56 protein-coding genes and 1 tRNA gene (1 of these 57 cut by a window edge) are annotated in these 57178 nt (G+C 49.5%); 19 read left to right on the top strand and 38 right to left on the bottom strand.

The genetic code is table 11. The annotated features are described in order from the left end of the window. The 12 genes from AC4IE7_RS04120 to AC4IE7_RS04065 all read right to left on the bottom strand — a co-directional run. Positions 1-191 carry the start of a PTS sugar transporter subunit IIA gene (locus AC4IE7_RS04120; protein ID WP_490775539.1) on the bottom strand. Its footprint begins 208 nt before the window's first position, so the window shows 191 of its 399 coding nt (coding positions 1-191); its start codon is at positions 189-191; its stop codon lies off the left edge, out of view. Continuing rightward, positions 188-1054, bottom strand: a complete 867-nt coding sequence (gene rapZ, locus AC4IE7_RS04115; protein WP_490775538.1) for an RNase adapter RapZ — start codon at positions 1052-1054, stop codon at positions 188-190. Before rapZ ends, AC4IE7_RS04120 begins: the two co-directional genes overlap by 4 nt. A 184-nt stretch (positions 1055-1238) precedes the next feature. After that, on the bottom strand, positions 1239-2174 hold the full coding sequence (gene hprK, locus AC4IE7_RS04110; RefSeq protein WP_490775537.1) for an HPr(Ser) kinase/phosphatase: 936 nt from the start codon (positions 2172-2174) through the stop codon (positions 1239-1241). After that, complete coding sequence (gene ptsN / locus AC4IE7_RS04105) at positions 2174-2644, bottom strand: PTS IIA-like nitrogen regulatory protein PtsN (RefSeq protein ID WP_490775536.1); 471 nt, start codon at positions 2642-2644, stop codon at positions 2174-2176. The genes hprK and ptsN overlap by 1 nt, the downstream gene beginning before the upstream one ends. A 20-nt stretch (positions 2645-2664) precedes the next feature. Continuing rightward, positions 2665-3000, bottom strand: a complete 336-nt coding sequence (gene hpf, locus AC4IE7_RS04100) for a ribosome hibernation-promoting factor, HPF/YfiA family (RefSeq protein ID WP_490775535.1) — start codon at positions 2998-3000, stop codon at positions 2665-2667. A 169-nt stretch (positions 3001-3169) separates the two neighbouring features. Next, on the bottom strand, positions 3170-4654 hold the full coding sequence (locus tag AC4IE7_RS04095; protein ID WP_490775534.1) for an RNA polymerase factor sigma-54: 1485 nt from the start codon (positions 4652-4654) through the stop codon (positions 3170-3172). A 207-nt stretch (positions 4655-4861) separates the two neighbouring features. Continuing rightward, on the bottom strand, positions 4862-5587 hold the full coding sequence (lptB, locus tag AC4IE7_RS04090; RefSeq protein WP_490775533.1) for an LPS export ABC transporter ATP-binding protein: 726 nt from the start codon (positions 5585-5587) through the stop codon (positions 4862-4864). Next, positions 5584-6102: a lipopolysaccharide transport periplasmic protein LptA gene (gene lptA, locus AC4IE7_RS04085; RefSeq protein WP_490775532.1), complete on the bottom strand. Its 519-nt coding sequence runs from the start codon at positions 6100-6102 to the stop codon at positions 5584-5586. The genes lptB and lptA overlap by 4 nt, the downstream gene beginning before the upstream one ends. Further along, on the bottom strand, positions 6089-6652 hold the full coding sequence (gene lptC / locus AC4IE7_RS04080; RefSeq protein ID WP_490775531.1) for an LPS export ABC transporter periplasmic protein LptC: 564 nt from the start codon (positions 6650-6652) through the stop codon (positions 6089-6091). Before lptC ends, lptA begins: the two co-directional genes overlap by 14 nt. Positions 6653-6695: 43 nt before the next feature. Then, positions 6696-7217: a 3-deoxy-manno-octulosonate-8-phosphatase KdsC gene (gene kdsC / locus AC4IE7_RS04075; protein WP_490775530.1), complete on the bottom strand. Its 522-nt coding sequence runs from the start codon at positions 7215-7217 to the stop codon at positions 6696-6698. Between the two features lie 179 nt (positions 7218-7396). After that, positions 7397-8362: a KpsF/GutQ family sugar-phosphate isomerase gene (locus tag AC4IE7_RS04070; RefSeq protein WP_490775529.1), complete on the bottom strand. Its 966-nt coding sequence runs from the start codon at positions 8360-8362 to the stop codon at positions 7397-7399. A 175-nt stretch (positions 8363-8537) separates the two neighbouring features. Beyond that, complete coding sequence (locus AC4IE7_RS04065) at positions 8538-9506, bottom strand: calcium/sodium antiporter (RefSeq protein WP_490775528.1); 969 nt, start codon at positions 9504-9506, stop codon at positions 8538-8540. Between the two features lie 422 nt (positions 9507-9928). On the opposite strand from AC4IE7_RS04065, the gene rplM reads away from it, so the two are divergent. From rplM to AC4IE7_RS04050, 3 genes are all read left to right on the top strand, one after another. Then, on the top strand, positions 9929-10357 hold the full coding sequence (rplM, locus tag AC4IE7_RS04060) for a 50S ribosomal protein L13 (protein WP_490775527.1): 429 nt from the start codon (positions 9929-9931) through the stop codon (positions 10355-10357). Positions 10358-10375: 18 nt separating this feature from the next. Further along, positions 10376-10765, top strand: coding sequence for a 30S ribosomal protein S9 (gene rpsI / locus AC4IE7_RS04055; protein WP_490775526.1), 390 nt, complete (start codon positions 10376-10378; stop codon positions 10763-10765). Between the two features lie 47 nt (positions 10766-10812). Beyond that, a tRNA-Gln gene (locus AC4IE7_RS04050) sits at positions 10813-10886 on the top strand. A gap of 192 nt (positions 10887-11078) precedes the next feature. Here AC4IE7_RS04050 and AC4IE7_RS04045 read toward each other — a convergent pair. Continuing rightward, the gene (locus AC4IE7_RS04045) at positions 11079-13100 is read right to left on the bottom strand and encodes a hypothetical protein (RefSeq protein WP_490775525.1); all 2022 of its coding nucleotides are present in this window, start codon (positions 13098-13100) and stop codon (positions 11079-11081) included. Between the two features lie 403 nt (positions 13101-13503). On the opposite strand from AC4IE7_RS04045, the gene AC4IE7_RS04040 reads away from it, so the two are divergent. After that, entirely contained in the window at positions 13504-14088 is a 585-nt protein-coding gene (locus AC4IE7_RS04040) for a hypothetical protein (RefSeq protein ID WP_490775524.1), read from the top strand. 69 nt (positions 14089-14157) lie between these two features. Here the strand turns inward: AC4IE7_RS04040 and AC4IE7_RS04035 are convergent, their stop codons facing one another. Genes AC4IE7_RS04035 through AC4IE7_RS04025 form a run of 3 tightly spaced genes read right to left on the bottom strand, consistent with a single transcriptional unit; the run spans position 14158 to position 16568 of the window. After that, entirely contained in the window at positions 14158-14565 is a 408-nt protein-coding gene (locus AC4IE7_RS04035) for a VOC family protein (protein WP_490775523.1), read from the bottom strand. Then, positions 14552-16159: a DUF885 family protein gene (locus AC4IE7_RS04030; RefSeq protein ID WP_490775522.1), complete on the bottom strand. Its 1608-nt coding sequence runs from the start codon at positions 16157-16159 to the stop codon at positions 14552-14554. The genes AC4IE7_RS04035 and AC4IE7_RS04030 overlap by 14 nt, the downstream gene beginning before the upstream one ends. After that, positions 16149-16568: an OsmC family protein gene (locus AC4IE7_RS04025; protein ID WP_490775521.1), complete on the bottom strand. Its 420-nt coding sequence runs from the start codon at positions 16566-16568 to the stop codon at positions 16149-16151. The genes AC4IE7_RS04030 and AC4IE7_RS04025 overlap by 11 nt, the downstream gene beginning before the upstream one ends. Before the next feature lie 318 nt (positions 16569-16886). On the opposite strand from AC4IE7_RS04025, the gene crp reads away from it, so the two are divergent. Then, positions 16887-17540, top strand: coding sequence for a cAMP-activated global transcriptional regulator CRP (gene crp, locus AC4IE7_RS04020; RefSeq protein WP_490775520.1), 654 nt, complete (start codon positions 16887-16889; stop codon positions 17538-17540). A gap of 186 nt (positions 17541-17726) precedes the next feature. Here crp and AC4IE7_RS04015 read toward each other — a convergent pair whose 3' ends face one another. The 8 genes from AC4IE7_RS04015 to rpe form a co-directional block, all read right to left on the bottom strand. Beyond that, entirely contained in the window at positions 17727-18302 is a 576-nt protein-coding gene (locus tag AC4IE7_RS04015) for a DNA-3-methyladenine glycosylase I (protein WP_490775519.1), read from the bottom strand. Continuing rightward, positions 18299-18718: a VOC family protein gene (locus tag AC4IE7_RS04010; protein ID WP_490775518.1), complete on the bottom strand. Its 420-nt coding sequence runs from the start codon at positions 18716-18718 to the stop codon at positions 18299-18301. Before AC4IE7_RS04010 ends, AC4IE7_RS04015 begins: the two co-directional genes overlap by 4 nt. Before the next feature lie 141 nt (positions 18719-18859). After that, a complete protein-coding gene (gene trpC, locus AC4IE7_RS04005) occupies positions 18860-19657 on the bottom strand; it encodes an indole-3-glycerol phosphate synthase TrpC (protein WP_490775517.1) in 798 nt (265 codons plus the stop codon). Between the two features lie 2 nt (positions 19658-19659). Further along, positions 19660-20682 (bottom strand): anthranilate phosphoribosyltransferase, encoded by a 1023-nt coding sequence (trpD, locus tag AC4IE7_RS04000; RefSeq protein WP_490775516.1) that lies wholly within the window; start codon positions 20680-20682, stop codon positions 19660-19662. Between the two features lie 125 nt (positions 20683-20807). Further along, positions 20808-21389 carry an anthranilate synthase component II gene (locus AC4IE7_RS03995; RefSeq protein ID WP_490775515.1) on the bottom strand — a complete coding sequence of 194 codons (582 nt, stop codon included), beginning with the start codon at positions 21387-21389 and terminating at the stop codon, positions 20808-20810. A 247-nt stretch (positions 21390-21636) separates the two neighbouring features. Beyond that, a complete protein-coding gene (gene trpE, locus AC4IE7_RS03990; protein ID WP_490775514.1) occupies positions 21637-23133 on the bottom strand; it encodes an anthranilate synthase component I in 1497 nt (498 codons plus the stop codon). 165 nt (positions 23134-23298) lie between these two features. After that, entirely contained in the window at positions 23299-23976 is a 678-nt protein-coding gene (locus tag AC4IE7_RS03985; RefSeq protein ID WP_490775513.1) for a phosphoglycolate phosphatase, read from the bottom strand. Positions 23977-24051: 75 nt separating this feature from the next. Next, positions 24052-24744, bottom strand: a complete 693-nt coding sequence (gene rpe / locus AC4IE7_RS03980; RefSeq protein ID WP_490775512.1) for a ribulose-phosphate 3-epimerase — start codon at positions 24742-24744, stop codon at positions 24052-24054. A gap of 207 nt (positions 24745-24951) precedes the next feature. Here rpe and AC4IE7_RS03975 point away from each other — a divergent pair, with 207 nt between their 5' ends. Beyond that, a complete protein-coding gene (locus tag AC4IE7_RS03975; RefSeq protein ID WP_490775511.1) occupies positions 24952-25767 on the top strand; it encodes an alpha/beta fold hydrolase in 816 nt (271 codons plus the stop codon). Here AC4IE7_RS03975 and AC4IE7_RS03970 read toward each other — a convergent pair. From AC4IE7_RS03970 to AC4IE7_RS03955, 4 genes are all read right to left on the bottom strand, one after another. Next, complete coding sequence (locus AC4IE7_RS03970) at positions 25764-26321, bottom strand: transglycosylase SLT domain-containing protein (RefSeq protein WP_490775510.1); 558 nt, start codon at positions 26319-26321, stop codon at positions 25764-25766. The two genes, AC4IE7_RS03975 and AC4IE7_RS03970, sit on opposite strands and share 4 nt — an antisense overlap. Positions 26322-26329: 8 nt before the next feature. Beyond that, a complete protein-coding gene (locus tag AC4IE7_RS03965) occupies positions 26330-26560 on the bottom strand; it encodes a DUF350 domain-containing protein (protein WP_490775509.1) in 231 nt (76 codons plus the stop codon). A gap of 60 nt (positions 26561-26620) precedes the next feature. Continuing rightward, positions 26621-27430, bottom strand: a complete 810-nt coding sequence (gene djlA, locus AC4IE7_RS03960) for a co-chaperone DjlA (protein WP_490775508.1) — start codon at positions 27428-27430, stop codon at positions 26621-26623. Positions 27431-27558: 128 nt separating this feature from the next. Beyond that, positions 27559-28224, bottom strand: a complete 666-nt coding sequence (locus AC4IE7_RS03955) for an energy-coupling factor ABC transporter permease (protein ID WP_490775507.1) — start codon at positions 28222-28224, stop codon at positions 27559-27561. Between the two features lie 83 nt (positions 28225-28307). Between AC4IE7_RS03955 and AC4IE7_RS03950 the strand changes: the two genes are divergently transcribed. The 3 genes from AC4IE7_RS03950 to AC4IE7_RS03940 all read left to right on the top strand — a co-directional run bounded on the left by AC4IE7_RS03950 (position 28308) and on the right by AC4IE7_RS03940 (position 30593). Beyond that, positions 28308-29348: an NADP(H)-dependent aldo-keto reductase gene (locus tag AC4IE7_RS03950; protein WP_490775506.1), complete on the top strand. Its 1041-nt coding sequence runs from the start codon at positions 28308-28310 to the stop codon at positions 29346-29348. 188 nt (positions 29349-29536) lie between these two features. Further along, a complete protein-coding gene (locus AC4IE7_RS03945) occupies positions 29537-29830 on the top strand; it encodes a DUF6763 family protein (RefSeq protein ID WP_490775505.1) in 294 nt (97 codons plus the stop codon). A gap of 553 nt (positions 29831-30383) precedes the next feature. After that, positions 30384-30593, top strand: coding sequence for a hypothetical protein (locus tag AC4IE7_RS03940; protein ID WP_490775504.1), 210 nt, complete (start codon positions 30384-30386; stop codon positions 30591-30593). 670 nt (positions 30594-31263) lie between these two features. On the opposite strand, the gene AC4IE7_RS03935 is transcribed toward AC4IE7_RS03940, so the two are convergent. Genes AC4IE7_RS03935 through AC4IE7_RS03925 form a run of 3 tightly spaced genes read right to left on the bottom strand, consistent with a single transcriptional unit; the run spans position 31264 to position 37819 of the window. Next, a complete protein-coding gene (locus AC4IE7_RS03935; RefSeq protein ID WP_490775503.1) occupies positions 31264-31605 on the bottom strand; it encodes a Rieske (2Fe-2S) protein in 342 nt (113 codons plus the stop codon). 60 nt (positions 31606-31665) lie between these two features. Beyond that, positions 31666-32517: a PfkB family carbohydrate kinase gene (locus tag AC4IE7_RS03930; protein ID WP_490775502.1), complete on the bottom strand. Its 852-nt coding sequence runs from the start codon at positions 32515-32517 to the stop codon at positions 31666-31668. 25 nt (positions 32518-32542) lie between these two features. Next, complete coding sequence (locus tag AC4IE7_RS03925; RefSeq protein ID WP_490775501.1) at positions 32543-37819, bottom strand: cyclic nucleotide-binding domain-containing protein; 5277 nt, start codon at positions 37817-37819, stop codon at positions 32543-32545. Positions 37820-38036: 217 nt separating this feature from the next. Here AC4IE7_RS03925 and AC4IE7_RS03920 point away from each other — a divergent pair, with 217 nt between their 5' ends. Next, positions 38037-39584 carry a gamma-glutamyltransferase family protein gene (locus AC4IE7_RS03920; protein WP_490775500.1) on the top strand — a complete coding sequence of 516 codons (1548 nt, stop codon included), beginning with the start codon at positions 38037-38039 and terminating at the stop codon, positions 39582-39584. 84 nt (positions 39585-39668) lie between these two features. Here the strand turns inward: AC4IE7_RS03920 and AC4IE7_RS03915 are convergent, their stop codons facing one another. Further along, positions 39669-40232, bottom strand: a complete 564-nt coding sequence (locus tag AC4IE7_RS03915; protein WP_490775499.1) for a chalcone isomerase family protein — start codon at positions 40230-40232, stop codon at positions 39669-39671. Positions 40233-40668: 436 nt separating this feature from the next. Here AC4IE7_RS03915 and AC4IE7_RS03910 point away from each other — a divergent pair, with 436 nt between their 5' ends. Next, positions 40669-41076: an HU family DNA-binding protein gene (locus AC4IE7_RS03910; protein ID WP_490775498.1), complete on the top strand. Its 408-nt coding sequence runs from the start codon at positions 40669-40671 to the stop codon at positions 41074-41076. A 122-nt stretch (positions 41077-41198) separates the two neighbouring features. Here the strand turns inward: AC4IE7_RS03910 and AC4IE7_RS03905 are convergent, their stop codons facing one another. The 4 genes from AC4IE7_RS03905 to AC4IE7_RS03890 all read right to left on the bottom strand — a co-directional run bounded on the left by AC4IE7_RS03905 (position 41199) and on the right by AC4IE7_RS03890 (position 45702). Next, positions 41199-41711, bottom strand: coding sequence for a retropepsin-like aspartic protease family protein (locus AC4IE7_RS03905; protein ID WP_490775497.1), 513 nt, complete (start codon positions 41709-41711; stop codon positions 41199-41201). 226 nt (positions 41712-41937) lie between these two features. Continuing rightward, positions 41938-42558, bottom strand: a complete 621-nt coding sequence (locus AC4IE7_RS03900; protein WP_490775496.1) for an MlaC/ttg2D family ABC transporter substrate-binding protein — start codon at positions 42556-42558, stop codon at positions 41938-41940. A 212-nt stretch (positions 42559-42770) separates the two neighbouring features. After that, positions 42771-44906, bottom strand: coding sequence for a nitric oxide reductase activation protein NorD (locus tag AC4IE7_RS03895; RefSeq protein WP_490775495.1), 2136 nt, complete (start codon positions 44904-44906; stop codon positions 42771-42773). After that, positions 44890-45702: a CbbQ/NirQ/NorQ/GpvN family protein gene (locus tag AC4IE7_RS03890; protein WP_490775494.1), complete on the bottom strand. Its 813-nt coding sequence runs from the start codon at positions 45700-45702 to the stop codon at positions 44890-44892. The genes AC4IE7_RS03895 and AC4IE7_RS03890 overlap by 17 nt, the downstream gene beginning before the upstream one ends. 691 nt (positions 45703-46393) lie before the next feature. On the opposite strand from AC4IE7_RS03890, the gene AC4IE7_RS03885 reads away from it, so the two are divergent. Then, the gene (locus AC4IE7_RS03885; protein WP_490775493.1) at positions 46394-48778 is read left to right on the top strand and encodes a sensor domain-containing protein; all 2385 of its coding nucleotides are present in this window, start codon (positions 46394-46396) and stop codon (positions 48776-48778) included. A gap of 147 nt (positions 48779-48925) precedes the next feature. Here the strand turns inward: AC4IE7_RS03885 and AC4IE7_RS03880 are convergent, their stop codons facing one another. Next, positions 48926-49270, bottom strand: coding sequence for a hypothetical protein (locus AC4IE7_RS03880; RefSeq protein ID WP_490775602.1), 345 nt, complete (start codon positions 49268-49270; stop codon positions 48926-48928). Here AC4IE7_RS03880 and AC4IE7_RS03875 point away from each other — a divergent pair. The 4 genes from AC4IE7_RS03875 (at position 49184) to AC4IE7_RS03860 (ending at position 54306) form a co-directional block, all read left to right on the top strand. Beyond that, on the top strand, positions 49184-50398 hold the full coding sequence (locus tag AC4IE7_RS03875) for a heterodisulfide reductase subunit A (protein WP_490775600.1): 1215 nt from the start codon (positions 49184-49186) through the stop codon (positions 50396-50398). The genes AC4IE7_RS03880 and AC4IE7_RS03875 overlap by 87 nt on opposite strands. Positions 50399-50402: 4 nt before the next feature. After that, complete coding sequence (locus AC4IE7_RS03870; RefSeq protein WP_490775492.1) at positions 50403-52652, top strand: FAD-dependent oxidoreductase; 2250 nt, start codon at positions 50403-50405, stop codon at positions 52650-52652. A gap of 119 nt (positions 52653-52771) precedes the next feature. Then, positions 52772-53395, top strand: coding sequence for a 4Fe-4S dicluster domain-containing protein (locus AC4IE7_RS03865; RefSeq protein WP_490775491.1), 624 nt, complete (start codon positions 52772-52774; stop codon positions 53393-53395). 11 nt (positions 53396-53406) lie between these two features. Beyond that, positions 53407-54306, top strand: a complete 900-nt coding sequence (locus tag AC4IE7_RS03860; protein WP_490775490.1) for a CoB--CoM heterodisulfide reductase iron-sulfur subunit B family protein — start codon at positions 53407-53409, stop codon at positions 54304-54306. Positions 54307-55042: 736 nt separating this feature from the next. Here AC4IE7_RS03860 and AC4IE7_RS03855 read toward each other — a convergent pair. Then, positions 55043-55165 carry a phage integrase N-terminal SAM-like domain-containing protein gene (locus tag AC4IE7_RS03855; protein WP_490775489.1) on the bottom strand — a complete coding sequence of 41 codons (123 nt, stop codon included), beginning with the start codon at positions 55163-55165 and terminating at the stop codon, positions 55043-55045. Positions 55166-55416: 251 nt separating this feature from the next. Here AC4IE7_RS03855 and AC4IE7_RS03850 point away from each other — a divergent pair, with 251 nt between their 5' ends. The 3 genes from AC4IE7_RS03850 to AC4IE7_RS03840 all read left to right on the top strand — a co-directional run. Beyond that, positions 55417-55977 (top strand): hypothetical protein, encoded by a 561-nt coding sequence (locus tag AC4IE7_RS03850; protein ID WP_490775488.1) that lies wholly within the window; start codon positions 55417-55419, stop codon positions 55975-55977. Positions 55978-56066: 89 nt separating this feature from the next. Further along, complete coding sequence (locus tag AC4IE7_RS03845) at positions 56067-56777, top strand: SIR2 family NAD-dependent protein deacylase (RefSeq protein WP_490775487.1); 711 nt, start codon at positions 56067-56069, stop codon at positions 56775-56777. 58 nt (positions 56778-56835) lie between these two features. Next, positions 56836-57178: hypothetical protein (locus tag AC4IE7_RS03840; RefSeq protein ID WP_490775486.1), on the top strand; the 343-nt coding region annotated here is incomplete at its 3' end.

The raw sequence follows: 57178 nt of genomic DNA, 5'->3' as shown, positions 1-57178 counted from the left end.
AACACGCCATCCCCTTCATCAAGACTATCCACTGCTTTACGGGCCTGAGTTTTAATTTGATCAGGATTGCAGTCAGTCGACACAGTTAATGTTTCAACAGACAACAGCGCACCATTGAACATCTTATTTGCTGTCTCAAGCAGAGCATCACCAATTTGAGAATGGGTTATCAATAACAACCCAATGCTCATGACAACTCACGATGGCGAGACATGACTTGCAAACCTGCATCCTTAAAATGTCGATATAACTGTTCAACAACATACACAGAACGATGTTGCCCACCTGTACAACCGATAGCGATGGTTAAATAGCTGCGCCCATCTGCTTCGAAAGCGGGAATCCAACGGGATAGAAAGCTGATCAGGTCTGACACCATGAGGTTGGTCTCATTCTGAGCATTAAGATATTCAGCAACAGGCTGATCCAATCCGGTAAAGGTACGTAATTCAGTCTGCCAATAGGGGTTGGGTAAACACCGCACATCGAACAAATAGTCCACATCTCGAGGCAGCCCGTGCTTGAATCCGAAGGACTCAAACAGAATTGAAACCTGCCCATTCTCACCATCGATTCGATTACGAACCAGGTCTCGTAACTCATGTACGTTACTGTGAGTGGTATCTATTCTGAGATTCGCCGCTTCACTCAACGGCTGCAGAAGTTCTCGCTCATGTTGAATCGCCTCACTGAGGGAGCGTTGCTGGTTGCTCAAGGGATGTTTACGCCGGGTCTCGCTAAAACGCTTGATCAACGTATCCAGCTGGGCATCGAGAAACAACATATTGCAATTAATACCACGCTGACGAATGTTCTCCACCACTGCCGGCAGACTTGAGATCTGACTTGGTTGGCTGCGTGCATCAATACCTACTGCAGTTTTATTGAAGATCTCCTCAGGTTCACCGTTCAAATAATCGGATACTGAAACCAAAAGCGAGACCGGAAGATTATCAATGCAGTAGTACCCCATATCCTCCAGGGTATGCAGAGCAATGGTCTTTCCTGAGCCGGAGAGCCCTGTAACAATCTGAAGTTTTATCTCATTTGCCATTCTGTTCAGACTCTTGAAACTAGTGTTTTACCCGAATCCAGCTCGGTAACATCGCCAGATCGCAGGAGGTAATTACCTTTTTTGTAAACAAGTTAACAGGAATATCGACAAAGCAGATAGGGATACCTTGCCCAGCTGAGTTTACCCTCAGCATATTCATCCTGCACACATCAATGAGAGTAGGCTAAGCCTGATCTATATAGTTTTTCTGACGTTCGATAAAATCCTCGGTCGCGTTGTACCCATCCATCTTCAGCAGATGTTGTCGTACAGCCGTCTCCACCAGGATTGCCAGATTTCTACCTGCTGCAACAGGCAGGCTCGTCTGCGGCACCTCAACTCCCAGCAATGTTCGATGGGAATGACAACCTTCCAGGCGATCCATGTCATCTAATTTTTTATCATCAAAGTGCAGCAAATCGATTATTAAGTGTAGCTGCTTCTCTGGCTTTATAGCACTGTTACCAAAGATCGCACGCACATTAATCAGCCCCAATCCACGAACTTCGAGGAAGTCCTGCAGTACCTTGGGACAGCGACCGCTCAAGGTCTTACCGCCGGTTTTATAAAACTCTGTTGCATCATCAGCCACAAGACGATGCCCCCGCGAAATCAGAGCCAGGGCCAGCTCACTTTTTCCGATTGCCGGATCTCCACTAAGCAGTACACCCTTACCTAAAACTTCCATATAGACCCCATGTAACAACAGCGTCTCACCCACTGGAAGACTGAATTTCTCCAGCAGTCGATGGATTACATAGTTGTCACCTTTCGGGGTGAACATGAGTGCAGTTCTGTTCTTTTCTGCCAATTCAAGGCAGCTCTGTTGAGGCTTTAGACCATCAGTAAATATCAGCGCCAGAGGAGAGGTGGTAAAAAGCGCCCTCAGAGATTCCCGGTATTTTTCTTCACCGCTGCTCTGTAGATGTTTCTGCTCAGGAGGACCAATCACTTGAATTTGATTGGGTCGAATCAGATTCAGTGGTCCCACAGGTTGTTGACCGTGGGGCGACTCACTGTCCAACTCTATTGTTTTTTCATCACCATCACCATTCCAGCTCAGTGAAAGTTCGCTGGCAAATTCGTCGAAAAGATCGCGAATGGTGTAGTTGGTGGGCATTAAACTGACGTTATCGCCGCTTCTCGCTGCCGGATTAACTGAAACAGTTGCTGCGTTGTTTCCGCTTCACGCAGTGCCGAGCAGAATGGAGGGTCATCAAACATCCTGGCCAATTTTGCCAGTAGTTGCAGATGGGCTTCAGTTGCCTCCTCAGGAACCAGCATGGCAAAGGCAAGATCCACCGGTTGGCTGTCGATCGCATCAAAATCGACCCCTGAAGGCAGCTGAATAAATGCTGCGGTGGATTGTGTTATCTGTGACATTCGCGCATGGGGTAGCGCTATTCCTTTGCCCAGTCCAGTGCTGCCTAAACGTTCACGCTCAAGCAATGCATCAAACACAGTATCCTGTGTGAGACCAGGAGCAGAATTGGCCAATCTTTGGCCAAGCTGCTCCAGGACACGTTTTTTACTGGCTGCCTCCACACTGCAGCCGATCCGTTCCTCAAGCAGAAATCCGTCGGGAAACATGGAGACCTCGCCAGTTTTATCTATTCTGAACTACTGCTACTTACAGCGTACTTCGCGCCACTACCGGCACGGTGACTCTGCATCTTTTCTTTATGCTTTATGACTTGCCTATCCAGCTTATCGGTAAGCCCATCAATGGCCGCATACATATCTTCCTGTACTGCATCAGCGAATACGCTGGCACCGTTCACTTGCATGGTGGCCTCTGCCTTTTGCCTCAGCTTTTCTACGCTCAAGATGACATGTACATTGATTACATTATCAAAATGCCTCTCAAGACGTTCGAACTTATTATCTACATAGCTTTTCAAGGCATCGGTAACTTCCACATGATGACCGGTAACGCTTATCTGCATAATTTTCTCCTGTCTTAGATGAGTTGGCTCATCACTCTAACTGAGGCGGTGAAGTAACGCCGGGGCATTTTTACAGCAACTCATTCATGAATCCACTTTTATCTGAAACCGCTCCGGTTCAGTAAGCATATCAAGCATGAATGATAGCCACTCCGATAATTCACTTCACCTACATCAGTCGCTTACGCTCGTTCGATGGTGGGATACTCATCGACTCGCGGTATTTTGCCACCGTTCGGCGGGCCACTTTTATACCCTGTTCCGACAATATGGCGGCGATTTTGTTATCGCTGAGAGGTTTGTTTGTATTCTCTGCAGCAATCAATTTTTTTATCAGCGCACGTATAGCAGTGGAGGAGCACTCACCCCCTGCACTTGTGTTCACATGGCTGGAGAAGAAATATTTAAACTCCAGCGTACCCCTGGGGGTATGCATATACTTCTGGGTTGTCACCCTGGATATGGTCGACTCGTGCATCTCCAGAGCCTCAGCGATATCCCGTAAAACCAGTGGCTTCATAGCCTCTTCGCCATGTTCAAAAAAGCCCCGCTGATATTCAACAATCTTACTCGCCACACGCAGAATAGTCTCATTTCGACTCATCAGGCTTTTGATGAACCAACGCGCTTCCTGCAGGTGGTTTTTCAGGAAAGTATTGTCATCACTCTGATCCGCACGCTTGATCAGACTGGCATAGTCGTTGTTTACCCTTAGTTTAGGCGTAACCTCACCATTTAGCTCCACAACCCAGCGATTATTGCGCTTGCTGACGAATACATCAGGAATCACATACTGAGGCTCGCTTTTGGCGATCGCTGTGCCAGGGTGAGGATTGAGCGTCCTGATCAACTGCATGATAGCCATCAGGTCGTCCTGATCAACCTTCATTCGTCGCATGATCTGATTCTGATCCTGTGCAGAGAGCAAGTTGAAATGGTCGCGACAGAGTCTGATCGCCAAATCCAAATAGGGTGTTTTTTCAGGAAGTTGCCGAAGTTGAATTAGAAGGCAGTCCTGAGCACCCTGAGCACCAACCCCCGGAGGGTCGAAAGCCTGGATACGATGAAGTACTGCCTCTACATCCTCCAGAGTCATCTCCTCATCATTCAGGGAAACCAGGATCTCCTGGAGATCACCTTTGAAATATCCATCCTCATCAATACTGTCGATGAGGTTAGTGGCAATCAGAATATCCTGCTCAGTGAATGGGGTCAGTGTCATCTGCCAGACCAGGTGGTCATGCAAAGTGATCGCGCCACTGCGCTGAACCAGATAGTCATTGTCTGCAGATTCACTACCACTGCTCGATGGGGGAAGATAACTGTCGTATACGTCAGCCCATTCACTATCAACGGGCAGGTCTTCTGTGATCTGGCTACTGTCGGTCTGAATTTCCCGCTCGTTGTTGATATCGTTGGAGCTCAAAGACTCTTTATTGTCTGAACTCTGATCAGAGCTCTCTTGACTAGCTTCTTCTTTTTGAGTCTGCTGACTAAACTCCTCTTCACCCTCCAGCATGGGGTTTGTTTCAAGAACCTCCTGCACCTCCTGACTCAGGTCGAGCGCAGACAATTGCAACAGGCGTATTGCCTGCTGCAACTGAGGTGTCATTGTTAAATGTTGTCCGAGCCGGAGCTGTAGAGCCTGCTTCATAGCAGAGATATCTTTAAACCTGGTATGTTATTTGTATGTCTTTATATTCATTCTAGCTAATAAATGCCGTTCACGGAATAATTCTTGGTATTTGTTTCGTTTGAATATAATTCTGCCTCATACTTTAACCTTCATTTTGTCAGCTGACGAGTAGTCATCATCTCTACTCTTAAATCACATAATCCATGAAAAAACATAAACATAGCCTTACATAGTAAAATTTTCGCCCAGATAAACACTACGTACCTCCTGGTTATCGAGGATCTCCTCGGTGGTTCCTTCCGCCAATACCTTACCAGTATTAATGATGTAGGCTCTATCACAAATATCAAGAGTCTCTCTAACATTATGGTCGGTAATCAACACCCCAATCTTTAATTCTCTAAGATGTTGAATGATTCTTTTAATATCGATAACCGCAATTGGGTCGACACCTGCAAATGGCTCATCCAACAAAATGAATGCGGGCTCCATTGAAAGCGCACGGGCAATCTCCAGGCGGCGTCGCTCTCCACCTGAGAGGCTCATAGCCATACTCTCTCTCAAATGTTCGATACCGAACTCTTCCAAAAGCCGGTCACAATGCGCTCTTCTTGCTTGCGCGTCCAGATCCTTTCGATTTTCCAGTATCGCCAATATATTCTGCGCTGTATTGAGCCGCCTGAAAACAGAGGGCTCCTGGGCCAGATAACCAATACCCATGCTGGCGCGCTTATGCATTGCAAGATCAGTGAGCTCCTCTCCATCCAGGTAGATTCTACCCTGATCAGCCTGAACAAGGCCCACGATCATGTAGAAACTGGTGGTCTTTCCGGCACCATTTGGCCCTAACAGCCCAACAACCTCACCGCTATTCAGATTGAGCGAAACACCATCGACCACTTTACGCTTATGGTACTGCTTCTCAAGTGCATCTGCCCGCAACTGGCTCACGGTGCATCGCTCTTGGTCTGGGGTTCAATTACGACTTGAACCCGCTCTTTACCCTGAGCACTGCTACCCGCCTTCACCTGGGCACTGGTTCGATTGTAAACAATCCGGTCATTTCGAAAACTGTTACCGCCCTGCTCAAGCAGAGCATTGTCAATCAATACCATTTCATCACGATCAACATGAATTTCCATCCTTCGCGCCTGACCATGCACCTCTACCCCATCGACTTCCGGCAGCTGACTGAATCTAGTCGGTTCGCCTTCACTGATGATCCGCTCCGTCTTTCCCTGCCGACGATGAACCCAGAGGCGCTCAGCCCACAACTTCATACTACCCTGGGTGATCGTCACATTCCCCTCATAGAGGCTGATACCTGTCGACTCATCAATGGCTAGACTGTCCGCCTCAAGCTGCATTGGCTGATCCCGATCACTCTCCAAGGCCATAATCGGCATTGCGCCAAAACAGACAAGGCCATATACCAGGATTGACAGAATGCCCTTACTCGAACTCATAGTAGCCTCGTACCTGATGTAATAACTTCAAGCGAGATGGCTCAGTCAGCCATGCCTGCATGCCGACTGCTGATATTCGCTGCTGACCACTCTGAATTTCGACCGCCTCAGCCGTTGATGCATATGAGTCTTTTGATTTAAAAGTCAGATCTTCGGTCTCAATCAGATAAGGTGCGAAATCACCCTTTCCTTCACGCTCGATGATCACTCTGCCCGGAAGATAGAGTGTCTCTTGCTGATGGTCTGCCACACCCTGTTCTGCCTGCATCCTCCATGGCGGCGTATCGGCTCGGAAACGCCATACCACTGGCTTTAACAGCTCGGTAATACCACGCTTCTCATAATGTAACATTTTAGGGGTTTGTAATGTTTGCAGAAGCTCCCCATCCTCATTGTACTGTTTTACGCGTAGGTCCACGGCATAGGAATCAGGGATATCCCTAGCTACCTGTCGTTTCTGCATCTCAGGGCGCGTCAGTTCATTCACCCACCAGGCTAAACTCAGCACCAGGGCGAGCATCAAGGAGAGACCAAGCAGGCGTCTGTTCAAGCTAGACTTCCCACATATCCATAATCAACTGCGAACTCATGCTTCAAAGATAGTGATCCAAACTGGCTTGCAAGGTTCCTTGCGCTTCCATGATCATCTCACAAACATCCCTGCCAGCCCCATGTCCACCGCCATGAGGCGTTTGCCAGTGGGCGTGTTGAACCACAAAGGGGTGCGCATCCTGAACGGCGATGGCAAGCCCGACTCGACGCATGATAGGAAGATCCACAACATCATCCCCGACGTAAGCGACCTGCTCATCAGTAAGCCCCAGTTTATCTCTCAACTCTTCATACGCTGGAAGCTTCTCGAGTTTGCCCTGATAGACATGCTCAATACCCAGGTTTTCCATGCGCAACCTCACCACTTCAGAGGTCCGGCCAGTGATAATGCCAATCACCACACCGGTGAATTGCAACATTTTCATCCCATGTCCATCTCTGGAATTAAAGGACTTGTACTCTTGACCATCATCACCGAAAAAAAGAGCGCCATCCGTCAATACCCCATCAACATCAAATATCAAGAGTTTGACTGCTTTTGCTTTATTATAAATATCCTGCATTTTGCCCCCCTGTCTAGTATTTCATATCGTTTGACAATGTTACCGTGACGCTAAATGGCTAGCCGCAAGGCATGCCCCCCCTTTCCAAGGCGCGTAACAACACGGGTCGCCGGGTAGCGTCTTGTCCGAGAGGAGGCCTGCTCAGGCCTCTAAAACTGTCGACCAATTGAAACACGACACTACATAACACCAGCTCTAAGTAGGTCGTGCATGTTGAATGCGCCAATCAGACGCTGCTCCTCATCCACCACCAGCAGGCCGTTTATTTTATTTTCATCCATCAACTGTAACGCCTCAGCCGCCAACATTTCTGGCGGAACCCGTTTGCAATCCCTTGTCATCACCTCTTCAACACTGATTTTGTGTATATCGATCGGCTGGTTGAGCGTACGCCTTAGATCGCCATCCGTATAGACACCGGCAAGACGCCCCTCGTGATCAACAACCGCTGTCATGCCCAGCCCCTTCACAGACATCACCTCCAACGCCTGGTGAAGCGTAGCCTCAAGCGTCACCGATGGCAGGGCCTCTCCACTATGCATGATATCTCGAACATGCAGCAACAGACGTCTACCGAGCGATCCGCCAGGATGGGACAAAGCAAAATCCTTGGCAGTAAAACCTCGCGCTTGCAGCAGAGCCACCGCCAAAGCATCGCCCATCACCAGTGCGGCAGTAGTACTGGAGGTCGGCGCCAGCCCCAGGGGACAGGCCTCTTTATCAACACTGACATCGATATGAACCTCAGACTCTCTTGCCAAGGTCGAATGAGGCTTTCCTGTCATCGCGATCAACGGCACACCCAATCGCTTCAGCAGGGGAAGTATTACCAGTAACTCTCCTGTCTCCCCGGAATTTGATAACGCCAAAACCACATCATCAGCTGTGATCATACCCAAATCCCCATGACTGGCTTCACCAGGATGGACAAAAAATGCCGGGCTACCCGTACTAGCAAGGGTTGCTGCCAGTTTGTTACCGATATGACCAGATTTTCCCATACCGATCACGACAATACGGCCACGACAATTAAGCAGATAGTGGCAAGCCTGGGCAAACCCTCCATCCAACCTTGGAATCAACGCTGAGACCGCCGCAGCCTCGGTTTCAATTACCGCCTGGCCCAACTCGATCATTTGGGTCATTTCTTGCTGTGAGGGTGGTGTGGGTTTCTTCATCCGAACAGTATGTCTTGTTTAGTGAGCCATCACAAAATGCCGGCCTGTCTGGGGACAAACCCGCCATGAGAGGAGATAACCTGTTTAAATTTCATGAATTTTCTTGTAATTACGATCCACTTCCAGCAAATCCACGTTATGCTCATTGAGTAACTAAAGAGTAAAACAGCCAGGTCTGGTAACCGACAAAACAGAGCAACAACCCCAAACCTTCAATACGATTAATACGGCCCTGTTTACCAAATCCATAACCCATTAAAAACAGGAACATCGTCAAGGCGAACATTACCGGAAGATCCCGGTTCAGCAAATCCGGCGAAAAAGCACCCGGCGCGACCAAACCAGGAATACTCAATACAGCCAGCATATTATATAGGTTTGAACCAATGACATTGCCGATAGCAATATCGTCCTCTCCCTTCAGTGCGCTGGTAATGCTTGCCGCCAGTTCGGGCAGACTGGTGCCGATGGCAACAATAGTCAATCCAATCACCACATCGCTGACGCCGAGCGCCACAGCTATATTGGTCGCACCCCACACCAATATCCGGGAACTGATCAGTAGAAATACCAAACCACCGATCAGAAGAAACAACGCCTTTTTTGTTGGTACATCGTGCGGAATCTCTGCATCGTACTCCCCGGCTATGGGGTCTGCTTCTCCTGTTTTTGCAGTGTAGATCATCCAGCCGAACACAGAGATCAGCAACAGGATCAGGATCGATCCATCCACCTGACTTAAATTGCCATCCCACATCAACACTATGCAAATCACCGTAACAGCAAGCAGAATTGGATATTCGCGCTTAAGTACACTGGAGTGAACAGAGAGAGGGATAACGAGTGCAGTAACACCAAGAATCAGACCGATATTGGCAATATTGGAACCAACCGCATTACCGATCGCCAAACCCGGATTGCCGTTTACCGACGCCATAAGGGAAACCAGAACCTCAGGCGCAGAGGTACCAAACCCTACAACCGTCAGGCCAATCAGCATGGGGGAGACGCCAAGATTGTCCGCCAATGCGGCGGCACCGCTGATAAAGCGATCCGCACTCCATACTAAAACCACCAGACCAATAAGTATCGAGAAACTATGCAGCAACATTAAAATAATATTATTTAGCGAGTTAAATAAACACTGTCACCTGATCTATATCTACTTGAAGATCACCAGGACAGTCGCAGCTTTGTAGCGCTGACACCATATTATTAGGTGATGCGCCAAGAGAATAGTCAAAGGGTTGAGATGATAGCAGAAAGCCAGAGGAAAACACTTGACAATCATATCGGAATATTAGATGATTCTTACATACTGATACTCAGATGTACCAGTTTTCCTCCTTTGGTGGTATATATTCAAGCGCAACATCTCCTGTTGCGCTTTTTTTTTGCTTGGCGACTCGATTTCCAGGATTATCCGCCCAACTACCCTCTGGGAGTGAAATAGTCCTTGTGCCATCCCAGGGGTTCATGTATTATCCGCCGTCTTTTTCGAGGCACAATAGTTCTCCATTGGAGCGACATCGGATGACTACATTAAGCGCAAAACCGGCTGAAGTTCGCCGCAATTGGTACCTTGTGGATGCAACAGACAAGACCCTTGGTCGTCTGTCCACTGAAATTGCACGACGTCTGCGTGGCAAGCACAAACCGGAATATACTCCGCATGTAGATACCGGCGACTATATCGTCGTTGTCAATGCAGAGAAAGTCCGTGTTACCGGTAATAAAATGACAGACAAGATGTACCACCACCACACTGGTTACATCGGTAATATGAAATCCATCAGCTTGGACAAATTGCTTCAGAAGGCACCAGAACGTGCAATCGAGCATGCAGTCAAGGGCATGATGCCGAAAAACCCGTTAGGACGCTCTATGTTTAAAAAGCTGCGTGTCTTTGCTGGTTCCGAGCATACCCACCAGGCTCAGCAACCTCAGCCCCTGGACATCTAAAGGCAAGAGTTTAAGACCATGGCAGATACCCATATCACTACCGGACGCCGTAAAAGTTCCACTGCTCGAGTCTTCATGACTACTGGCAACGGAAACATTACCGTCAACAACCGCCCTCTCGACGAGTACTTCGGTCGCGAAACTGCCCGCATGGTAGTTCGCCAACCGCTGGAAACTACAGGGACTGTCGACAAAGTTGACATCAAAGTCACTGTCAGAGGTGGTGGCACCACTGGTCAGGCTGGCGCCATCCGTCACGGTATCTCCCGTGCACTGGACGCCTATGACGAGTCACTGCACAGCACACTGCGTAGATCAGGATTCCTGACCCGTGACGCCCGTGCTGTTGAGCGTAAGAAAGTCGGACTTCACAAAGCCCGTAAGCGTCCTCAATTCTCCAAGCGCTAAGTCTGGCTTGCGTTGCAGGCGGAGACGCCTGGCACCAAGTCTGCAACTGGGGATTCGTCTAATGGCAGGACAACGGACTCTGACTCCGTATGTGGAGGTTCGAATCCTCCATCCCCAGCCAACAAGTGTTTAAGCCCACCCTGTGTGGGCTTTTTTATTTTCTCTACAAAGCTGCCCGGATGGAGGATTTGAACCGATAAGAGGTTCGACGGAAGAGCGCAGCGATGACGAGCAGCTTCAGCTGACCCCGTAGGGGCGAGGCCGTTAGGCCGAGTAATCCTCCATCCCCAGCCAACAACTATTTAAGCTCACCTCAATAGATGTAGAGAGCCCCTGAGTATGGGCTGGAGGTGTCCTCCATATCATCGCTTTTGCCTGAATTTTCGTCGGGTGCACCGACAACCAATGTCCTCCCATCATGAGAGATACTCAGGCTTGCGCCAAATCTATCGTTTACCATCCGGCAAAACAGGAAACATACCGGCTCTTCCCATCCTGGAGAGGTATCCGGTGCCTTCACATAGGCCTTTTGAATCCATGAAGAGAGGGGGTTTTCCCGGGTAAACTGATATACAGCCCCAGGTTGAGATAGTGCACTGTCATCAGCCTGATCCCCATTCACCCCACGAGCAACAGAGCCCTCATATTGGGCACCAACTGCTACAGACATCCCGTCCCCTGATATCGCAACCTGGTGACCAAAATAGTCATCACTTCCAGTATTGGAAGCCTTAAAATATTCTGACTCAATCCACTGGGAGTTAATACGCTCAAACAGGTAGGCCGCACCTGAATATTCAGCACTATTATCAGATCCATCACTTCCGATCCCGGTTGAGGATGAATCCTCCCCCCAAGCGCCCACAACCATCAGATTGCCATCATCACTAATTGACAGACTGTGACCAAAACGATCCCCGGCTTCACTATTTGAGGATTTGATGTAGGCCTGCTGGGTCCAGCTCTCTCCATCCAATACGAACAGATAGACAGCACCTGACTGAGCTGCACTATTGTCAGACTCACCATCAACACCCATTGACGATGAAGCTTCATAGTGAGCCCCTACAGCCAGGGTTACCCCATCACCGGAAAGTTGTACGGCGCTGCCAAAATAGTCACCTTCCTCGCCGTTTGATGATTCGAGAATAGCCCGCTGTTGCCAGACATCTTCCCCTCCCTCGAATACATAGACCTTTTCAGCTGCCCCCACACTGAGTCGATTGCCACTTGCAGAAAGGGATAGTGCCTGACCAAAAACTTCGCTGGCTGAGCTATCTGATGCCTTGAGATAGGCCAGTTGACCCCAGATGTCAGCATTGCGGGTAAACAGATAGACAGCCCCAGCACTTTGGGCACTGTTATCCTGCTGATCGCCATCCACGCCTGTTGCTGCAGAACTCTCACCAGGGGCACCAACCGCAAGTGTGTTGCCATCGTAAGAGAGTGATACTGCTCTCCCGAAGTCGTCATCCCTATCAGTGTTTGATGCCTTGATATAGGCCTGACGCTGCCATCCACCATCAATGCGAGCAAACAGATAGACTGCGCCAGCACTCATTTTATAGTCTGGAGTGAAGCTCCACTCGCCATCGATACCTGTAGCCGGTGAGATATCACCTGGCGCACCAACCGCCAGTGTCAACCCATCCCCTGAAACTGCAACAGAAGTTCCAAAATAGTCTTCCCAACTGGTTTCATAGCCTTTCAGATATCCAATCGTGTCGAGCATCAATGAGCTGATAGTGATAGATTCAGAATCGACACATTGACCAGCCTCGTTGCAGGCCTGTATCAAATAGGAAGTATTGAGCCAATCTTCCAAGTGCACCGAAATCTCTTCGTCAACCTGGGTTGATGTGAGATCCGAGCCTTGCTGGTTAAAGCCTGAAATCCCGTCCGGGTTCTTCAGCAGCCGATAGTGGTTGGCACCCACATCATCCCAGAAGAATCGAAGTAGTTTGGTATTTTCCGCTGAAACAGTGAGGCTGAGCGCCTGAACAGTGCAGTTGATTTGAACATTCGTTATTTCGGCTCCCGAGAGGGTACCAGTGCCGTTATTGACGGTGCAGGTTTGCCCAGATGGTTGGCTGGCGATGGTTACCTCATAGGCCGCACCGTCATCCAGCTCAATGGCAAATGAAAAACGGCCGTCACCAGCGACAGGAAGGGTATCCCCCCCGTTGATTTGAAGCACGAGGCCATCAGCTGTCAGACCAGTGACCTCACCACCAACTCGATAGGAGGTTTCACTACTGCCACCACAAGCGCTCAACAGCAATAGCAGATTCAATATAAATCCAGAACGAACCACTATCCCTGAAAACACTTCCATTAAATCTTCCTTTTCACTCTATCGAGTCATCCTATAACAAAGCGCTTAGGGGTGAACTATATTTTGTTACCGTTTAATTAACATCTCAAATGCTGCCCCTACCTCACAATTGTGAACATTACCCTTAAACAGAATTTAATTCCTAATACATTGACCCAGATCAACGTATTCCGCTAAGACATTCAATAGATTCCAAATTGGTGGCTTGGTAACGAACCACCAGCAACTCTTGGAAAAAGAGCACACTTAAATCTTGGAGGGATTCTATCGATCACTAACTCACCAACCTGCACTCTAAACCCGAATACTGCCCCTATTGAGCCGAATCAGCGGCTTCACATCCATCAGTAGCAGAATTTGGGTGAGTCGCACCTCAACATCAGAAATGGATAAGGAGAGGGTCATGCGTCGAAAAATCACCGCATCAGTGATGCAACTACTCGCTATCCTGGGACTGGTCGCAGTCGCAGGAACAACTCATGCCGCAATTATCGACTTCAGTTCGGGAACGTTCCTCGACAGGTCACCAGGTACCGGAGTCGACTACTATTCTCAGGATGGCTATATCGTCGAGATTGCAAACCCAGCGCACAACACAGACATGACAGTCTGCCCGAATAGATGGTGTTTCGATAATATTTGGGGTGTCCCCGCAGAAACAACCTTTATTACCCGCGCCGATGGAGGGGCATTTGATCTCACCAGCTTACAGATCTTTGCTAATACAGCTTCTGGAGTGAACTTCAGTGCTGATAGCGGCGCCTTCCTGAACTCCACTGATTTCGGAACCATCAGTTTCGATACCGCGTTTCAAGATATCACACTGCTGAGGATGGACATTCCTTGTGGATTTGCGACAAGTTGCGGCATAACCCTCGACAATATCGATGTTAGCCCAGTCCCCATCCCTGCTGCTGTCTGGCTCTTTGGTAGCGGGCTTTTGGGATTAATTGGTTTCAGGCATAAGAGAGAGGCAGATCAGGCTTGACTGCCCAGATAGGGCTGCTCATCAGCAGCCCTGTCGAAAGGCATCACGACTGCTTCGTTTTCAGCCGACTCACTTCGCCACATACTCCGCCACTGGCGGATGGTAAATCATCTGCAGCGTAACGCCATCTGGATCAAAACAGTAGAAACTCCTGGCACCATCCCGATGGGTGCGAGGAGAAGTGCGCATCTTCACACCCTGCTCAGTCAGAAAATCATACCATTCGTCAACGCTCTCTGGGCTACTGAGCATAAAGCCTATGTGGTCGAGACGCTGGGCAGCTTCATCAAATGTCTCAACGGCTATCTTATGCAGCGCCAGATTGTCCGGCCCGGAAGTCAGATATAGATTATCAGGGTCTGGTCGCCACTCAATTTGCATACCCAGCAATTCAACATAGAAGTGCTCGCTGCTGGCCATATCCCTGACATTCAGCGCAACGTGGCGCATGCCAATGTGACTTTCAGGTCTTTTCATGAATAACCTCATTCACGGCCTGCTCCCAGATCTCCTGACCACAGGCACGCTGAACCACCAGAGGCAGAGCAACAGGTCCATGAGAGAGGAGCTGCTCATGCAAGGTCAGTGGAGATGAACCAGGATTTGCCTGAATATACTGATTGGACAGGTGCTCAAGCAGATCAGCACCCAGCAGGGCCATAAAGGCATCTGTAGGTCGTCTGGAGATGGCAGTCAGGCTGACTTCCGCCCAGCAGGGAATATCTGATAATGGTTTCAATCGCTCAAGTGCCTGGCGACTGTCTATTTGACCAGAGTGAAATTCGAGATCGACAGAGGCCTGTTCCGCCAGCGCCAACCTTCTCTGATTGAGCAGTGTACGATCCTGCTCATCGAAATAACCATTTGCTTCTAAAAGACGGCTCATATAGTGGGCCCAGCCCCGTTTGAAAGCGGCTGATGGATTGATCTGACGCACTAGGCTATGTGCCGGTACGCCCCCAGCCCAGGCCAGATAGTGACGCCCTGCCCAACTGCCATAGAGGTTGCGCATTCGAATCGCTGACCGGCTCTCGCCTCCCCCAACCTGCTGATCATGGGGAATCAAGAGCACCCCCCCCTGCTCGGTGCGCAGATAACTGCCACAGTCCGGCTGCCTGAAACAGCTATCGGTGACACGAAACTCAAGTGGCTGTTCTGAATCGGGCAACAGCTGCTGCTGCTGCAGAAAGTCCCGTAATATTTTTGCTTCTTCGCGATAGGCCTTTATTCGATCATTTCCGCTGAGAATTTCGCCTCTATCCTCTCTCAGGTCAGTGACGCTTAAACCTTGTGATTCCAGGGACTGGTAGGTCTCTTGAAGTCGTTTACGCGCAAAACCTAGTGCTTGCTTAACCTCAAGATCGATCTGATCGCGGTTGCGCAGCAACCAGCCCAGCAGTGCCTCTCCACAGTCTGCCGTTCCTGATGCAACCGGGGCCAGCTCTTTGACAAGGCTCTTCCTGTAATCCCCAACGGCTTCTGCAGCCTTGCTGGCCAGGGTCTGTAATCTGCCCTGGTCGGCACAACACTCCCGGGTTTGCGGTAGATCCCGTCCCAGCCTTTTTAGCCAGGGTTCGCCCTTTTCAGCTGTCTCCAGGGCGTCGGCCAACCAGAGTGTCGATACCACCCCAGGCAGCTCTGACAATCGACCCCGGGCATCACGCAGATAGTTCGGGGTAAGCTCCAACACCCCCATCAACGCCTCACAGAGACGATCTGGTTGGCGCACGATCAACTCCTGAAGTTGATTCAAGGGAAGATATCTGGCCGGGTCGCGGTAACGCCAATCCTGCTCCAGCAGCATCCGATGTTCAACAAATGCCGCCCCATAGATCAGCTGTAGATCGAGCTGTCGATCTGCATCCAACTGTTCCGAATCAAGCTCTTTGAGGCTAACCAGCAGGTTACTGATCAGGTTCGCCAAAGCGCCATTGTCATCATCACCATCGGCATTGAGTCGACCTTCGTATCCAGAAACTGAGGCAAAAACTGCAGCCAAAGGATGAAAGCGGAACCAGGCGCGATAGTAATCGGCAACCAGTTCGTCGAATACACCGGCATCATTGCTCATTGATAATCTCATAGTCATGGGTGATTTTAGCTGTAGCGCCCAGCATTATAGAGGCAGAGCAGTATTTTTCTGCACTCAATGAGATCGCACGGGAGACATGTTTTTCACTCAGCTCCCGGCCGCTAACAACAAAGTGGGCATGAATGGCTGTAAAGACCTTCGGATCCTCTTCAGACCGCTGAGCCTCAAGCTCAACCACACACCCTGTCACTTGCTGGCGGGACTTTCTCAGCATTGAGAGTACATCAAACTCAGTACACCCGCCCATACCCAGGAGTAACATCTCCATTGGTCTGACGCCCAGATTTCTACCGCCATGTTCAGGTGGGCCATCCATAATCACCCCATGACCACTACCAGCTTCCCCCATCATGGTGGCTGCCTCCACCCATACGACCCGTGCTTTCATTGTTAACTCCAATTTGTTCATCTTTCAGGTCTGACACAAAATTCAGAAATAAACGATAAACATGAATTACGTTGAATTTATGACTTGTTGTTTTTTGTTACACTATATATAGGCGAGTCTACAGAAGGCTGTAAATTCGACAAGTTGAAACAGTTGCTTGACTTGATCCTACGCTTTAACTGAACATGGCTTCAAACCAAAGCAAGGGCTCAGATTTGCAACCATGAAGATCATCGAGAGCTGCCCTGGGGCAGAATGCTGTATTGCTCTGCAAGCTGATCTCTTAAATAAACAACCTTAATTCAGAGTCCGAAGATCATGACGATCATACAACCGCCACCGCAGGAACCAGAATATCTACAACGATTCCTGTCATTTTGTCATCGCCGACGCTACCCAAAAAACACCGAGATCATACATATTGGCGACCCGGCAGATATACTCTACTACATCACGGAAGGCTCGGTGGCTGTCTACATCGAAGATGAAGATGGTCGGGAAATCATCCTTACCTACCTGAATAAAGGCCAGTTCGTGGGAGAGATGGGTCTCTTCGTCCCCGAGCCGAAACGCAGTGTTATGGTGCGTACTCGTGCCTCCTGCCAGATTGCAGAAATAAGCTATCAACGCCTGGAACAGCTCTTCACCCATGACCTGAAGGACTTCTCCAAGGATATTCTCTACGCCATGGGGGCTCAGTTATCCCAGCGTCTTAACCAGACAAGCAACAAGGTAGGACATCTGGCCTTTTTTGATGTCACAGGGCGTATTGCCCGCACCCTGCTTGATCTGTGTAAGGAACCTGACGCGATGACCCATCCGGACGGCATGCAGATCCGCATCACCAGACAGGAGATCGGACGCATCGTAGGCTGTTCCAGGGAGATGGCAGGCAGAGTACTGAAAAACCTTGAGGAGCAGGGTCTGATCAGCGTTAAGGGTAAAACCATCGTGGTGTTTGGCACCCGCTGACCGCTCTCCAATCGCGTAGGGTGCGGCCCAGCCGCACCTTTCAGGCTCAAGAGAGTATCTCTACCGACCCCATTGAGTTGGCAGCTTCATAGCCTCAGCTTATATCACCGTTATGCCAAGTGTCCGTTCATTGCAGCAAGCCTGGCAGCTATCTCCACCCTCCTGAAAGGAAGGTGGCAGGGGTTATCATCCCCCCATCTCCAACACCTTCTGGTAACGGGGGCAGTTGGTCAAATGGTCATTGACCATTCCCACCGATTGCATGAAAGCGTAACAGATCGTGGTGCCGACAAAACGGAACCCCTTGCGTTTCAGTTCCTTACTCAGAGCATCAGAGATCGAGGTGCTGGCTGGCACCTGCTCAAGCTTGCGCCAACTGTTCTGCACAGGCGCTCCCTCCACAAAAGACCATAGGTACTCGGCGAACCCCTCACCAGCCTCCAGCTCAAGGAAGGCCTGGGCATTACCGATCGTCGCACTGACCTTAAGCCGGTTACGTACAATCCCCGAGTCCCCAAGTAACCTGGCAACATCCTCCTCACCATATGCGGCAATCTTTGTCGCATTGAAGCCATCGAAGGCGCGTCTATAGCCATCCCGTTTGCGTAATATAGTCAGCCATGAGAGTCCCGCCTGCGCCCCTTCCAGAATCAGCATTTCAAACAGATGTTGCGGGTCACGGGAGGGTACCCCCCACTCCTGATCATGGTATTGGATATACTCATCATGTCCCAGGCACCAGGGACAGGGTTCCGATTTCATTGTTTTTCGCTCTCCTTTGGCCCAATCCAGAATTGCGGTACATGTGCCACCTCCCAGCAAAAACCGTCCGGATCTCTAAAGTAGCCAGAATAGCCTCCCCAAAATGTATCCTGGGCCGGTTTTATCACTTTTGCCCCTGCAGATGCTGCTTCCGCCATAACCCGGTCGACGCCAGCCTTGTCAGCTAGATTATGGGCCAGAGTTATCGGGCTCTGCTCAGCTTTACCTAGAGAGAAGCCCATATCCTCTTCCAATGCTGATTTGGGATAGAGGCCAAGCCAGCTTCCCTGTAGTTCGAAAAATGCCACTGCATCACTCTCGAAATCGTAGCGTGGCAGACCCAATTTCTCATAGAACTGAATGGATAGTGAGAGGTCAGTCACGCCTAGCGTGATTAAATTAATTCTTGGCTGCACAGTAATTTCTCCTTGAGTTTGATTTCTCAATAGGAGTCTATGCTCTGCCTACTGACAACGGGGTGTCAGCAGTGAAATTGCATGGTGATCCGATCCACTAGTGTGGTGCGTCATACTAGCCAACATCATCCTCAACACTGATCAGGAAAAGAGTGTCTTTAATCTCGCTCCAGGATCTTCGGCCCTCATAAAGGCTTCGCCTACGAGAAAGGCATTGACCTGGTGGCTGCGCATGCGGGTGACATCTTCACGATCCAGTATGCCGCTTTCGGTCACCACGATTCTCTCTGAAGGTATCTGCTGAAGAAGACCCAGGGTTGTATCGAGAGTGACCTCGAAACTGCGCAGGTTTCTATTGTTGATGCCGATCAGCCGGTTGTCGACTGCCAGAGCTCGCTTCAGCTCCGCCTCATCATGCACCTCAATTAGCACATCCATACCCAGCTCATGGGCGAGGTCATTCAGTGAGTTGAGCTGCTGGTCATTCAGGCAGGCCACGATCAACAATATGCAATCGGCATCAATGGCACGGGCCTCATAGACCTGGTAGGGATCGATGATGAAGTCCTTGCGTATCACCGGCAGCTGACAGGCAGCTCTTGCCTGTTGCAGATACTCATCACTCCCCTGAAAAAAATCGATATCGGTCAATACCGAAAGACAGGCCGCACCACCCTTTTGATAGCTGCTGGCGATCTCAGCAGGCCTGAAATCCTCTCTCAACACCCCCTTACTTGGGGAGGCCTTTTTGATTTCAGCAATCACGCCGGCCTGGCCCGCGTCGATCTTGCCAGCTATGGCATCGGCAAAACCTCGTGGCTCTGAGCTGTGGCAGAGCTGCTCCTTGAGGGACTCCAGGCTGCAGACATCGACTCGAGCGGCAATCTCTTCAAGTTTACGCCGAACAATCTTTTTCAGGATATCTGGGGTATCACTCATAATCACTCAAAACTCTGGGTCAAAACCACTAACCTGTCGAGCCTGCTCCTCGCCTCACCGCTGGTGATAGCCGCATCGGCTTTTTCAATCCCTTGTTTGAGGCTGCTGGCGATACCCGAACTATAAATCGCAGCACCGGCATTGATCATGACAATATCCCGAGCTGGCCCTGGTTTATCCTCGAGTACACCTCGAATGGTTGCGAGACTCTCAGTCGCATCATTGACCTGAATCGTCTCGAGGGGATTACGGGTGACCCCGAAATCCTCGGGTTGAATGGTGAAACGCCTGATCTGGCCATCTTTCAACTCCGCCACATCAGTTGCGTCGCCAATACTGATCTCATCGAGACCATCCCGGGAGTGCACCACCATCACATGACGACTGCCCAATCTTTGTAAAACTTCGGCCAGTGGTTCAAGCAGCTCATCGCTAAAGACCCCCAAAAGCAGGTTGGGAACACCAGCGGGGTTGGTCAACGGCCCCAATACATTGAAGATGGTTCGAACACCCATCTCTTTGCGAGGACCGATGGCATGTTTCATCGCGTTGTGATGACCGGGAGCAAACATAAAACCAACCCCAACCTCACGTACACACTGCTCGACCTGTTGTGGAGTCAGATCCAGTCGCACACCAGCCGCCTCCAGGGCATCAGCACTACCCGATTTGGAAGAGACAGATCGATTACCATGTTTGGCGACATGGCAGCCAGCCGCTGCGGCAACAAACATACAGGCGGTAGAGACATTGAAGGTGCCTGAAGAGTCGCCACCGGTACCCACGATATCCACCGGATGAGTTAAATCACCAATCGACACACCGGATGCCAGTTCACGCATCACCGATGCTGCAGCAGCGATCTCGGCAACCGTCTCCCCTTTCATCCGCAGTCCGATAAGAAATCCGCCGATCTGTGCTGCGGTGGCACCACCAGTCATGATGGTCTGCATCACCGCTGTCATCTCTTCACCGGTCAGATCCTGGCGGGCCAGAATCTTATTGATGGCTTGTTGCATTTCCACGTGCTCCCCCCCTGTTGAACTTATTGTTATAAGTCTTATACAGTTTATATCAGAAGTAGGGTGCGGCCCTGCCGCACCAACATTCGCAATCAATGGCAGAACCATTGCTGCGGCAGTACCGCACTCTACACCCCGTCGACAAAGTTCTTCAGTAAATCATGTCCATGCCGGGTAAGGATCGATTCAGGATGGAACTGCACGCCCTGTATCGCCAGGGTTTTGTGCCTGACCCCCATGATCTCATCCATAGAGCCATCCTCCAGCTCAGTCCATGCGGTGATCTCAAGACACTCCGGCAAACTCTCTTTGTCAACAACCAGAGAGTGGTAGCGAGTTGCCTGAAAGGGGTTTTCAAGGTCATGGAAGACCCCAATATCCCGATGGTGGATCGGTGAGGTCTTACCATGCATGACTTGCCTGGCATGTATGATATCGCCACCGAATGCCTGGCCAATGGATTGGTGGCCCAGACAGACACCAAGAATCGGAATCTTTCCAGCGTAAGTCTGAATAACCTCAACTGAGATTCCCGCTTCATTCGGGGTGCAGGGTCCGGGTGAGATAACGATATGGTCAGGACACAGAGCACCCACATCCTTCACTTCGATCTCATCATTCCGAACCACCTTGACCTCGACACCCAGTTCACCCAGATACTGAACCAGGTTGTAGGTGAAGGAGTCATAATTGTCGATCATCAATAGCATGACTAGCTCGCATTTCTTACAGGGATTTGGATTTTTGGGGCAAACCGGTCGAAGCAGGTTGGACGATCGGTCGCAGAAGTATAGCCGTGCCTATAGCTCAAGACCGATCGTTCAAGATGCTCGGCCGGGCTGTTCCAAAAACCAAATAGGACAAAGTGAGGTTTCATCTCCATACCTTCAATTACAGTAACCATTCAACTATCAGCATTGTTCTCGTTTAGAGGGTCCGCCCTGTGAGAAATGCGGGCTAGACCTCCTCATCACAGGCATGGCGATCAAGCCCCGCCTCTGCCAGAGCAACAGCCCGAAATACGGCACGACCTTTGTTCATCGTCTCTTTCCACTCCAGTTCAGGTACCGAGTCGGCTACTATTCCCGCGCCAGCCTGGATATGTAGCGTCTTGTCTTTAATGACAGCTGTACGAATAGCGATAGCGGTATCCATGTTGCCATTCCATGAGATATATCCCACGGCCCCTGAATAGACGCCCCGCTTCACCGGCTCCAGTTCGTCGATGATCTCCATGGCTCTGATTTTTGGTGCGCCACTCACCGTACCCGCTGGAAATGTGGCACGCAGCAGGTCGATAGCACTCATCTCGTCGCGAATGGCGCCAGTGACATTGGATACGATATGCATCACATGGGAGTATCGCTCCACAATCATCTTGTCGGTCAAAGTAACAGTGCCAATCTTAGCCACCCTGCCGGTATCGTTGCGACCCAGATCGATCAACATCAGGTGCTCTGCAAGCTCCTTGGGATCTGCCAGCAGCTCCTCCTCCAGCGCCTTGTCCTCTTCCTCGCTGTAGCCACGTCTGCGGGTACCCGCAATCGGCCTTACCGTCACCTCGCCATCTTCCAGGCGGGTCAGAATTTCAGGTGAAGAACCAACAATATGAAACTCCTTCAGATTGAGGTAGTACATATAGGGTGACGGGTTCAAGCCTCGCAGTGCACGATAGAGATCCAACGGAGGTGCTTCAAAGGGAATAGAGAGTCGCTGGGAGACCACGACCTGCATGCAGTCGCCATCGAGAATATATTGCTTACTACGTTCGACTGCCTGCTTGTAACCCTGTTCGGTAAATCCCGAGACAAAGTCGGATTCATTGACCTGTCTCGAACTCCCCTTACCTATCTTGGGAACTGGCTGACGCATCTCCTGTATCAGTTCACAGATCCTTTTCTGTGCCGTATCCAGCGTTCCTCCTTGAGAGGGATCAACATGCACAATGACATAGAGGCGGCCTGTGAGGTTATCGAATACAACCACCTCATCGGAGACCATCAGCAGAATATCCGGATTTTCCAATAGATCAGGATTGGGACATTTCGCCAGCTTGGGCTCGATATAGCGAATGATATCGTAACCGAAATATCCAACCAGGCCACCGTTGAATCTAGGCAGCCCTTCAATCTCTGCAACCTGGTAGCGTTGTTGAAAATCTTCGATCCAGGCCAGCGGATCCTCCACCTGATGAGACTCAACCACCTCATCATCACTGACCACTTCGACCTTTTGCCCGAAAACCCTGACATGGGTGCGACAAGGCAGGCCAATGATCGAATAGCGACCCCACTTCTCGCCCCCCTGTACAGATTCGAACAGATAGGAGTAGGGCGCATTGGCCAACTTCATATAGACGCTGAGGGGGGTATCGAGATCAGCAAGGACCTCACAGACAACAGGTATGCGGTTGTAGCCCTGTTGCTCCAGGGCTGCGAATTCTTGGGGGGTCATTTTCCTCTCCACACAAAAGACGATAAAACGGTTGAGCTAGAGTTGGCAGTCACCAACGCCATCGTGCACCATTCATCAAGGTCTCATTGCGTGAAAGCAGGATCATCACTATCTTCAATTAGGTAAAAAACTTGCGATAACCTTACTAGAAAACGGCACCTTAGCTCAAGCAGCGTTTTCAAGAATTCCCTGGATCTCGGTCAATGAATCAATCACTGCATCAGGGGCATAGTTGCGGATATCCTCACCATGATTATATCCGTAGCTCATACAGACAATCTGGAAGTTGGCCGCCCTGGCCGCTTTTACATCGCTTTGGGAATCTCCCACCATCAATGAAGCTGAAGGATCTATACCCAGATTCTCTGCGGCATGCAGCAAGGGCAATGGGTCGGGCTTTTTCTTTGGCAGGGTATCACCGGCGATAATGATCTCGAAATCATCATGTATACCCAGATCCTTTAACAGGGGAAGGGTAAATTGAGCCGCCTTGTTGGTCACACATCCCAGTCTGTAGCCCTGACGTTTCAAATAGTCGAGACCCTCACGAATTCCTGGATAGAGCATCGAACGCTGACTGGTGTTTAGCGCATAGAGTTCCAGAAAAATTGGGTATGCCTCGACAAAGTCCGCTTCATCCGGCTCACCATCCAACTGACCGATCAATGCACGGCGAACCAGTCGCTCCACCCCATTGCCGACCCAGTCGCGAACGCGCTCTTCGCCATGCACGGGTCGGCCGAGCCGTTTCATCATCTCATCAACGCAATAAGCCAGATCGGGCACACTATCAACCAGGGTACCGTCCACATCTATGAGGATCATTTCAGGTTTCTTGATCATGCCAAAATCTCTCTAACAAGCACTTGAATTTCGACTCTGCATGGTGCGGCATTGCCGCACCCACAGATTAACGAATTAAACCTTTGCCATCTCTGCCTTCATCTTGCCGACGATGGTGTCATAACGGTTGGCATCACTCTCTCCAGGAAAACCGAAGATACCGGAACCGGAAACGAATGTGTCTGCCCCTGCTGCCTTGATCTCCGCAATATTGTCGACCTTGACGCCGCCATCGATCTCCAGACGAATATCCAGTCCTGAGTCATCGATCAGCTTGCGGCATGCACGAAGTTTGTCCAGGGTCGCTGGAATGAAGCTCTGCCCACCGAAACCCGGGTTGACTGACATCAGCAGGATCATATCGACCTTGTCGAGTACATAGTCCAGGTGACTCAAGGGTGTTGCAGGATTGAAAACCAGGCCGGATTTGCATCCTTCAGAGCGGATCAGCTGCAAGCTGCGATCGATATGTTCAGAGGCTTCAGGATGAAAGGTAATATAGGTTGCCCCCGCTTTGGCGAAATCTGGAATGATTCTATCCACTGGCTTGACCATCATGTGTACATCGATATCAGCGGTAACGCCATGTTTGCGCAGTGCCTCACAGACCAATGGTCCGATGGTCAGGTTGGGCACGTAATGGTTATCCATGACATCAAAATGGACAATCTCGGCGCCTGAAGCGAGAACGTTGTCCACTTCCTCTCCAAGTTTGGCAAAATCCGCAGACAGAATGGAAGGTGCGATCTTATCGGACTGACGAGCCATGTTGTTATCTCCTACTGTGTGATCCCCATGCCTGGCCTGGCTGGAGGCTTGGCGCAAACCCATTTTCACGCCTCGGTTTTCAAAAGGATGGCCACTTTAACTCAAAGCGATGCTATTTTCAGCTATCCCATAAGAGGGGTATTCACACCGAACTACTATTCTATCTGGACGCTGGGTTAATATGTTCGATCGGCCAGGAGTCTCAAGATGCCAAAACATTGCCTATCTATACCGACAAAGTTATCTCTGATACTGCTTGCCATCTTCGCAGCATTCTCAATTCAGGCAGCCAATCTGAGTCTGGAACGGCGTATTTCAGAGGCACTCGATAATCCCAGTCTGTCAGGTAAAGCCGTCTGGCTGGAGGCAAATGAGGGCCGTTTTCTGGCCATCTACGAACCCAGCAGCGCCAAGCTGAGCCTTGGTGGTGCTCTGATTCTGCATGACGCCGGCACCCATGCCGACTGGATAGAGGTCATTCAACCTCTTCGGCAACATCTATCAGAACAGGGCTGGAATACCCTCAGCCTGCAACTGCCTGCTACAGAATCCCGTCCCGATCCTCGTACTACCCAGAGTCTGTTGGAAAAAGCATCCCCCCGCATCCAGGCAGCCATCGACTATTTAGATCCACAACAGCAACCCACACTGGTTCTGGTAGGCCACGGCTTGGGTGCCACCATGGCACTGCACCACGCAGCCAAACAACCCAATCAGCGGATCAAGGCTATCGCCGCAATTGGCCTGAGTATCGACACAGAGGACGAATCAACACCAGCAGCCCAGGCAATCGCACAACTACAGATACCTCTATTGGATCTGTTTGGTAGCCGTGACCTGACAGCCGTCAGGGAGAGTGCGGCAAAACGACGCCAAATCGCTTCTATGAATGGCCGAGAGGATTATCGACAGGAGAAGGTGAATGGTGCCAACCACTTTTTCACAGGATTACAGAGCAGCTTATCGCACCGCATCCATGCCTGGCTGAAGCGATCAACGAGCGACGCCACAGGTGAGCGCTAATCTTCTCTCATCAACTTTTTGATCCGACGCACATAGTGGCGAGTCTCTCCTGGCGCATGGGACTCCACCTGGATCCAGTTTTTTACCTCGCCTTCAGTTTTTTTAGCTTTTCGGTAGGCTCGTAAAACATTGCCATAACCTGCATTGTAACTGGCCAGAGCAAAGGCCAGACGCTCCTCTGTTGGCAAACCTTTTTTCCACTTACGATAGAGCATGCGGTCATAGTAGACCCCTGCTGCGATATTCCAGCGGGGTTCGTCTATGTGGGTAAAGTGGGGGTTGTCCTCCTTGATCTCCGCATAGGTGCCCGGCAGGATCTGCATAATCCCTTTGGCCCCAGCCGGACTCGAGGCACCCGGCCTGAGCCCGGATTCTGCTATCCCCTGCGCCTTGAACCAGTGCCAATCGATATGAGGACCAAAGTAGTGCTTGGTATATTTTCGAAAATAGTCATCGTAACGATCACTCCAGTGATCATCTTTGACATTTTTGAAAGGGCCTGCAACTACCAATCCGGGTAGTAATAGCAGTAACAGAAAACTACGCAAAGGCATAGGGCCGACTAATTCAGACCGAGCCCGATCACCAGGCCCAGGGCTGTGCCTATGCCGACGAATATCCCCATGATCATGATCCCAACTGCAATATTCCCCTTCTGCAACTCATCGGGAATACTGAAATTGACGATATGGCTGAAGACCTTGCAGCCAAACCACATAAAGAAGATCGTCAGCGCCCCGCCAATGATCACGTAGACAAAATTGAGCAGGATGGGGTCTAGGCTATCGGTCATTTCTCCCCTCCCAGGGACTGATTGAGTAACAGAGTAAGACAAACCAATGGTGCTGCAAGATCAGCCCATGGAGCGGGCTTCTTTGATGCGTTCGTAGGCCTTCTTTATCTCATCGGTCTTTTGGGCTGCCATCTTCATCATCTCTTCGGGCAGTCCTTTGGAGACCAGCTTGTCAGGATGGTGCTGGCTCATCAGGCGTCTATAAGCCCGCTTTACCTCTTTATCGGGCGCATCGGCAGAAACATTAAGGATCGCGTAGGCATCCTCCAGTGAGACCCCTTGCGACCTGGGGGGAGGTTGGCTGCCTGTGCCGCCATAGTGGGATTGAGCCTGGACCATGCGCACAAGCCGCCGAAAGGTGAATTCAGGGACATTCAGCAGTTCGCAGATGTGGAGTAGCAGCACCTCCTCTTGCCGGTCCATTTGACCGTCCGCATAGGCTGCCTGGATCTGAATTTCCAGAAACATCTGGATCAGGGTCTGGCGACGATGACACTCCTGGCGAAACTGGATCACCACATCATCCAGAGGAAACTGATCTGATTTACCTTCACTGAACAGATGAATGGCGGTCTGCCGCATCTCACTGGAGAGCGACATTTGGCTCATCAGGTTCTCAGCCAGTCTGATCTCATCCTGAGAGACCCGTCCATCAGCCTTGGCCAGATGTCCAAGAACCGAAAAAGTCGCGGTAAAAAAAGCAGTCTGAACCCGCTCCTGATCCCCTGGTCCCCAACTGGCACTATCGCCGGGAAGCGCTTTCAAGCCTTTATCGAAACGATGCCCTAAAGCCGCACCCAACACGGCACCCAATGGGCCGCCGAGCATAAAACCAAATGCACCACCTACCAGTTTTCCCCACCAGCTCAAGGAGTTACCTCACTAAATTAGCATTCGAACCCACCATCTGAAATCATCTTCAGACAATCATGCAGGTTGTTTTGATACGCCCACGATCGGGCAATCAGAAAACTATACCTCAGCTTGTACTGGATAATCTATTTGCCGTGTAGATATTGTTCGTCACTGAATGAGTAGACCCAGGCAGGAAAAAACACCACCATCATGGTGATGACCCAGCCATTGATCAGTGCCTCAGGGAAAAACATCAATGGAAAAAACGGCATCACCGTGACCTGTAATTCAGCCAGGGTATAGGCTCCGCTCAGCACCAGTAACATCATAGCCAGATAGCCGCTTACGTAGCCAACGAGCCAGGCAGTAAAAAAACCATTACCCAAGACATAGACAAAAAACTGTTTTGGTAACCATGTGCGTAGCAACACCAGAGAGATCTGCGACAGGGTAATTGGCGCCAGTGCAACTGTCAGGAAACTGACCACAAAGCCTTCCCATCCAGATCCAGCGTTCAGAGTCACCGCGAAGAGAGCAAGAGAGGCGATAATAATCGCCATAGACCAGCCAAACATCAGGGTTATGACCGTGACACCGAGCAGATGAAAGGAGAGACCAGCCTGAATCTGGCCACGCATATGCCATAGCACGATCAAAGCCACAACAGCACCAAAAAAGACGTGAAATTGATTTTTTTCTGTAAGTCGACGCCAATAAGCCAGCCGTAAGGCGATCAGAAAACTTGCCACAAACAACCCTGCCATTCCAAGTAGCAGGTTTCCGGAGAATAGATCACCATCCAATTCCATCGATTTTCTTCCTTTCCTCGGCGCAATAATTAGCTATGCTGAGCGCTGATGACAGAACACACCAGATAATATGGGAGAGCCCTATGATTTACCGTTCCCTCGGTGACAGCAATCTCAAAGTCAGTGCCCTCAGTCTGGGTACCATGACCTTTGGCGAACAGAACAGTGAGGCTGAAGCCCATGCTCAGTTAGACCGGGCCATTGACGCCGGTATTAATCTTATCGACACAGCAGAGATGTATCCGGTTCCGCCCAAAGCGAAAACACAGGGCGAAACCGAGCGTCATGTCGGCAATTGGCTTGCCCAACGTGGACGACGGGACCAACTGGTACTCGCCACCAAAGTCGCCGGTCCCGCAGACTGGCTCAACTACCTGAGGGACGGCAATCTGCACCTCGACAGAAGCAACATCGAAGCCGCATTGAACCAGAGTCTGCAACGTCTGCAGACAGATTACATTGACATCTATCAGCTGCACTGGCCGGATCGCAAGACCAACTACTTCGGCCCACTGGGTTATCAACACCCTGAACATGAGGAGGCCACCCCAATCGAAGAGACCCTGGAAGTTTTAGGGGATCTGAAAAAAGCAGGAAAAATCCGCCATATCGGTGTCTCCAATGAGACCCCTTGGGGGCTCATGCGCTACCTGCAGATTGCCAAGCAACACAACCTGCCTAGAGTGGTTTCCATACAGAATCCCTACAGCTTGCTGAATCGCACATTCGAGATCGGCCTGGCGGAAATCGCTCACCGAGAGCGCTGTGGTCTGTTGGCCTACTCACCGATGGCATTCGGTGTCCTCTCTGGTAAATATCTGGGTGGCAGGATGCCAGCCAACGCCCGCCTGACCCTGTTCGACCGTTTTACCCGATACACAAACCCACAAGCTGCTGCTGCAACCGAACAGTATGTTCAGCTGGCCAGAGAGCATGATTTGGATCCGGGACAGATGGCACTTGCCTATGTGACCAGCCGCCCCTTTGTGACCAGCACAATCATCGGTGCCACCACCCAACAACAGTTGGAAAAGAATCTTGCAAGTATCGACACCGTGTTGAATAAGGAGCTATTGGATGGCATTGAAAAGATCCATTTTCAGCATCCAAATCCAAGCCCTTGACCCACCGCAACAACTCACCGGATTCTAGAACGAAAGCATATGATCCAGCTTAAAAATGGGCTACAGTCATGGTCATAAGCTTGTTTTTCCAACCACTATTATTTCTCGTCAAATTGTTATGGATCTACAGGGAGAGATCCAATATCGTCCGCCAACACGAAGACACTGAAAAGTAGAGAAGATCAATCATGAATAGACCTGTAATCCGCATTGGCTCATGGTTTAAAACAGTCAACGGAGACCAATTTGAAGTTGTTGCTCACGACTTGGATGAGGGGGTTATTGAAGTCCAGTTCTATGATGGCACGGTAGAAGAGTATGATCTGGATGACCTTGAGGAACTCGAGGTGAAACCGATAGCGCCACCTGAGGATTGGGCGGGCTCCTACGATCTCAGCAAAGATGATTACGGGGTAGATCTTGATCAGCCTGCCGGTGACAATCATGCCAATCCATTCGATAACCTGGAAGATAAGGATTAGGGCCTGTTTACTCTATTCGAATTGGCCCTAGTTAGACGAACGTCTCTTTAAAGCGTGCCTTTTCTGGTTGTTGATCTGGCTAACAGCGGTTATTGCATCCCTTCTCGCACTGTACGATGGGGTCGTGCCCACGGCATAAGGTGGAAACAGTATAAAGCCACCTCTCGCTTCTTCATTACACCCACTGATTAACCGCTAATATCAACCCTATTGGTGGGGCATGGCCCCACCCTACCCAGTGTGTAAACTTGCATTCGATATCAACTAAGGCTGAGGAAGTGCGGGTGATAGTCGTCCTGCTCCGACATTTAGATATAGCTGCAGGCCGGCTCTTGTTATGGGCGGTACTTTTATTACCTTAGATATCACGCAGTTGAATAGGGAGTGCAGCTTAGGCAAAGTGGATCTAAGCAAGACTTTTGGACGTAACACTTAATAACAAAGCGGGAACAATTCGATTGAACCTGATCTGACGTCACTAAAGTTTGCCAACCCAGGGCCGTTATTAAAAGTAACAGCGGCCCTGATTCAAGTAAGATACAGGAGGTGTAAGATGAAAACAGTCTACGATATGAGTACTGGCCAGATTGCTGAAACCGGTCTCGAAGAGGCGTCTGTGCATCAAAACGCACCTAACGCAGAATATGCAACCGAGCTTGAATTGGGTCTGCAGCCCGTAATCTCCGAATCGTCCACGAAGAGAGCTTTACCACCTGAGCTGGTCCTGGCAGACCTAAATGCCTTTCTCGAGAAGATGAGCTAACAGGTTAAGGCAGAGACTTCGTGACTCACAAGCCGGGCCTCAGGCCCGGCTTTTTTCTAGCTGCTGAAATTTCATTGCAGACCTCAAACTGCCACTGTAAATTGTAAAAATACCCTCGCCCTCTGCAAGGGTGTGGCCATACCCCACCCGTAAATTGTAAAACATCCTCGCCCTCTGCGTAGGGTGGGGCCATGCCCCACCATCCAGGTTATGGAACCGCAAAAAACCCAGTTACTTGGATCACTACCAGCAACATCTGTAAACCGGTTCATCCGGTGGTTATCGTTTCAGTTGGAGATGGCGCGGCAGGGCCGCACCCTACCCTCGAGTTTATTCCGCAGCTTTCGTTTTTTCTGCGCTTATCCCTCTTCTCAAAACGGGACAACCACCAAAATTCCATGTTAAGACGTAGAGTGGGGCCATACCCCACCCGTAAATTGTAAAACATCCTCGCCCTCTGCGTAGGGTGGGGCCATGCCCCACCATCCAGGTTATGGAACCGTAAAAAACCCAGTTACTTGGATCACTACCAGCAACATCTGTAAACCGGTTCATCCGGTGGTTATCGTTTCAGTTGGAGATGGTGCGGCAGGGCCGCACCCTACCCTTGAATTTATTCCGGAGTTTTTTTTACTGCGCCTCTGTATCGAATTAACTGAACTTTTTCAGGCTACCCCAGTTCAATCAAAACCTGTCCGCTATCTATCCTTGCAGGTATCGATTGAAGTGCATCACCAGCGCAGGGACCTCGCAGACAAATACCGTCTTCAATACGAAACAGGGCACCATGGGTTGCGCACTGAATGTAGTTATTGCTCAAATCAAGAAACTGGTCGGGTTGCCACTCAAGATTAATCCCAGTATGTGGACAATGATTGCGGTAGGCATAGACCCGGGATGCTTTACGTACCACAAGGATTTCCAGAACCTCGTTATTAAACTCAATGGTAAAACCTCGGCTCCCTGGGTCACTGAACCCATCTAAATCACAAATCACTTGCCACGATGACATGCTATTTCACTGCTGCTTCTGGGCCAGGCCTGAAACCTCCTGAAGCTTTCACAAGTTGCCCTATAGCCCTTCTCTACCACACTTCTCTCCCGCAGCCTGAATCGCATACCTCAGCGCCTCCATCGGATCATCCCAATGATAGAGCCCGTGTATCAAACCGGCATTGAAGACATCACCAGCCCCTAGCGTATCTATTACCTTCGGCGGCTTGAAGGCTGGCAAAAACCGGGCACTGTTATCTCCAGTCTGAAACCAGCCACCCTCCTCCCCCCAGGCAAGAAAACAGAGCGCCCGAGTAGTAAAGGAGGCTATATAATCAAACAGCTTTTGTGCACTGTCCAAACCCTTTGCGAGTGCATAGGCTCTAGAAACCATAACCACATCGGCATAGCTCAAACACTGTTCCAAATCATCCCGTGGCTTTTCAAGTTCAATTGAAACACGAGCATCCGTTCCCTGCTCTCTTACTCGCTTTAGCATCGCCAGCGTAGCCTGAGGGTTGCGCCCTTCAAAATGGAGCCAATCAAAAGCGCTTAATTCAACTTTGGAGAAGTGACTTTCGTTATACTCAGGAAGATTTCGATAGTGAACTATGGTACGGGATCCCGTTGCCTGACTGGAAATAATGTAGGAGGTTGGGGTTACACTGCCAGTCTCTACAGAGGCCCAGCGGGTATCTATAGCGGAAGCAATCAGCGCTTCCTTAATGAACTTACTCTGCTCATCATCTGCCAGCATTCCGGCCCAACTACAGCGGTGCCCAAGGCGACTCAAGACAGTGAGTGTGTTACAGGCGTTCCCGCCTCGTCGAAGCTGTTGTGCTGTGGCTCGTATCTCTTGATCTTCTTCTGGAAAAACATCTACCCGATTGACGATATCCAGGGTTGCGACACCAATTGCCAGAATATGCATCGGAGATCGTTAACGGGTAGCGGGACTATTTACGGCGGAACAGGCGGCCCAGGGAGTTACGCTTGGGATCAGAAGGATCAGTTGGATCTCTGGAGTCCATTTCAGTCATCTGTGATCCTGGGTCACTGACTGGTGTAGTGCCGGCATCCAAACCACCTGTCTTTCTGAGCAAAAGTTCCAGCTTACGTTTAAGTTGATCCACTTCCTTATCTCTATCTTCGATAGAGTCCTCCAAAGCGCGACATTGGCTTTGGGATAGTCGTAACAGATGATCCTTCTCTGACAAAGACTGCTGCATGGAGAACATCTCCTGACGGCTGGCCTGTAATGCAGCCACCTCATCCACATCGCGACTGCTGGAAGTTGAGACTTTGGATTTCGCACGCCTTACCTCTTCCCGCATATGTTCGAGATCATCTGCCGCTTGCCTGCGCACCATATCCAACTCGGAACGCAATGCATTAACTTGTTCATCAACACCAAAAGATTGTACATCCTGTATCTGCTCAACATAGGTCTCGATGACACTGCGTAACTCACCCACTTCACGGCGCATACGTGAGGCTTCAGCACTGGCCTCATCCCGCTCAGTTTCAAGATTGTCGGCCTTGATGCGCAACTCCTCCATCTGAACCAGAAGGTCGTCGGCCATACTGGAATCCGACATCTGATCACGCATACCGCTCATCTCAGAGTTGAGATGATCATTCTCGTTAGCCATGTCCGCATACTGTGAGCGCATCTCTGTCAGCTGTTTCGCATATTGATCCCGCTCTTGAGCCAGACGCTCCTTCTCATCGTTCAACGTCTCCAGATCTTCACCGAGCATCTCGATGGCGGTTTCCTGCACTTCACGCTCACGTCTCAGCACATCAGCCTGACGAGCCATTTTTTCGCTCTTTTCGCGCTTTTTCCGCTCGCTCTCCAGGGCGACTCGAAGTACATTCACCTCGCTCTCAACATCGTCTGTAAGTTGACTCTCCATCTCCATCTGCACTTCACGCAGACCTTCAACTTCCCGCTTCAGGCTGACGATCTTCTCTTCAGCCTGGGTTAATGCCTGTTGCTTTGTTTGCAGTTCATCGCTGGCCTGGGCCTGTTGCAAAGATTCGTTGGCACTCTCCAGCTCTGACTGTATGGCCGCCTGCTGCTGTCGACTATCCTGCAACTCCTTGACCAACTCCCGCTCCCGTTGTTGCATTTCGGTCACGGCTTGCTGGGTAGATTCCTTTTTCTCTGCAAGTTGCTTTTGCAGATCAGTCAGTGAGGCTTGCAGTACCTCAACCTGCTGTTCTGAGTCTTGAGCGCTCTGCAACTTCTGCTGCAGGCTCTCCTCAGTCTGTTGTTGCGTTTCCCGCTCCTCATCGTATCGCTGCTGAAGCTGCTCCATCTCACTTCGCACACTATTCAGCTGCTGCTCCAACTCCTCTCTTGAGCTAGCCAGAGCATTACGGTTGAGCTCTATCTCTGCCATTGCGGCATTGACTGACTGGGTCATCTCTTTTTCTGTTGCCAAGTCAGTTTGCAGGCTTTCGATAACGGACTCTTTATCGGACAACAGACTTTCATGGTTCTGCTTCGCCTGCTCCAGCTCTGACCTTGTCTCATTCAACTGCTGCTGTAACGCCGCCTTATCTGACGCTAAAGATTCACGGCCTGCCTCAATCTCTGCCAGCGAGAGATTAATAGAGTTGGTACTCTCTTTTTCAGCGGCTAATTCGCTTTGCAGTGCCTCAATGGCAGCGTATTGATCTGATAACTGAGATTCATGATCCTGTTTGAGCTGATCCAGCTCTGATCTGACTTCGCTTAATTGCTGTTCCTGTGTCCCTTTATCACTCTGCAACTGCTCCTGCTCAGCCAGTAACTGCTGATGAGTCTGGTTGAGTTGCTCGAGAGATTGTTTCGCTGTTTCCAGCTCGCCATAGACACGACTGCTATCTTGCTGTTTTTCATTCAGCTCGTTCTGAAGCGTATCAATACGCTCTTGCAAATCAGCCTGTAACGCTGCGAGCTGTTGCTCAGCCTGATCCTTTTGCTGGACCATCTCCTGCAACACTGACTCCCTCGACGCCAGGGTCTCTTCAATAGACTGCTTTGTCTGTTCAACATCGGTGAGTTGCAGAGTTGCGGCTTGCACAGCCTGCTCAGCTGTTTCCAAAGACTGCTTTAAGAATTGTGAAGTCTGGTGTTCCTGTTCAAGACGCGCTTCCGATTCAACCCGCCTCTCTTTCTGTTTGCGAGTTGCCTCCTGGGCCTCTTGTAATTTATCCCTCAGCCTGACCAACTCTTCATCGCTGTCAAAGTGAACCTCTTCCAGCGCATTCTCTAGCTGCTGTTCACGCTCCAGCGCATTTTCCTTTTCCAGATTCAAAGCAGCAATCTGTTGCTGTAACTCGTTGATCTCTTCTGAGGTGTTATCCTGCTGGGTCTGCAACTCTTCCAGCGTCTTATTCAGACCGGCCTCAGCCTGTTCCAATGCACTTTGACGCTCTGCCAGCTGTTCATCCAGTTGGCTCTTCTCACTCTGCAGCTGATCTTTCTCAGCACGGGCCTGCTCTAAATCAACCTGAAGTAGTTGCATGGCATCAGCATGAGCTGCTTCGGCCTCTTGAATTCTACTACGCAGCGCCTCCAGCTCACCCACCAGGCCCTGTCTCTCTTCCTCAAGACTATCGATCTGCTGCTGCAGAACAGACGCCCTTGTCTGCTCCTGCTCAAACTGATCTTTCCACTCATCCCTCTCCTGCTCCATGGCAACCTGAGCGGAGCTCATAGCAGCCAACTGCTGCTCTAAATCCTGCTTGAGCTGCTGTAACCCGGAAACCTCATCACTGGCTTGCTCTGCAGTCTGTTTGGCGTTCTCAGAGAGGGTTTCTATCTGTGCAGTAAGTTCATCTACAGTCTGTTGATTGAGCGCCTGTTGCTGCTGCAGCTCTTGCTGAGCCTGCGTCAGGGCCTGCTGTGCCTCTTCGAACTGCTTCTGATAGTCTGCTTCTGCCTCAGCAGCACTCTGCTGCTGCTGGCGTAATTCATCTTCAGCTTGAGCCAGGGATTTTTCTATCTCTTCGAATTGCTGCTGATGCTGCGACTCTGACTCTGTGCTCTGCTCTTTTTGCTGCTCTAGTTCTGATTGAGCTTGAGCAAGAAACTGCTGAACTTCTTCAAGCTGTTGCTGATACTCGGACTCGGAGTCAGCGGCGCGATCCCGTTGCTGTAGTAGCTCATCCTGAGCCTGAGTGAGGGCTTGCTGAATCTCTTCAAGTTGCTGCTGATACTGAGATTCCGTCTTGGCAACATGATCTTGTTGCTCTTGCAACTTACCAGTCAATCCCTCCTGCTCTTGACGAAACTGGGTTAAATCACTGTGGGCCTGCTGGTGGGATTGCTTCAGCTCATCATGGGCCTGGCTCAGGCTGTTTATAGCTTCTGAGAGCTCCTCATTACGGGCTTCTGAGTCTTTTAAAGACTGAATCAGATCATCACGTTCTTTCGATAAACGCTCTAAATCGTCCGCAAGCTGCTGCTGCCGACTCTCGGTCTCCTGCTGCGCTTTCTGTAGCTCATCCCGCTCCCGGGTAATCGCGGCCAAACCATCTTCAGCCTGCTGGTGATAGCTCTCAGCCTCACCCTTGAAAGCAGCTATTTCAGCCAGTAGCTGCTCACTTTTATCTCTCTCTTCCTGGCTGCTTTCCTGAGCATTCTCAAGTTCGAACTGTAACTCTGTTATCTGCTCTTTGAGACGTCCCTCACTCTCTTCATGGCGGCCATGAATCTGCTCCAGCTGCTTGTGCAGCTCATCGCTATGCACTCTGACATCATTGGCATGCTGTTTTGCACTGTCCATCTCCTGCTGGCTCGTCTCCAGACGAGACTCCAGTTCCTTGATGCGCTGCTGCAGTGCCTGCTGATCAGCCTCACTGCCCTCTTGCTCGGCCAATCTGGATTCCGCTTTCTCCAAGCTGTCACGAAGCTGCTCCACATCCTGCTGCAGCCCTGCTGCTGAGTGAGCCTCTTCTTCGCCGCTTTGGATCCGGCTTTTTGCAGCAGTAAGCGCTTGGCGTAACAGTTTTATTTCAGTTTGTCTCTGCTCCAGTTCCTGCTGAAAATGTTTACGGGTCTCATCGAGCTCCTTCTTCATGCGATTCAATGCGGCGATATGTTCCTCAGCAGACTCGGCAGCGTTTGCACCATCATCTGAATCACGATTGAAATCTATGACATTGTTGACCAGAAGCTCGCTCTCATGAGCCTTCAGGCCGACCTCTTCTGCCAGCTCAGTCCAGTTGGCAGCGACAACGAACACCTCTGCGCCGCGCTCAGTAAGGAGATAGGCCGCAGTAGCTGACTGACCAACTTCCTCACCATATACGACGTACGGACGATCCAGGGTAAGACTCGAGGCCTGAAAGCGAAGTGAGAAAAAAGGTAGATTGATTGCCCCGGGAAGGTGCCCCTCTTCATACTCCTCAGGGGCACGAACATCCAGCCAAAGGGCTCCATTTACGACATAATCGGCCGCTTCGCTGTAGTCCAGTGCTCGTGAGAGAGGCTGTTTGACCAGCTCGATGAAATCCTGCTTATTCAGTCGCACCAAGATCCCGTCAGTATCCATCACCACAGAACTGCCCCGGGGCTTGTCTGAAATTAGCGCCTCTTCACCAAAGCCCTTGCCTGCCTTAAGTCTGGCCAACTCCACTGGAGCATGGCTCTTCTCTGGCTGCCGGGAGACTACACACTCCCCTCGACTGATCAGATAGAAATAATCCCCATCATCACCTTGATTGATGATGACATCGCCGGCACTGACATGAACCTCTTCCATACGCATCATTACACGCTGGAGATTTGCAGGAGGAATTTGTTGAAAAACAGGGGATTGCAGCAATAGACTCATCCAGTCGCCACTGCTTGGCTGATCGATGCTATTCACTTCATAGCTGGCACTATGGCTACGTGCCAGCATATCACTCAGCATACGGCTGTCGATCCGGACATAGTTTACCGCTGTCCTGGCCTGGGCAGAGTGTTTGCGAGGCAGCTGATGAGCCAGAGCAAAACGCGCTGTTGGCGTACCGCTGCTGATTAAATCCATCTCTTTCTGCCCGGACAATAGCGCTACAGTACCTGACAGGAGGTATACATTCTGGTGATCTGTATCACCTTCACGGAATAGATAATCACCCTTCTTAGCCTTTTCCACCACAATTTGGCTAAGTAGATGACCTAGCTGTTCCTCTGAAAGTGTATTCAGTGGTACCAGGTTTTTTAGAAGAACATCGTCGCTTTTACTATTAGGCACGGCCATTCTTTTTGCGCTCAGGAATTTTGATCCTAGTTCATGAGGGGTTGCTTCGCTCCTCTATGTAACGGCACTCTGAATAAAAAGCTGAATGGGAATCTACCTCCTCCATTCATAAAAATTGAACACGTTTGCATTTTTACCCAGAGCCGGGAAACCATAGCTATCCTGCTGGTTTATTGCAACGATACATATCAAAGGGTAAGTATAAAACCTTATGAAATCATTAAAAGGTGTTATTGCGGCCGGACATACTGAAACAGCAGAGGCCGCAACAGAGATATTAAGGGCTGGAGGCAATGCATTTGATGCCGCTATCGCAGCGATGTTGACGGCTTGCGTTGCAGAACCAGTACTGGCTTCCCTTGGAGGAGGAGGATTTCTCACCGCCTGTGCAAAAGACCAGTCTCCGCAACTATTTGATTTTTTTACCCATACGCCCAAACAGAAGAGACCCGCAGAGGATCTCGATTTCTATCCAATCGAAGCCGATTTCGGCACTGCCAGCCAAACCTTTCATATCGGCCTGGGATCGGTCGCTACCCCAGGTTTCATTCGTGGCCTGTTTTCAATCCACAAACACCACTGCCAACTCCCTTTATCAGAGCTTTTCAAGCCAGCCATAGAACGGGCAAAAAATGGGGTGGCTATCAACCAATTCCAGGATCTGATAGCAACTATCGTAGCCCCCATTCTTCGTGCCACGCCAGGATCCATGGCGTTAAATAGTTCTCCCGCAGATCAAACACGCCTGATATCCGAAGGGGAGTGCCACAAACAACCTCAACTTGCCGACTTCCTTGACGCACTGCAACATGAAGGAGAGAGACTCTTTTACAATGGAGAGGCGGGCCAGAGCCTGATCAAAGCGTGCCAACATCAGGGTGGACATCTACGCCAAGAAGATCTTTCTGATTATCAGGTAGTGGTGCGAAAACCATTACATTACACCTATCGGGATGCGCAACTTTATACAAATCCACTACCTTCAGTCGGCGGTACGCTGATCGCATTCGCATTGGGATTGATCGCAAACCATACAAAACAGACAGCATCCATGAGCCAAGGATCAGCACTACGCCTGCTTGCCAGAACCATGCAATTTACACAACAGGTGCGTCAGGAAAATAGACTGACTATGGCTCAAATTCTTAATCCGGATATAGCCGAGGCATATCAGCGCAAAATGATAGAAGGTGGCCTCTCCACGCGGGGGACGACCCAGATCAGCATTGCTGACGCCGAAGGCAATCTGGCCAGCATGACCCTTTCCAATGGTGAAGGGTGTGGATATATCATCCCCAATACCGGCATCATGATGAACAATATGCTGGGAGAGGAAGATCTCAATCCAGGAGGATTTCATCAATGGCCCGAGGACAGACGCCTCGCCTCAATGATGTCACCAACTCTGATCATGTCCAAAAATGGCGATGCCCTGGTAACCGGATCAGGTGGCTCCAACCGAATTCGCAGCGCAGTTTTACAGGTAATCCTCAACCAACTTGACCACCGTATGGCCCTTGCAGAGGCCGTTTCCAATCCCCGTATTCATTTTGAAAACGACTTGTTGAGCATTGAACCGGGATTCGACAAAGCACTATGTCATGACCTATTGGATGAATTTCAACATCAACAACATTGGAAACAGAAAAACCTCTTTTTTGGTGGTGCACATAGCGTTATGTTGGATCACAAGGGTAATTTGAGTGGCGCTGGAGATGAACGACGTGGTGGCGTCAGTCGCATGGTTTACCAGTATTAACCCGGCGACTAAGTATGTCGTCTTCAGGGTTTCACACATAACAGCTCACCAGCAATCCTGAATAACCTCAACAACCCGGTATTCTTACTGCCCCAACATGTCACGCTTCAACGATTTGGTGACGGGCTCACTGCCAATCCATATCTTCAGTAGTCCCTGAAAAAAGTCATCCCCTGGGATAGTTGCCTTCTCATCGCCCTTTATTCTGACTCTTGTTCCCCGACCAGGAAAAAAGTCCAACTCTACCAAATCACCTTTATATAAGGTCTCAAACAGACTGTTAAAATGCTCAAGCCGCTCTCCCAGCTGATTCATCTCCTGTTGTGAATGGTTAGCTTTAAAGCCATCGCTCCACCCTTGAATGAGTTTTTCACGCTCAACTTCAGAATAGAGCATTCTCATCTCCACTCTTGCCGAGCCACTGTTTTTTACTATTACTGACGACTGATCACTCTTCTGTTCTAAATAGAGCGCTGCAATATAGATATCAAAGAAAAACTTCTCCCTGACACCTGCCCCATTCAGCACGAGTTGAACACTATCCCCCTCTCGTTGAATCGATTCAGGCAGGGAAATACCGGCAACCTCTTTTGCAAAACCATGAGACAAGTTAATCAACAGCAAAAAGCTCAATACAATTCGTTTCATACAATCCTCCAAAAAAACTCAACTGTTTATAAAAATGGCCGATAGGGTGCTAACTCCATAACAGGAAAAAGTAAAAACAGCCAGCCTATGGTCAGCTAAAACCCTGTATCTGCATATCAGTTGTGCTTTTGCAGCAGATACAAAAACTATCAAATAGACGATATACACGAGCCATTTCTGCTTACAAAAGAAGACTATTGAACAGTTAATGACATACGTCATATACCGAACATGCAGAATAGAGTAGTAATCTCACACCTAAAATATGCAACGCAAACCCAATCCAAACAACTACGCTTTATACATGCTTTACAGGAAGGAGAAATATACTTTTATGTAAAAAGCCAGTATAAAACTGCCGATTCATGTTTAACTATCGAAAAACTGTGTTATTTTTAACACACACCCCTGTCACTTTTCAGAAGGAGCAAACCCTATGGTTGCAAAGAAAGCCGCGAAAAAAACTGCGAAAAAAACCGCTAAGAAGAAAGTTACTGCTAAAAAAGTAGCAGCTGCACCACGCCTGAAGGCGATCCAAGACAAGCAGACTAAAACACAAATTCTTAGTGCAATCTCTGAAGAAACTGATCTTTCCCGGAAAGACGTTGCCGCAGTTTTCGCCTCATTGAACTCTCTTGTTACCCGCCATATGCAGCGCAGAGGCTCAGGTGAATTCACCATCCCCGATACTGGAATCAAGGTTCGTCGCGTTGTGAAGCCAAGAACCAAAGCCCGCATGGGACGCAATCCTGCAACTGGTGAAACCATCAAAATCGCTGCTAAGCCAGCAAAAACAGTTGTAAAACTCACTGCACTTAAAGCATTGAAAGATAAGATCGGTTAGCACCATATGCTGCCGTTGCAACTCTGTAACGGCAGTATTCACTACCTTAAATTTCCAACTCTTCCCGCCGACCAGAGATATTAATCAAAGACTGCTCCCTTACTTTCATATCGGGAACAGACCTAATCCGGTAGAGAAATCTCCAACTCATCACCCTGCTGCGATAGCTTGAGATGCTTTAAAAAACTCATACCAAGCAGAACTTCCCGTTCAGGCATGTTGGGCAATATTGATGCCTTCACATTTCGCATTGTGATCGGACCCAACTGCAAACTATCGATCTTGGTCAGCCAACTTCGAACCACACCATTCGCTGTACGACTTTGACTTGGTGCACCAGGACGAAGACCTGCCTCTTCAGCCAGTTTTGACGATACCGCTACCAAAGTGGCGCCTGTATCGAGCAGATAGATAACATCGACACCGTTGATCTTTCCGGGGGCTACATAGTGCCCGGCCCGGTTGCGCTTAAGCACGACAGTTGATGAATCTTCAAGACCAGAGGTGACCATCAGTTGTCGATTGGGGTTGTTCTGATGCTCGATCCATTGGGAAAACAGCACAGTAAGCAGCACCAGTAGCGACACCCATGCTGCAACAATCATCCATCGACCAAATTTCTGCTGATCACTCATAAATTTAAAGCTCTGGGTGGGAATATCTATCTTTGGCCTACAGGTTGATAGCAAGAGCAGACTCTGACTGTTTCAAACCAAACTGCCTATTACCACTATTCATTGAATTCCACAGACGCTGGAAATAAGCCAGATAGAGGATGATTTAGTTACTTCAACTGCTTTAAATAGTGTAGCGGGCTGGAATGACAAAGAGATCCAGCCCGCTGTTTATTCCAGCTAATCTCTACTGACGGTACCTTCTATTGGGTGACTTTGAACGCATTTGGTTCATGAAATATTGGCGATAGAAGGCCAGCGCACTGTTACCATTGGCTGCCACATCAAACACCTTCCAACCCGATTCACTGCGATAGAATCGAAAATCGATATTTGCTGGATACCCTCCTGCCTGCAGAATACCCACACGTACTTTCACTTCATTAGGACCTGCAGGTCTTGGGCGATAGAAACGGACATCCTGATTGCTGTAGCTGCCCAGCCTTTTTGCCAGAGTACTCAGCAGCATCTCTTTAACCTTAAATCCAAGCTCGGCTTTCTGCTGATCATTCATATGCCGCTTCATCGGCCCTGCTGCCCAATCTGCCATATAGTCAAAATCGAAGTATGGCGCTATCTCAGATTGCAGAAATGCAGCAACCATTTGAGGGTCACGCTGGTCTGATTTACGAAGAAATTTAAGCAGCTTGGTTATCCCCTCGCGTAAAACCACGCCGGGCCCAGCCTCTTGTTGCACTGGCTTCATGGCGCCAGGGTAGGGCTGTCCATAGCCGTAGTTTGGTACTGCATATGCACTGCCTGATAGCAACAGCGTCAATGCAGCAAAACTAGTCAAGGTTCTATTCATATAATCCTCCGGTGGTAGTGTGAGATCATCTATGTGATCTTTAGGCAGGTTGCCTAGCCAAATTGTCAAAATCAAGCTTTTTTAAGTCGATCCCATGGATCGGAAACTAGCGGTTAATCCGTGACTCTGTATGTACTATAGGTTCCCTTGATAGCCTTCCTGCTCAAGCAACAGACCCAGCGAAAGAACCTGAATAGTATCTATAAAAACTATCAGGTTGTTATTTTTTTATAGATATCAGCTACTTTGAGAGGCAATCTTTCCACCTCATCAATCACTGTATAGTTTGCCGCACCATACATGTGTGGTAGATAATCCTGCCCCTGTTCATCAATCGTGATACAGAAGGCGTGTATCCCCTGCCGTCGAGCTTCGAGCAGCGACTGCCGGGTGTCCTCAATACCATATTGGCTTCGATAGTCGTCGTGGTAGTCATCCGGTTTACCATCAGACAGGGTGATTAGCAGCTTGGTTCTCGCCTCGATTTCTGACAAACGGTAGCTAAGATGCCTAATTGCAGCACCCATTCGCGTGTAATCTCCTGCTTTAATACCACTAATTCTGGCCTTAACTTCATCATCATAAGATTGATCGAAGGTTTTAACTGGAAATACTTCACACCGTTTGCGACTCATCCCGGTAAAGCCGTAGATCGCATAACGGTCACCCAATGTTTCCAATGATTCAGCCAATAAAACCAAAGCCTCACGTTCCGCCTGATTCACCCAACCCTGGGTAGAACCGGACATATCAACCATAAACATAACCGCGATATTGCGCTCCTGACGATGCATACGAGTGAAGAGCCTGTCGCTCATTTCCAATCCCATATGTCGGTCAGCCCAGGTCTCCACGAAAGCATCGATATCAACCCCATCACCATAGACTTGCCGCTTCAGCAGATGATCCTCATCCCTCATCGCCTCAAATGCTTTACGAAGACTACTTAACAGACGCTGGTACTTTCGCCTGACCTGATCGACAAAACCATCATATTTTTCTTCGACTGGCATCTCTCTGACAACACACCAGGATTTACGGTAATGTTTTCTACGATAATCCCATTCGTTATAGAGAAAAGCACCATCCTCATGGTAGGTACCGCTCCACACATCCTCTGCACTTAACCGCTTTTCCCCCAAGTCTCGATAGTCATACTCACCTGCACCAGCGGGCACCAGATAGTCATTAGGGATATCTCCCAAGTCCTGAATAATCGAGGAGATGACCCCTTTGACATCTTCAGGAACAGGCATTGATTTACCGTTCATCAACAGCTCGATATAAATCTCTTCATCCAGCTTTTGACTCTCCTCCTTATTTATGGAAAATCTCGGCCGTGTCTCAGGCTGATCATCCTGATGCTGCTTCATCTCATCAGCAATTGCCTTCAGTGACACCCTGAATTGTGCCTTTTCACGCTTCAACCGCTTGATTAAAGCTGCCTGTAGCAGTTGAGGTTTTAAAACCCCATGAAAGAGACTCGCTTTTGGAATTGATTTTCCAAGACACTTTACAGCCAATCTCAGGGTGTCATCGGCGCAGGACTCTTTTTCGCGAAGTGGTGCTGTAAATTCGTGCCACTCCATTGAGGGAGATTCACTCTCGAGCAAGGTTTGCAAACGACTTAAATCACGATATAAACCGGGGAGCTCTCTCGATAGACAGGCGTTCAAGCGCTCCACTTCGAGTCGATGAAAACAGCGCAGCAAACTATCTGATGCCGGATGGTTGATCAACTCATCAAGCAGATCATTCTGAATAGTTCCAAATCTTGTTTGTGCCCAATGAAAAGCAACTGCCGCCTTATAGAGGAGAAAATTATCTCTTTTAGTCGGCAGGTGTGCCATAACTGCAGGAAGGTAGATCACCTCTCCATCTGTGAAGAGTTGATCATTGAGTTCAAGTTTTAACTTTCGACCACTAAGACCATGCACAAAAGGCAAGAGTATAGCGACCTCCTCTTCAAACAGTGCAGCTGAAGCTCGCTCTCGTCCCTGTTGCACAAAAAGATCCATTTGCTGAATGACTTTTAAGGCAGAATGCAGACCAGAACGATCATAGATATCCATCGCTCTCAACACCCATGCCTCAATCATGACCTCGTCCATTAGTTCCAAGGCACGCTGTCCCTGGTCAGCGAATTGGTAGGCGATCTCGATATTTGTGCTGACGATACGCCTGGTCCAGTCGAGAATAAATGTCTGTTGCACTGATTCCAGCTCAACCAGTTTCATAGCGATTTTTTCTGTATTGCGAAAACTGAATTCAACCTCGAAATAGTCATCGAGAAGAGCGACAATCTTTTCAAATGAGAGCTTGCTCTTCATCTCAAAACAGAGACGCACTCAGTTCATTTACCGCCGCCAGCATATCGGGGTCATCGGTCAATGCCTGAGCAATACAGGTACGGCAGGCAATCACTGGCGCCACGCCACTTGCTATCAATTTTGCTGCATGTACCAGTAGGCGGGTCGATGCGCCTTCATCCAGTCCACTCCCTTTGAGGTTTCGAGTCATATGCGCAAACTTCACTAATCTGGCTGCGATATCTGCGTCAATACCAGACTCCTTTTCAACTATTTTTTGCTCCAAAGTGACTTCCGGATAGTCGAATTCCAGCGCGACAAATCGTTGTCTTGTACTCTGTTTCAAATCCTTCAACACACTCTGGTATCCAGGATTGAATGAGATGGCGAGACAAAACTCCGCTGGTGCTTCCAACAATTCACCGACCTTCTCCATTGGCAGTACACGCCTGTCATCAGCAAGAGGATGTATCACAACCGTAGTATCTTTTCTTGCCTCCACCACCTCATCGAGATAACAGATACCCCCGGATCGAACAGCCACAGCCAGTGGTCCATCCACCCAGACAGTCTCACTCTCTTTAACTAAAAAACGTCCCACCAGATCGGACGCTGTCAGATCGTCATGACAGGAAACTGTAATTAATGGCCGTTTCAGCCGCCATGCCATATGCTCCATAAAACGTGTTTTACCGCAACCGGTTGGCCCTTTCAGCAACACCGGTAAATTGTTTTTATATGCGGCATCAAACACCTCTATCTCATCATTGACCGGCTCATAATAGGGTTCATGCTGAAAAATATGAGCTTCTGGCTTAAGAATTCTTGCCTTCAAAATTACCCTCTCAAAACTTTGTGCCACTGCAAATATCAGCTGACGTTAGTTATCTATTTACCGAGTACAGGATTTACAGGCCGTACAGTTCAGGCCTAAAAATCAGATCATCCCGGAGATTTTTTATGCCGATGAGCTTGTAGGCAAATCGATCGACCAAACACAAACTGTCCGATTTTTAGTTTTCAAAGCCTTATGATTAACCGCGCAGTGACCACAACGCAACCCAAAAAAACCTCGACACCATAAGGGTTAAATGCCATTAAAATCCTAAAAAACGTTAATTTATAGGCAAATTTTACCTGCGTATCGACTCAGATCCCTAAACTACATAGTAATTCACTACATTAAGCAGTTATTCCGTTTATACTCACAACATAACCCATGGCAGCAGGCCTCAAGCTATTAAAAGAGACGTGATAGTATCTAGCCTTGGCCGTTGAGTTACTAAACATAGTAGTAGCTTGAGAGAGTGCTGTTTCAGGGAAGGGATTAGTAACTCCTCTCATAGAATTGCGAAAATAGAGACGCATGCACAGCAGAGGCCGACAATACGGTAGCCGCGAAATCATCAGAAGCAATGTACCAGGGAACGTTAATGCCAGGACAACTCCGGATCCTAATAATAGAGGGATCGGAAAATATATATGGGCTAGTATGCCAAACGCTTCGCCGTAAAGACCTCAATGTTTTGACCAGACGCATCGATGATCGTGATGCACTGCTCAGTGCATTGGATCAGAGTGCGTGGGATCTCATTCTTTCCAATACCGACAGCTCCGGCTTAAATCCCACTGACGCACTCAAACTGCTGAGAGACCGTCAGCTCGATATTCCCTTCATACTTGTCTCCGACAGCATTGGCGAAGAAAAGGTGGTTTCACTGCTCAAGGCCGGTGCCAGTGACTACATCAATCTCAATAATCTATCCCGACTTCTCCCTGCCGTTGATCGGGAGCTGAAAGAGGCTGCGGTACGCAGGGAGGCGAAAAAAACCAAACTGGCGCTACGACGCAGCGAAAATCGCTACCGTCAATTGGTAGACCACTCCCCGACTCCAATTTTGCTTCTACAAAACGACAAAATTGTGTTTCTCAATGAAGCAGCAATGCAGACCTTGGCAGTCTCCCTGAAAAGACCGCTGATCAACAAACCGGCAAATGACCTGTTTGCCAACAGCTCATCAAGCCTTCTTGACACTCCTGCTCTGAAGTCGCCATCGGAACAGAGCGACAGACCTCTTCAGACCCTGTTTAGACGAGCAGATGGCGATGCGATTCAAGTCGAGGTATTTGTTAGCCTGGTCGATCATGAAGGCGCACCCGCAACTCAACTGGTATTTACCGATATCACCAATCGAAAGGAATCAGATGCCAAACTGAAGCAGGCGGCACAAATCATTGAGCATACGATGGAAGGTGTGCTGATAACTGATGATCACGGAAAAATAGAATCGGTCAATCCCGCATTCTCCGAAATCACCGGTTATTCAAAATCTGAGATTATGCAGAAGCATCCGCAACTATTAATCTCGGATAAACATAGCGCGGAATTTTTAAGTGAACTATGGGAGCATGTGAACGATACCGGATCCTGGCGCGGCGAGCTTTGGAATCAACGTAAAAATGGCGAAGTCTATCCAGTCTGGATGACCATCAGCGGTGTGCGCGATGAACAGGGGGAAGCGCAACACTACCTCATGGTCTTCTCCGATATCACCAGCCTGAAACAGACTCAGAGTCAGCTGGAGCATCTGGCTCACCATGACTCATTGACCAACCTTCCGAATCGACTGCTTTTCGAAGACAGACTGGAACACGCACTGGCCCAGGCGAAACGTCAGAAGAGACAGCTCGCTGTGCTGTTTCTCGATCTCGATAGATTCAAGAACATCAATGACAGTCTTGGACACGCTATGGGCGACGAACTGCTCAAAGAGGTTGCTAAGCGACTGCAAAATATCCTACGGGACGACGATACAGCAGCTCGGTTGGGTGGTGATGAATTCACGGTACTGGTCGAGAATATCGATGACCCCAGCCAAGCGGCAGTGGTCGCCTCTAAGATTCAGGATGAATTTAAACATCCATTCAAAATTGCCAATCGCGAGCTGCATGTAACTTCCAGCATTGGAATCAGTATCTTCCCTGAAGATGGCAAGGATGTGGCCAATCTGACCAAGAATGCAGATGCAGCCATGTACCAGGCCAAGGAACAGGGCCGCAACAATTATCGCTACTACACCTCTGAACTGACCCGCAGTGCCTTTGAGAGACTACTGCTGGAGACCGAACTGCGTAGCGCCCTCAAAGATGATCAGTTACTCCTCTACTATCAACCGCAGATATCCTTGAAGAATGGCGAAATGACAGGCGCAGAAGCCCTGCTGCGCTGGCACCACCCACGCTTGGGCATAATTCCTCCTGCACGTTTTATCCCCCTTGCCGAGGAATCAGGGCTGATTCACGAAATCGGTAACTGGGTTCTGAGTGAGGCCTGCGAGCAGACCAGATACTTATATAAACAGGGGCTGTTCCAGGGTCGAATGGCAGTCAACCTGTCGGTACGCCAGATTATGCAGACCGACCTGATCCTGCGCTTCGAACAGATCATCGCCGAATCGGGCTGTCCCCCGAACATGCTTCAACTAGAAGTGACCGAGGGTATCTTTATGGGACAGATGAAACACTCCGTTCCTGTGCTCGATGTATTCAAAAAACTGGGGGTCTCGATCGCCATAGATGACTTCGGCACCGGTTACTCCTCACTCTCCTATCTGAAGCAGTTACCGATAGACAAGCTCAAGATAGACCGCTCGTTCATACGTGACATGCCACACGACAGTGATGCCGTGGCGATCACACAGGCGATTGTCTCACTCGGCAAAAACCTCGGCTTGAGGATTACCGCCGAGGGGATTGAGACCATGGCTCAGCAATCACTGCTGCAAAAAATGGGATGCCAGGAGGGCCAGGGCTATCTCTATAGCCCCCCAGTACCTGCCGAAGTGTTCGAACAGATGCTGATGGAAGGTAGGAGAACATTCCACCACCACTTCTCAAATTACGGCAGTTAAGCTGTTCAAAACCTTAGCCAATAACCAACCAAAACAGTTCAGTACTTGGATACCAAAACTCGCTCACCAGAGCTAATCCCCTAGTTTTAAAGGCTATTCCGGGCTCTATTCCATTAGAAAAGACTTATACTCCATAACCCCATTCTATTAACTCATTCGAAAATTCGATGGAATATGCCCTGCTGGGATATAGAAGCAGTAGAAGAAGACGCGTATGGTATCCGATCCAGAATCTTGGTCGCTTGCGCGCGTCGCATGATCTTGAATAACAAGCTGGCTAATCGGATAAGGCGGGTCAGCAGTTAACCATTTTTCATAAAGCCATTCCGCAACGGAGGACAATCCATGACGGAAGTAATCGCAACCAATGAGACTATTCTCGTGGTCGGTGGCGGCATCAGCGGCATGACAGCTGCTATTGAAGCTGCCGAAACGGGGAAACAAGTCGTCCTGGTTGAAAAGCGCCCCTATGTCGGTGGTCGCGTCACTCAACTGTACAAGTACTTCCCCAAACTCTGCTTCCCCACCTGCGGGTTGGAGATCAATCAGCGTCGGGCGAAGATGAACCCCAACCTTACCATCCTCACGATGGCCGAGGTGACAGACCTCAAGGGAGAGGCGGGGAACTACACTGCCACAGTCAAGATCAGTCCACGTTATGTGAATGACAACTGTACCGCTTGCGGTGACTGCGCCAAGGTTGTTGAGAACGAGTTTGATAACGAATTCGACTACAACATGGGCAAACGCAAAGGTGCCTACCTGCCACACCGTATGGCTCACCCTCAGCGTTATGTGCTTGATCCGGCCATTATCGGAACCGATGAAGCGCAAAAAGCCAAGGATGCCTGCAAGGTCGGTGCAATCGATCTGGAGATGCAGGAAGAGAGCATCGAATTCAGCGCAGGCGCAGTTGTCTGGGCAACAGGCTGGAGACCTTACGATGCTAACAAAATCCAGCCCTACGGTTATGACCGCATCGCCAACGTGATCACCAGCGTCGAATTCGAGCGCATGTCTGATCCCAACGGCCCGACTGGTGGCAAGATCACCCGTCCTTCAGACGGTAAAGAGGTTAAATCGGTGGCATTCATCCAGTGCGCCGGCTCTCGTGACAAGAATCACCTGCTGCACTGCTCCCGCATCTGCTGCATGGCCTCACTGAAGCAGGCCACCTATCCAGCTGATGACGTAGATATCTCTATCTACTATATAGACATTCGCGCCATCGACCGCTTTGAAGACTTCTATCAGAAGGTCAAGGCACAAGATAACGTCAAGTTCATCAAGTCGAAGGTTGCCTCCATTGTCGAGAACAAAGAGAACGGCAATCCGACCCTGCATGGCGTCGATACCGAAGGTTACAACCGTTACGCTGACGAACATGACCTGGTGGTCCTGGCAGTGGGTATGGAGCCCAGTGTCGACAAGGCCAGCTTCCCGGTCGATATCACCATCAACGAAGAGGGCTTCATCGAGCCCGCACCTGAAAACGGTGGCGTCTTCGCTGCTGGTTGCTCTTCCGATGCATTGGATGTCAACCGCGCCGTTCAACACGCCACTGGTGCCGCACTACGTGCTATCCAGGTGGTCAACCGCGTAGCAGCGACGGAGGGTTAAGAGAGTGGCTGACGAAAAGAAATTTGCTGGATATGTCTGCACCGGTTGTGGTCTGGGCGAACGCCTGGATGCCGGTCAACTCGAAACCACCGCTACCCGCGACGGCAAGATGCAGAGCTGCAAGCAACACGAAATGCTGTGTAATGCTGAAGGCGTACAGATGATCAAAGACGACATCGCCAACGACGGTGTCACCCATGTCATGATCGCCGCCTGCTCCCGCCGCGCAAAAGTTGAAGCATTCAACTTCACCGATGTCGCACTGACCCGCGCCAATCTGCGTGAAGGTGTCATCTGGGTGCGCCCTGAGACTGATGAGAACACTGAGACCACCCAGGAGATGGCGGACGACTACATCCGCATGGCCTGCGCTGAACTCAAGTCGATGACCAAGCCCTCCGCCTCCGGAGAGCAGTCCATCAACAAAAATATCATGGTAGTTGGCGGTGGTATTACCGGCATGACGGCGGCAATCGAAGCTGCTGCTGCTGGTTACCCGGTTCATCTTGTAGAGAAGAGCGGTCAACTGGGCGGTGCCCTTGGCAGTTACTACAAGGTTATCCCCACCCGTTCACCTTATGCTGCTCCTGCCGAAAACCCAGTGCCCGGAATGATCCAGGCCATCGAAGCTGATGACAAGATCACCGTTCACCTGAACTGCACTGTCGCCAAAACCGATGGCGCACCAGGCCGCTTCAATGCCGAGATCGCTACCGAGTCCGGTAGCAGCGAGACCATCTCCATCGGCGCTATCGTTCAGGCTTCCGGCTGGAAACCTTTCGACGCCAGCAAGCTGACCGAGTTTGCCTACAGCCAGAGCCCTGACGTGGTTACCAACCACGAACTGGAAGCCCTGGCGGTTGCCGCCAACGGCGGGCCGATCAAACGCCCTTCCGACGGCAAAGAGATTAAATCAGTCTGCTTTATCCAGAACGCCGGTCAGTGTTCTGATAAAGAGGGTCACCTGAGCTACTTCTCTGGCGTTACAGATCTGGTCTCCATCAAGCAGGCGATGTACTTTAAAGAGCTGAACAGCGATTGTGATACCACCATCCTGTTCAACAACCTGCGTACTCCTGGTGCAGGTGGCGAAGACTTCTACCGCGCTGGTCAGCAGGCGATGGTCACCTTCTCCAAGGGTATCGCTTCAGAGGTTGTCGCAGGTGACAGCCTGACCGTCAAGTTCGAAGACAAGATCCTCAACGAAGAGACAGAGATGGCTTGCGACCTGGTGGTTCTGGCCACAGGCATGGAACCCAACTCCGGCCCCGATCCCTACGCTCAGTTGATGGTAGACGAAGCCGAGGATGAGGAAGAGAAGGCAAAGGCCCAGGCAATCCTGGAAAACGCACCGCCATCGATCCTCAACCTGCAGTATCGTCAAGGCACCGACCTGCCGCATCTGAAGAATGGGTTCAACGACTCGCACTTCATCTGCTTCCCTTACGAGACCCGCCGTACCGGCATCTATGCCGCAGGCCCTGTACGTCGTCCTATGGACGCCCAACAGGCTCGTGACGATGCAACCGGCGCTGCACTGAAAGCCATTCAGGCCGCAGAGAATTCCGGTCTGGGACGTGCAGCGCACCCCCGCTCCGGCGACCTCTCATTCCCAAGCTTCCGTAAGGAAGGGTGCACGCAGTGTAAGCGCTGTACCGTGGAATGCCCCTTCGGCGCCATCAACGAGGACGAACAAGGCTATCCGATGTACAACGAATCCCGTTGTCGTCGTTGCGGTACCTGTATGGGTGCCTGCCCAGTACGTGTCATCTCGTTTGAGAACTACTCGGTTGAGACCGTCAACCAGCAGATCAAGAATGTGGAGATCCCTGAAGAGTGGGATGAGAAACCACGCATTCTGGTTCTGGCCTGTGAGAACGACGCCTACCCGGCACTTGATCAGGCGGCCCAGGCGGGCGTTGAGATCAATCCATGGGCTCGTGTCATACCGGTTCGCTGTCTTGGTTCTGTGAGCCTCTCCTGGGTAACCGATGCACTGAACAACGGTTATGACGGTATCGTCATGATGGGTTGTCGTCGTGACGACGACTATCAGTGTCACTTTGTACGTGGTTCAGCCATGGCGGCAGAGCGTATGAGCAAAGTGGGTGACACCCTCGATACCCTGAACCTGGAACCAGAGCGTGTGATCCTGCACGAGGTTGCCATCACCGATGTTGAGCGCGCACCTAAGCTCATCAACGACATGGCAGAAACCGTGGAGAAGATCGGCCTGAGTCCGTTCAAGTTCTAAAGGATGGCAATCAGGGCCTGCGATGCAGGCCCTTCGCTGAACGCACGGCCTGAACAACTTTACTTTTTGTAGGGTGGACTTGGCCAACCACCCTGGACACCCTACAAAGGGGAGTAAAAATGAGTGATTTAAACACCGCAATGATTGAAAAATACCGCAGCAGCTTCCTCAAGGAAGTTGAGGCGAATGTCGAGGAGGGCGAATGGGTCAAGATGTGCATGCAGTGTGGCGTGTGCTCCGGCTCCTGCCCCCTGGGTAAACATTGGGATCATCCACCGCAAGAGCTCTTCATGATGATTCGCGCCAACAAGCGCGAAGAGGTGCTGAGCACCGACTCCATGTGGATGTGTACCTCCTGCTACAACTGTATCGCACGCTGCCCCCGCGGCCTGCCGATCACCCACATCATGCATGGCCTGGCGGTCTACTCCAAACGCCTCGGCCTGGTCCAGAAGAAACAGCCTACCGCTGAGTTCTCACAGATCTTCTGGGACAACCTGATGAAGAAAGGCCGGGTCAACGAGCTGAAACTCGGACTCTCCATGTACTTCAAGGACGGTTTCGGACAGGGTGTCAAAAACGCCATGGCCAACCAGAAACTGGGCCAGAACATGATGAAGGCCAAACGCATGAACGCCATGGAATTCTTTGGTGGACATAGCGTGAAAGATCTCTCCGGCTTCCAGAAAATAGTGAAGAAGGCCCAAGAGATCGAAGCTGGCAATCACGAAGACGCCAAGTGAGGAAATAACCAATGGCTAAGATAGAACTCTCATTCTACCCGGGTTGCTCCTCACAGAAGGGGGCCACCTCATCCAACTATTTAGTCTCAGCACAGACCATGTGCGAAGAGCTGGACATCCAGCTCAATGAGATCCCTGACTGGAACTGCTGTGGTGCATCCATAGGTTACGGTGGCGGTGGTGAACTGCCTCGCCTGACCCTGTCGGCCCGTAACATCGCCCTGTCTGAAGAGCACAACTCCGGACAGGAGATCGTTGCCACCTGCGCCGCCTGCTGGCTCTCCACCCGTGAGGCCAAAGAGCGTCTGCATGAAGATGAGCAGATGTTCAAGGATGCCAACGCAGCCCTCTCAGAGGCCGGCCTGAAATACAAAGGCGAATCCAATGTCCGCCATATGGTGGAAGTGCTGGTCGAGGATATCGGCTTCGACACCATCAAATCCAAGGTCAAAAAGCCCCTCGAAGGCTTGAAGATCGCTGGGTATGTCGGCTGTCAGACCAATCGCCCCTTCGGCATCGCTGGTGAATCCTTCGAAAACCCACAGTACCTGGACAAAATCGTAGAGAGTGTCGGCGCAGAGTCGATCCCCGGCTACGAAAAGAAAGTCCAGTGCTGCGGTGGCGCCCTCGCCTTCTCTGAGCCTGAAAAGTCTCAAGAGATGATCAAAGGCATCATCGAAGCGGCCTACGACAACGGCGCAGATATGATCGTCACACCCTGCCCACTGTGTCAGGCCAACGTGGAGATCTACCAGGACAACATCAACGAGACCTATGGCACCAAGTTCAACATGCCGGTGGTCTACTACTCAACCCTGATGAGTGTCGCCTTTGGTCGCAGTGCAGCAGATGCCGCGCTGAATGGTCAGGTGATTCCCGCCAAACAGCTTGAAGAGATTGCAAACAAATAAGTCGATCGAGACAGAGCTGATAGAGAAAAGCCCGCTGATGCGGGCTTTTTTTTAGCTGGATAAAAATAGTTTCTCGATTAGGCGTCTCTAACCCATTCTCAGCCTTCAGCCTGGTAAGTTCAGATCACTAAGCGGACTCCTGACACCGAAAGCGCCACGTTTCAGATTTCCATGAATTTTACATCAGCACCTAACGTGCGGTATGGATACTCCGTAGGATGTGGTGAGGTACGAACCGCATCATTGATGTTTGATAATCGCTGCATTCTATTATTGATGCGGTTCGTGCCTCACCACATCCTACGTCCTATATGGGAAAGCAGTGCTGTCCTATTAACTTTCAATCTTCTCAGAACAATTAAAAAGCCCCTCTCCCTTTACGGGAGAGGGGTTGGGGAGAGGGTGTACGCGAAGCGTTTCATGTGGTTGAAAGATAAAACCGCATTGATCGTTCATATTTATCTTGCTGATTGTTGAAGAAAAATAGGGTGTTCATTCCCCCCTCCCAGGCACCTCTCCCCACCTATTTATGATACTGATGATTTGTAAGTTTTTTCTAGCTGTGATCCTTTGCTACTGATGCTTTTTCATATCCCAATTCTCAATCACCAATAGAAACCAATATCAATTAATCAGTTACAACCAAGATGGTTGAAGTAAGCTGGACAGCAGTAATGGAAAAGATTTAAACATGTGTCGAAATGTTTGAATAGGTGGCAATAAGGAGAGGCATTATCTATTGATAGTGAACAATAAAGTACTTGATCCAATAGGTGTATGAATCTATGGTTCTTTTACTGTACCGACGCACAATCATATAGTCGGTAATAGATTTAAGAAAGGGTGATGAATTAGACATGTCCACGATTCCCTTCGTAGCGATTGAAATAAACAGAATACGCTAAGAAATCAGTAACTCAAGGATAATTTGAGTACACTCTCCTTTTTAACTGGTCATGCAACAGTCATACGCTATAATTATTTGGAAATTCATATACATGAAAAGCATGTATATTTTATTCAACAATTAAAAAGGTCATCCTGATAATATGTATTAAAGGGTCATTGACCTTTTAATACGACTGTTAAATTTCCTGAAGGTTACGAAGCGTGATTTGGACGTTTGAAACAGAGATTGGAAAGTTAAGTAAGGATCTCAAGATCGAGTTCTACGAGAGACTTTTAAGTAAGATTGATGTCCAAAGTGAAGAATTTGACTACGATGAAGATCAGATTAATTTTAAAGAGTTCTCGGATATCTGCAGAAATAGGTCGTTCGGACTAAAGAGCGGTAGAGAAAATACTTCAGAGAAACAGTTAGACGAGATATTGCGGAGTGTGGGAAAGTACAATCGAAAAGTTTCAAGTTTTATAGTAAGGGCAATAAACGATTCAGAGTATGAAACCATTATGAAGTTGAAGTTGGACTTCAAAAGGGATGGGGTTTACTCCATTTATAGAAATACGGTTACGGGCTCATTGTATTTGATAGTGAGGTCAGAGCACAAAGGTTTGGATAACTTCACTATCTGCTTAAATGATATTGAAAGTGCGAAGTACCGAGAAAATGGACATATTGATGAAACAGCTGATTGTATAAGTAGATCTCCAGGGGATTATTCTATGCGTAGATACTCTTTAGATATAAAGTATATCAAAGGAAAAATTTAACAAGCGGCTGCTGTCGGACTGACAAAAGCTCCGGCTTCGCCTCCACTTTTGTCAGCCGCAGAGCCGGGCGTTACTTAGAGTAAGGTGCAATGTCTGAGCCCATAGATAAAAGAAAAATTGTAATATTAACAGGGGCTGGAGTAAGCGCAGAAAGTGGACTACAAACATTTCGCGATACCAATGGGCTTTGGAATAATTACAATCTGAATGATGTAGCAACACCACAGGCTTGGGAGCATAATCCTAAATTAGTCTTAGAGTTTTATAATGAAAGAAGAAAATTAGCAGCAGAAGCACTCCCAAATGAGGCTCATTCATCTTTAGCTAGACTAGAAGAAAAATATAAAGTAATTGTTGTAACTCAGAATGTAGATGATTTACATGAACGAGCAGGATCTACTAATGTTATTCATGTTCATGGTATGCTCCAACAAGCTCGTAGCACGGTAAAAAAAGGTCTCGTTTATGAAATCGGACCAGAAAATATTAACTTGGGTGATTTATGTGAAAAAGGCTCTCAATTGAGACCAAACATCGTATGGTTTGGTGAAGATATTGAGAACTATGATATTTCCTTAGAACACATAAGAACAGCAAGTAAAGTGTTGATTATTGGAACTTCACTTACAGTATTTCCAGCAGCTAATTTTGCAAAGAAAGCCAGATTTCATGCAGAGAAAGTTATAGTACAACCGGAATTGGAAAAAAAGCCATACGGGTATACCTGGTTAAGAGGAACCGCAGTAATAGTAGTTCCGCATGTTGTTAATTGCTGGCTGGATGGGAGAAACGTAACATAACGAAGCAATTTCACAAGGATGCTCCGCACCTGTGAATTGCGGCGTTATGCGTAAATAAATGGATTATAGACTCAAAACCATTTTAGAAGGATTGTTGGTTATCGCAGTAGAAAGCGAAGCCCAAGAGGCTTTACTCAATAGTCTGGATATTTCACCTGACGAGTACTTTGATTTTGAGGTACTGGACTATTTACCATATCAGGTAGAGATCGGTGCAATACCAGAACAAGCAGCAATCGAAATTGAAAACCTATACAAGGAAGGCGAAAAAGTACTTAGAGGTTTCAATTGGGTACAAGAAGACGATTTCTTCTCAAGTAATGCCAATTCAGTTAAAGAATGGCGCAAACGAGCAAAGTTATTACTTAATACTATCGAGTTACATAACAAGGCACTTGTGT

This window comes from Candidatus Thiodiazotropha sp. AKAK3, from assembly GCF_058244645.1.
Note: the sequence above shows the minus strand (reverse complement) of the source record. Positions and strands in the feature narration are given on the sequence as shown.

What these genes read in the sequence shown, in the direction of transcription:
- lptA (WP_490775532.1), bottom strand. Translation starts at nt 6,102, where the DNA reads ATGAGTTCGAGTAAGGGCATTCTGTCAATCCTGGTATATGGCCTTGTC.
- AC4IE7_RS03930 (WP_490775502.1), bottom strand. Translation starts at nt 32,517, where the DNA reads ATGCATATTCTGGCAATTGGTGTCGCAACCCTGGATATCGTCAATCGG.
- AC4IE7_RS03910 (WP_490775498.1), top strand. Translation starts at nt 40,669, where the DNA reads ATGGTTGCAAAGAAAGCCGCGAAAAAAACTGCGAAAAAAACCGCTAAG.
- rpsI (WP_490775526.1), top strand. Translation starts at nt 10,376, where the DNA reads ATGGCAGATACCCATATCACTACCGGACGCCGTAAAAGTTCCACTGCT.
- AC4IE7_RS03995 (WP_490775515.1), bottom strand. Translation starts at nt 21,389, where the DNA reads ATGCTATTGATGATCGACAATTATGACTCCTTCACCTACAACCTGGTT.
- AC4IE7_RS04040 (WP_490775524.1), top strand. Translation starts at nt 13,504, where the DNA reads ATGCGTCGAAAAATCACCGCATCAGTGATGCAACTACTCGCTATCCTG.
- hprK (WP_490775537.1), bottom strand. Translation starts at nt 2,174, where the DNA reads ATGCCCACCAACTACACCATTCGCGATCTTTTCGACGAATTTGCCAGC.
- AC4IE7_RS04095 (WP_490775534.1), bottom strand. Translation starts at nt 4,654, where the DNA reads ATGAAGCAGGCTCTACAGCTCCGGCTCGGACAACATTTAACAATGACA.
- crp (WP_490775520.1), top strand. Translation starts at nt 16,887, where the DNA reads ATGACGATCATACAACCGCCACCGCAGGAACCAGAATATCTACAACGA.
- AC4IE7_RS03940 (WP_490775504.1), top strand. Translation starts at nt 30,384, where the DNA reads ATGAAAACAGTCTACGATATGAGTACTGGCCAGATTGCTGAAACCGGT.
- AC4IE7_RS03935 (WP_490775503.1), bottom strand. Translation starts at nt 31,605, where the DNA reads ATGTCATCGTGGCAAGTGATTTGTGATTTAGATGGGTTCAGTGACCCA.
- AC4IE7_RS03950 (WP_490775506.1), top strand. Translation starts at nt 28,308, where the DNA reads ATGATTTACCGTTCCCTCGGTGACAGCAATCTCAAAGTCAGTGCCCTC.
- AC4IE7_RS03970 (WP_490775510.1), bottom strand. Translation starts at nt 26,321, where the DNA reads ATGCCTTTGCGTAGTTTTCTGTTACTGCTATTACTACCCGGATTGGTA.
- AC4IE7_RS04025 (WP_490775521.1), bottom strand. Translation starts at nt 16,568, where the DNA reads ATGAAAGCACGGGTCGTATGGGTGGAGGCAGCCACCATGATGGGGGAA.
- AC4IE7_RS03945 (WP_490775505.1), top strand. Translation starts at nt 29,537, where the DNA reads ATGAATAGACCTGTAATCCGCATTGGCTCATGGTTTAAAACAGTCAAC.
- AC4IE7_RS04030 (WP_490775522.1), bottom strand. Translation starts at nt 16,159, where the DNA reads ATGAGCAATGATGCCGGTGTATTCGACGAACTGGTTGCCGATTACTAT.
- AC4IE7_RS03905 (WP_490775497.1), bottom strand. Translation starts at nt 41,711, where the DNA reads ATGAGTGATCAGCAGAAATTTGGTCGATGGATGATTGTTGCAGCATGG.
- AC4IE7_RS03875 (WP_490775600.1), top strand. Translation starts at nt 49,184, where the DNA reads ATGACAGCTGCTATTGAAGCTGCCGAAACGGGGAAACAAGTCGTCCTG.
- AC4IE7_RS04065 (WP_490775528.1), bottom strand. Translation starts at nt 9,506, where the DNA reads ATGTTGCTGCATAGTTTCTCGATACTTATTGGTCTGGTGGTTTTAGTA.
- trpC (WP_490775517.1), bottom strand. Translation starts at nt 19,657, where the DNA reads ATGAGTGATACCCCAGATATCCTGAAAAAGATTGTTCGGCGTAAACTT.
- rapZ (WP_490775538.1), bottom strand. Translation starts at nt 1,054, where the DNA reads ATGGCAAATGAGATAAAACTTCAGATTGTTACAGGGCTCTCCGGCTCA.
- AC4IE7_RS03845 (WP_490775487.1), top strand. Translation starts at nt 56,067, where the DNA reads ATGTCTGAGCCCATAGATAAAAGAAAAATTGTAATATTAACAGGGGCT.
- AC4IE7_RS03975 (WP_490775511.1), top strand. Translation starts at nt 24,952, where the DNA reads ATGCCAAAACATTGCCTATCTATACCGACAAAGTTATCTCTGATACTG.
- hpf (WP_490775535.1), bottom strand. Translation starts at nt 3,000, where the DNA reads ATGCAGATAAGCGTTACCGGTCATCATGTGGAAGTTACCGATGCCTTG.
- AC4IE7_RS03965 (WP_490775509.1), bottom strand. Translation starts at nt 26,560, where the DNA reads ATGACCGATAGCCTAGACCCCATCCTGCTCAATTTTGTCTACGTGATC.
- ptsN (WP_490775536.1), bottom strand. Translation starts at nt 2,644, where the DNA reads ATGTTTCCCGACGGATTTCTGCTTGAGGAACGGATCGGCTGCAGTGTG.
- AC4IE7_RS03855 (WP_490775489.1), bottom strand. Translation starts at nt 55,165, where the DNA reads ATGTCTAATTCATCACCCTTTCTTAAATCTATTACCGACTATATGATT.
- AC4IE7_RS03920 (WP_490775500.1), top strand. Translation starts at nt 38,037, where the DNA reads ATGAAATCATTAAAAGGTGTTATTGCGGCCGGACATACTGAAACAGCA.
- AC4IE7_RS04045 (WP_490775525.1), bottom strand. Translation starts at nt 13,100, where the DNA reads ATGGAAGTGTTTTCAGGGATAGTGGTTCGTTCTGGATTTATATTGAAT.
- trpE (WP_490775514.1), bottom strand. Translation starts at nt 23,133, where the DNA reads ATGACCCCCCAAGAATTCGCAGCCCTGGAGCAACAGGGCTACAACCGC.
- AC4IE7_RS03955 (WP_490775507.1), bottom strand. Translation starts at nt 28,224, where the DNA reads ATGGAATTGGATGGTGATCTATTCTCCGGAAACCTGCTACTTGGAATG.
- rplM (WP_490775527.1), top strand. Translation starts at nt 9,929, where the DNA reads ATGACTACATTAAGCGCAAAACCGGCTGAAGTTCGCCGCAATTGGTAC.
- AC4IE7_RS04015 (WP_490775519.1), bottom strand. Translation starts at nt 18,302, where the DNA reads ATGAAATCGGAACCCTGTCCCTGGTGCCTGGGACATGATGAGTATATC.
- AC4IE7_RS03900 (WP_490775496.1), bottom strand. Translation starts at nt 42,558, where the DNA reads ATGAATAGAACCTTGACTAGTTTTGCTGCATTGACGCTGTTGCTATCA.
- AC4IE7_RS03860 (WP_490775490.1), top strand. Translation starts at nt 53,407, where the DNA reads ATGGCTAAGATAGAACTCTCATTCTACCCGGGTTGCTCCTCACAGAAG.
- AC4IE7_RS04035 (WP_490775523.1), bottom strand. Translation starts at nt 14,565, where the DNA reads ATGAAAAGACCTGAAAGTCACATTGGCATGCGCCACGTTGCGCTGAAT.
- AC4IE7_RS03915 (WP_490775499.1), bottom strand. Translation starts at nt 40,232, where the DNA reads ATGAAACGAATTGTATTGAGCTTTTTGCTGTTGATTAACTTGTCTCAT.
- AC4IE7_RS03985 (WP_490775513.1), bottom strand. Translation starts at nt 23,976, where the DNA reads ATGATCAAGAAACCTGAAATGATCCTCATAGATGTGGACGGTACCCTG.
- AC4IE7_RS03865 (WP_490775491.1), top strand. Translation starts at nt 52,772, where the DNA reads ATGAGTGATTTAAACACCGCAATGATTGAAAAATACCGCAGCAGCTTC.
- AC4IE7_RS04070 (WP_490775529.1), bottom strand. Translation starts at nt 8,362, where the DNA reads ATGACCCAAATGATCGAGTTGGGCCAGGCGGTAATTGAAACCGAGGCT.
- rpe (WP_490775512.1), bottom strand. Translation starts at nt 24,744, where the DNA reads ATGGCTCGTCAGTCCGATAAGATCGCACCTTCCATTCTGTCTGCGGAT.
- kdsC (WP_490775530.1), bottom strand. Translation starts at nt 7,217, where the DNA reads ATGCAGGATATTTATAATAAAGCAAAAGCAGTCAAACTCTTGATATTT.